Source organism: Nostoc sp. 106C, assembly GCF_002154725.1.
Taxonomy (GTDB): domain Bacteria; phylum Cyanobacteriota; class Cyanobacteriia; order Cyanobacteriales; family Nostocaceae; genus Aulosira.
The window spans coordinates 57,672-115,342 of the sequence record NZ_MTAW01000104.1 but is presented as its reverse complement, the minus strand read 5'-3'; the positions used below and the strand labels follow the sequence as shown (position 1 = coordinate 115,342).

Genomic DNA, 57,671 nt, shown 5'->3' with positions numbered 1-57,671 from the left:
GAATGAAAATGTAGAATTTCAGCAGTTCGAGCTAAAAAACTTTATTGCTCAGGACAATCAAGTTGCTGTAGTGGATCATTTTAAAGTTTTGGTGAAAGCAACTGGTCGCTACTACGAGCCTGATACTGTAGTAATTTGGACTGTTGAAGATGGCAAAATTAAGCAGTTTCGTGAGTTTACAGATACAACAGAAGCAGTCTCTGCGTTTCGCGAGTAATAGTGCAAAAAGGCGGATGATAAATGGCAGACCTCAAATTTACAGTTGAAGATAATCCTGCACAAGAGGATATTCGTACTGTTATTAACAAGCTTGTTGAATACAACAGCGATCGCCAAATAGAAAAAGACGAATACCAACCCCTAGCTATCTTAATTCGAGACCATAACAACTTTGTTGTCGGCGGTTTAGTTGGGAAAACACAATGGGGATGGTTGTTTGTCTCTCACCTGTGGGTTACAGAATTTTTGCGGGGTAAAGGGTATGGAAAGCAACTCATGGCTAAAGCTGAAGCAGCAGCCAAACAGCGCGGTTGTAGTTACGCCTACCTAGATACATTTAGCTTTCAATCCCTAGGCTTTTACGAACGTCTTGGTTATCAGAGATTTGGCGTGTTGGAAAACTTCCCCCCAGGATATCAACGGTATTTTTTAAAGAAAGAAATCTAGCTGTTTGTAGCGAATCGCTATGATTTCCATAGGATTGTGAAAATTATTTTTTCAAAATATATAATTTATCGCAATTTTAAAAATGATTGCGACATTTTAATTCATAACATTCAGACGCAAAATCCAAAATCTAAAATGCTATTAGGGGCGATCGCTTCCACTTGTGTCAACTTAAGCCCTGGCGAATAGAATTCGCGCGCCACTTGCTACTCTGCGGGAACGCTTACCTTGCGGGTTCTGCTTTGCAGTATAGCGAACAAGTCGGAAAACCCCCCAACGCAGTGGCTAAGGTTTTTGAAACCTACGGTGGTGGGTTTTGTCTGTATAGATGCGGTTTATAACCGCCGATTTCACATTAAGTTGACTTCGGGTATAGCTAATTTATCCAATTTCTATATCTGGTTCTTCACAGAAGTTAAATAAGGCTGACTCCGTTTCTGATTCATCTTCAAATACAGCAGAGATATACCATTCACATTGTGAATCATTTGTATATTCAGCCCAAGCAATTGTTACTGTTTCACTTGCGGGAATGCCTTCGTCATCTAATGTAAATTGAGACCACTCTTCATTATCTGGAGATGCCCACAATTCTGTAATAGCTAGATCGGTTTGATTGGTAACGGTAAAGGTGAATTGGTTTGACATGAAGATTTTACCTGTTTATCGATAAGTACATTACACACGCTGCAAAATACATTATGCATTCGTAAATATACTTAAGATATGACTATGCCTAAAAAATCTCCAATCAAGAATGTGAGACTCTGTAAGGGATTAATTGAGGCGGCGATTAGATATTGGATAATCTATTTTTTGGTATTAACTTAAGGAATCTTTGCGTCTTATTTGCCTGTAAATTCTTTCACTACTAACATCGCTTGTGGTGGAATTTCGGTAACTAGGCGAATGGGAAATGCTTGAGTAGAAGCAAACTGAGCATAATCTGGTGTAAGAAAAATTGCGTATTTCTCAGCTTCCGGAGTCATCTGTGCCGCAAAGGATAAAGCTATAGCTTTCAAGTATTTACGAATGTCAACTGCTTGCTCACCGACTACTTCGCCACCAGACAAAGGTGTATTTAGTTTTCCCTGCTGATCCATTGTGGTACTTGGGTCTTTGACACTCAGATGAGTACCCCCAAGTATGCCAACAAGCCATTTGGGTGATGGGATTTTATTAAAGCCAACAATTTGTTCAGGTAAAGCTGGGACGGTTTTATCTGCGGAACCCGCCCATACTAGAGTAGGTACTTGCAGTTTACTAAGACCAGTTTGACCAAACATCAAAGAGGTGGTAGGACTAAGAGCGATCGCTCGTTTTATCCTCTTATCCCCTAGTTGATATCTGTTAGCTGGTAATTCTTGGGCAACGCATTGCAGCGTTTCACCTAAACTAAAGGTAGCTACATTCTTTTTACAACTTTGTTTGAGACTTTCTAGTTGCATTTCGGCTCCAGCAATTGCTAAGGCTGTACCGCCACCAAACGAATAACCAATAATCATTGCGTTATTAGTGGCTATTTTTCCTTGCAATGGGTTTTTGGCTGTTTGGTTGAGTTTTTCGAGTTCATCAAGGACAAAACTAATATCCTTAGGACGATCTAAGAACTCCTGAGGCTGTAAAAGTCTGGTGTTATTTTTAATTGCTGAGTTGGTACTGGTCTCATTACTACCAGGATGTTCTAAAGCCGCTACTATATAGCCGTGGGAAGCTAGATGTTCTGCTAAGTAGCGCATATCTGTACGCACTGATGCGAAGCCGTGGCTAAAGACAATTATCGGTTTATCAGCAGTTGTAGCGTTTGACCAATAAACATCAACTGGGATTTTGCGATCGCGTTTTTGGTCTTTTAACTGCAAACCAAGAACCTGGACTTGTGCGCTTCCTGGTTGGCTGGGATCAAAGGGAAACGATATTTGAGGTGTGGTAGGGTTGAGTTGAGGAGCTATCGCCAGCATAAACTGTTGAGTCAGCCAAAAACCTGAGTTCAGACTACCTGCAACTGTAAATGCTTGTGGCAAGTTAATTTCTAGGCGTTTACTAGGATAGGACTTAATAAAGGAAAGTATAGAAAGACCTTGTGGTGAAGTAGAGCCTAGGACAAATCCGGCTCTTAGCGCTTGTGCGCCAGCCTGATCTTTTCTAACTAAAGCAGTTGCAAGGTCATTGAGAATGGTTGTCCCAATCTGCGTATTCAATAATCGACTAATGGTAACAACATTTAAAGGTATCCTTGTTCTGAGTGCTCCTAAAACTAAGCGGCGTTGTTGTTCAGATAAACTGTTGGTGTAAAATTCCAAATCACTAGGAAATTTTCCAGTGTCAGCGGCAGTTTGGAGATCGGCAACAGAGATCGATTCTGCAAACAGACCCAATCGAACAACAACTGTATCAGCAGCTTTTGCAGAGGTATTTGTCCCCAAAATTTGTGCGATCGCAAGCGCACAGAACCAACCTGTAATATTTTGTAGACTTCCCCTGGTGCTTCCCATGAACATCTTTTTTTTCCACGCTTAGGGGAATATAGCCGATATTCGTGTATTTTACTACCTTTGCTGTAAAAAATCTTATCAGTCGATCTGCTATCTTCTTATAAATTTCCTCGGGTAGCCTATTCGCGCTCGATAGCTTCAAATAATGCTTGAAAATTTCCGTTACCTAATCCTTGTGCGCCTTTACGTTGGATAATTTCAATAAAAAATGTTGGTCTTGCCACTAATGGTTTAGTAAATATTTGCAGCAGATATCCTGTTTTGTCTCGATCAAGTAAAATTTTTAGTTCTCGCAGAGTATTAATATTTTAATCAATTTCACCAATACGTTTTGGCAAATTGTTGTAGTAAATGTCAGGTGTATCTAAAAATTCAATACCATTACTTCGCAATTGTTTTAATGCCTGAAGTTTCGAGCAGAACAAAATTTTATGTAACAAAATATCAGTCTGTAAGATTTTCTACCATTGTTTCATGATTTTGGAAATAATCCTCTAGATAGTTTGCACTAAAATGAATTTGCTGCTGTTGAACTTTTTGGCATAAAGCTAAGATGCTTACGCATTAGGCTTTTTATCATGAATATTACCATTGAGTTATTTCAACCTCAAATCAGTGTTGATTGCCACAAAAAACGAATTGGCGATCGCCTATTTTAATAAGGTAAATAAACTCTATAAAATTTTTGTAGTGACAGTCTGAAATCCAATTCATGGGGCAGATTAAATCACTAATATTGCCGACTATATGTCATTAAGTAAATAAAATTTCTGTTGAGTTTATGCATCGTCAACTCTTCCATACCTTAGTTTTTCTATGTTCACTAATTATTGTAATTCTGTTGTGGCCTATAAATGATTCTGATTGCAATTCAGCAGCTTTCCTCGCATCAAAAACTAAAAAATTCCAAGTTCAGGCGACTAAAGTTGTTGTTCAGCCTTGGCGTGGTGAACATCATGTATATGGTATCTTTATGGTTCCTAATGAATACAAGCAATCTCCACTTTTTGTGTTAACTGTCAAAGGTTTTGGTAGTGAATGTTCTAAACCATTTGGCTACAGTCAAAACTATGATGATATCTCTGCCGAACCAGGAACACATTTAGTTAGAGACTACATGAGAACTCGTACTGCACTGCGGCTAATTCTACAAGGTTTGTACTGGCAATTAAATGATAAACAGAACTGGACTTTGACCTATCCTCAACCTAAAGACAGATGAGTATTAATCACTGCGATGGTCGCTCTCTAAATGACTTCTCGTAGCCATTTTCCTTCGCCCACTGGCGCAAAAATTCTACTCGTTGCTCATAAAGTTCTTTTTCATAGCCGGAAAGGTGGTTCACATACTGTTGCATCATATTGAGCCAATGAAGCGTACAGGGGGAACAGACCAGTCTCTAGAGATCGGTTTCGTGGTAAAAAAGAACGGTCTCGTAAATTGAACAAGACTGTCATCATAATGTTGCCCTTATTCTATCAAAGATTGCTGGAAAAATACCTCACTCAATCGCAGTTAATCACTCTAAAAATGTTGGTGTGGTTGCTACAGAATCAAAAACAAATCAGATTAGAAAGACTAGCGGCAACGCTACCTTTACCAATACAAGAAAACAGCCGTAGGCGGCATTTACAAAGATTTTTAACTTTGAACGCATTGAGTGTAGTACTGCTTTGGTTTCCCATAATTGAAGAAATAATAAACCGACATTTTAAAGCCGGGTCACAATTAACCATTGCTATGGATAGAACGCAGTGTAAAGAAAACAATGTGTTAATGGTTAGCGTGATTTATCAAAAAAGAGCATGGCCAATATTTTGGTGTTTATTAGAGAAAGATGGTAGCAGCAATCTACAAGAGCAGCAAAAAGTATTACGCCCAGTGATTCGGTTGTTAAAGAATTATAAATTAGTGATTATTGGTGATAGAGAATTTCACAGTATAGAATTAGCACAATGGTTGCATAGACTGAACATCAGCTTTGTATTCCGCCAAAAATAGGACACGACTTTTCGTCATAAAGGACGCTCATTCCAACCTTTAAATACCATTCCTATTTATCCAGGTATCCGCCAATTTTATACCAATATCAAGTTTACTCAAAAACGAGGCTTTGGTCGCTTTAATTTGGCAGTTTACTGGAAAAGGAAGTACCGAGGTAAACAAGAGAAAGAAGCTTGGTATTTATTAACCAATCTGCCTGACCTGGAAAGTGCTGTCAAAATCTATCGTCAACGTTTTGGCATTGAAGCTATGTTCAAAGATTGTAAAACAGGTGGTTACAATCTGGAAGGTTCTAAAGCTAGCCCTGATAGACTTGTGCGTTTAATTTTCTTAATTGCTTTAGCCTTAACGAGTGCTTGGTTACATGGACAAAGAACTAAATTACAAAAACAACAATCTTAATATTTGTCGCACTCAAGAAAAAAATCGAACTCCTAAGCGACACAGTAATTTTTGGATAGGTTTATATGGTGAGTCAGCGCTGGGGGAGGGTTTCCCTCCGCAGGCGACTGCGAACCCGAAGGGTCAAAATTGGATAGTCGCTTGGCATGAGTGCCAGATATGGGTCGAGGAACTGGTCAGTTCCATTCGCAATAAGCACAGCTTTTATCAAAGGGGTTTAAGAGCTATGAAGCTTATACAGCAAGCACTTTAGCCAGCTTGTCGCCCCTTGAAGTTATACGGTATAACACACGCTACTGGCTTGGCAAGGCTAAAGTTGTGCATTAGATTTCTAATTGATAGGGCGCTAAAGCGCAACTACAAACATTTTTATTGCAACATTTTAGTTTTGTCACGCCACTACTGGCGTGACGGGCTAACCTTCAACAATCAATAGAAGAACAGGAATGTGTGCTTGGAAACTCTGAAAATCGTTGTCAGTGGTGAGGATGCTGTAGCTTCGACGATGAGCAACCGCACAAATCAGAAAATCAGTATTTGAGCCTTGGATGCCATTACTGCGGCATGTGTTGAAAAACTCGGCGGCGAGTTCGTAGTCTTCAGGTATGAGTTCTAGATCGGGGAAGGCTCGAAGGTAATCCCGCATCTGGGTAAACTGTTCTGAACTGCGAACTCCAGAAAGGATTTCTTGGCGAATTGCGCCTAGCAAGACAACTTGATCATCAGTGATGAAATTCCGCAATAGTGTGACGGCAGGAGAAGAATTGGGTGGTGTTTTCCGACGCAGAGCCAGTGACCAAACAGAGGTATCAACAATGACGCTCATGTTTGCTGACGTTGATGCTTGTAGTCGTAGTCTTCGTCATAATCAATGGTGCCAAAGAGGTCTAACACTTTGAGCCGCTTACGACGTTGAATATATTCACGAAGTGCTGTTTCAACCAGAGCATCAATAGTTGTGTGGTCATCCAGTGCCAGTGCTTCTTGCAGCAAAGCTTCGTCTATTTTGAGTGGGGTAGCCACGATCAATTTTGACCCAACGACAGCGTAAATCAATGTTATCGCACTTTCTCTTTCTTGCTTCTTCCCAAGGTCAGGAGCGATCGCCCTCACCAACTTAAGTTCTCATATCAATTCCCACCTAAATCTTTCTGCGAGTGCAACATTTCCGTGCAGAGCCAGGTAAGCTAACCCGCCTTTAAGTTGCAGAATCCTTAGCCTCAGAAAGACGCGGCGACGCGGAGAAAGGGAGACACGGAGATGCAATTTTAATGATTATTAGCTTAACATCCAAATTACTATTGAGTTGCCAAATTCTCCTCATTCTCTAACAATTTATTAGTAGTATTCAGCACAATCTGGGCTGAACCTATAAAGAAATCACGGTCAATTGTAGCTGGTATATCGCTAGGTTTATGGTAGTGAGGAGTTCGGAGATTAGCAGTATCAGTTACTAAGACAGCACCTACTCCTTGATACCAAAATGGTGCATGATCGCTGCGTAGGGTGTCTGGTGTCAGCAAGCCTTTGAGAGGAATAGGCAGTGTGAGGACTGAGGGTAGATTTGAATCTTCTTTATTCAAAGCTGTAGGCGAGATTTGCTGGGAGTTTTGAAAGGCATTCAGCAAAGGTAAATGTTCTGTATCGCCAACTACCGCTAAAAAGTCGCCCTTATCGCTGGGTGGGGTAACAGGTAAAGCTGCTGGATACTGCTGACATCCGGTAGTGTGGCAAGCATAACCTACCATATCCATAACAATGACACCGCGTAGATTTTGCAAACGTGCTGTTTTGCTCACAAAAGCCTTACTACCCAAAAGTCCCGCTTCTTCTCGATCAAAAAAAGCTAGCTGCAATGTTCGCGGTGTTGGTTGTGCACCAAGAATTCTAGCAACTTCCAGTACTACAGCTACACCACTGGCGTTATCATCAGCACCCGGAGAAGCAGCAACAGTATCATAATGAGCAGCGACAAGAATCGCACCAGCTTTTTTGTTAGTTCCCTGGCGTTCGGCAAAAATATTCACACCGTCAGAGAACTTTTCTAACCTAGGTGTCCAGCCTAATTTTCTCAGTTCAGTTGTAATATAAGTGCGAGTACGCGATCGCTCAGCGCTCGTATAACGCTGAAAATTCAACTTTTGAATGTGGCTAAACAGCTTGTCAGCCGACACTAGTAAATTGCTAGATACTGGCTGCAATTTCTGTGCTGGAGTATTTTCTTTGGGAATACTTTGAACAATTGCTGGTGAGGGAGGCTGCTCAAATAAGTCATTTTTGGCAGTACCTCTACTACTCACAACAACAACTACCACTAGGAGTAACAGCGCCAGCCAAATCCATTTTTTCATGCGATCGTCCCTGCTTCTCAAACTTACGGTAGCGCAAACAGCAAGTTTGACAGCTCGTCTTTTGACAGAGTCACCAATTTCACTTAAAGTTCCGCAGTATAACAGTGCTGAGTGGTGAGTGCTGAGTACTGAGGAAAAAAGGAGAAATGAAGAGAAAATAATTTCTTCATGCTTCCACCCAAAACTCAGAATCAAGGACTCAGGAATTTATTTATGCTAGATTTATCACTCATTACAATCCTGGGGTTTCTGGGTAGTTTTGGACATTGTTTTGGGATGTGCGGTCCCTTAACAATGGCATTCTCCTTATCTCATCAGCAGGGAACTCCTGATTGGCGACAGCAATTAAAATTTCATATCTTATTAAACCTAGGGCGGCTGTTGAGTTATACCCTAGTCGGTGCTGGGATTGGTGCACTGGGTTCAGTATTGGTAGAAGGTGGACAGCTAGCAGGTATTGGCAGTGAATTACGTCGCTGGATAGCAATTATTACTGGTTTAATGTTGATTTGGTTTGGGTTAGGACAAATAAAACCTGGACTGCTACCTCAAATTCCAGTTTTACATCCTCTATTACAAGGAAAATTACACGATCGCCTTAGTACAGGAATGGTCAACCTTTCTTCACAACCTAGATGGTGGACACCAGCACTTTTGGGGATGACTTGGGGATTAATGCCTTGTGGTTTCTTGTATGCAGCCCAAATTAAAGCCGCTGAGACTGGTAATTTATGGATGGGTGCGGCAACTATGCTAGCTTTTGGCTTGGGAACCCTACCGACTATGTTAGGTGCAGGTATTTCTGCTTCGTTGGTAAGTCAAGATCGGCGTAGTCAGTTGTTTCGCTTAGGCGGTTGGGTGACTCTCACCATTGGCGCAATTACTTTGCTGCGAACTGGCGATACAATGGTCGATTATACCGGACACGCTGCCTTAATTTGCTTGATCCTGGCACTAATAGCTCGTCCCATTAGTAGGATTTGGGCATCACCCTTGCGTTACCGTCGTGCTTTGGGAGTGGCAGCTTTTGTGCTGTCTGTCGCTCACACTATCCACATGCTGGAACATTCACTGCAATGGAATTTTGCCGCTTTCTGGTTCTTGCGGCCAAAGTTCCAGTGGAGCATAGCTGCGGGTGTTGTAGCATTGATATTGATGACTCCCGCTGCTTTCACAAGTTTTGACTTCTGGCAAAAATATTTAGGTAAGCGTTGGCGACAGATTCATCTATTGAGCTTGCCTGCTTTACTGTTGAGTGTGATTCATGCGGTTTTGATTGGTTCCCATTATCTGGGTTCTTTACAATCAAATGGGGGGAATAAATTAGCAGCAGCGCTACTGGGTTTTTTTACCCTTTGTGTGCTGCTGGTGCGTTCGCGGTGTTTTTGGTCAAGGTTATCCATAGCAAAATTTTATGTTCCCCCAACTAAGTCACGCTAAATTTTCTCTTCCGTTAGCTTTTTTATTAGTCATCTCAGTCAATGAGCTTCACGCCGCCTCTGCCCATACAGTAAAAATAGCCGCAGATGTTGGTGGTACTCTCCATATTGAACCGAATGATAATCCCCAAGCAGGAAGCCCTGCACAAGCTTGGTTTGCTCTGACTCGCAAAGGTGGAAAAGCGATCGCCCTCAAAGAGTGTAATTGCCAGTTGGCTGTTTATGCCGAACCCCATACAGCAAAAGAGCCACCACTGTTAGAACCTCCTTTAAAACCTGTGTCTGCTGAACGCTATCAAGCTACACCAGGTGCAGAAATTACATTCCCCAAACCAGGGGTTTATTTATTGAGACTGAGTGGTAAACCTACAGCAGGGGCAAGTTTTAAACCTTTCGAGTTAAAGTTTGACGTAACTGTAGCATCAAGTTCGGCTAATGTATCACAAAGTATTAAGAATGTCAATAACGATCTAGTAGAGGCTCAATCTCAATCTTTACCATTGTGGGCGATCGCCGCCGCCATCTTTGCAACCTTAGGTATTGTGTTAGCTGTGGTGCAAAAGCGGAGAGGAAGATAGGGGACAAGGAGGAGCCACTGCGTTGCGCGGGTTCCCAAGGCACTCCGTTGGGCGGCTCCGCCGACTTGTAGACACCCGGAGGGTGGCTTCCCGCAGGGTAGGAAGTGCCGCCGCGTTGTAGCAAGTGGCGTGGACAAGGCAGACAAGCAGAATAACTAGTAATCAATAACAAATGCCAAATGCCAAATGACAAATGCCAAATGCCAAAGGACCAATTACTTATGTCGCTGTTGATGCCACTGCCACGCATGTAGGACAATATCTTTGATGCCTGGGTATTGGGGTTGCCAACCTAAGATTTTTCTGGCTTTCTCGCTACTGCCGATTAAAGATGGTGGATCTCCGGGACGGCGATCGCATTCCTGTACGGGGAGCGTCAATCCGGTCACCTCCTCGGACGCTGCAATTACTTCTTTAACAGAGAAACCTAGACCATTGCCTAAATTGAAAACTTCGCTGTCGCCACCTTGCAATAAATATTCCAATCCTAAAATATGGGCGTCTGCTAAGTCGCTAACGTGAATGTAATCTCTAATGCAGGTGCCATCGGGTGTAGGATAATCAGTGCCGAAAATTGAAATCGATTCGCGCTTGCCTAAAGCTGTCAGTAGCACCAAGGGGATCAAATGGGTTTCTGGGTTGTGATCTTCACCCAGTAGTCCATTGGGATCGGCACCAGCAGCATTGAAGTAGCGAAAACGCACTGATTTTAAACCATAGGCAACGTCAAAATCTGAGAGAATGCGCTCTACCATTAACTTAGTAGCGCCATAGGGATTAATCGGATTTTGGGGATGATTTTCTGGAATCGGTACAACTTCCGGCACCCCATAAGTTGCACAAGTAGAAGAAAAGACAAATTTCTTAATGGACGCTGCCAGCATTGCTTCTAACAGCACCAAAGTACCTAAAACGTTGTTGCGGTAGTATTTGGCGGGGTCTGTAACTGATTCTCCTACGTAGGCGTAGGCTGAAAAGTGCATGACTGCATCAATATTGCGGGTTTGAAATAGCTGATCGAGCAGAGCGCGATCGGATGTATCGCCTGCTATCAGTTCTACTTGTAGAACTTTCTCTACTAAGTCGCGATGCCCGTACACTAGGTTATCAAGAATTACTACTTCATAACCCGCTCGCTTGAGGGCAAGAACTGTATGGGAACCTATATATCCTGCTCCCCCCGTCACTAAAATTGTGGGCTTTCTAGGCGACATAGTTTTTCCTTTTGAGTTATAACTACTTAATTAATTTAAGTTACTAATGCCTCATTACTTATTGGCAAAATTCTAGATAATACACCCAGTATCAAAAAATTGCACTAAAATCACTACGACGGTAGTCTTTGGTTGTGAGGTTTGAGGTATTTTAAGTCAGGTAACAGTACGATTACAATTTGACGAGAAAATAAATCCGCTGCCCGAAACCTTGAGGCTGACCGCGGAAAATTTGAGAGTTAATATATTATGTTTCTACTCCTAAGCCGAGTACTACTGTGGCTGTTAATTGGCACTGTTGTATATTCTTTGTTCCAAAGAGTCTATCCAACAGGTAATTTTGTCGGGCGATTACTCGTAGTCCTTGCGTTGATCGTCATCGCGCTGGCGTTCATTAACCCCAATGAACCAGCGGTGGCGTCTTTGTGGAGGTTAATCTCATTTCCGCTCAAACCACTGGGAGCATCGATTTTGATGTTAATTTTTGCTTCCCAGAGAATTAAGGGAGGTGGAATAGATAAACCAGGAGGATACTTACTAGGTTGGGCGCTGACAATTTTACTGTTAGCAAGTACACCAGCTATTGCCTACTTCCTGGTCAGGGCACCAATAGCAACTGTAGGTAATCCTCAGTTAGCAACTTTAGAGCAACTTTCTCCCACATCTGAAATTTTGGTGGCTTCGGTTCCAGACACCACGGCCAATATCTCTGATGTTGTAGGGAATGGCATTTTATCTCAGAGTGATATGGTTGGGTCAGCCATCGCTTTGAATCCATTAGATATTAAAGTTCCGCCTTACCTATTGCAGAATCCTCAGGACATTAGAACACGCGGGTTAAGAATTGAAGACTTTGTACCAAGTGCAGAAACCCTGCAAGTAACAACACAAGCTTGGGAAAGTTATCTCAACCAAATCTACTTTTTCTTGCGTGGTCGTCAGACATAAAGCTAAAAAGTTAACAATAACAAGGCCAAGACACTCTGTCCTGGTGGCTGGCCTTTTTAAACTATGATTTCTGCCAGAATAAAAGAAGGTTCAGTAGATTTGCTTGCAAGAGTCATTTGTCATTGGTGAACCAGTGCGTTGCACAGGACAGTTGCGTAGTGAGGCAATGCGGTCTTGGGGGTTTCCCCTATGAGCAATTGCCGAAAGGGTTACCCGACTTGAGGAGCCACTGCGTTGGACGAGTTTCCGGCTTAAAGCAAGTGGCGGCAAACTGTCCGTTGAGGCTGCCTCCGTTGTAGCAACTGGTGAACCCGAAGGATCAATTGTCCTTTGTTATTTCTCTGCGGCTCTGAGTTCCTCTGCCCTCTGCTCCCCGATTTTTTTCTGAATGGTAAAATCTCGACGACTAGCTAAACTTGGTGCTTACCTGCGTCCCCATTGGCGGGAGGCAATGTTGGGTATTCTGGCTTTGTTAACTGTAAACGGATTAGGCGTTTATATTCCTTGGTTGATTCGCGCTTGTGTTGAAAAACTCTCAACAACTTTTAGCTGGTACGAAGTTTTAAACTACGTAGTCATTATCATCTTGCTCAGTTCAGCAATGTGGTTAATCCGCATGGCTTCACGTATCTGGCTGTTTGGCGTGGGACGTGAGGTGGAATTTGACTTAAAACAGCGGATTTTTGAACACTTACTTAAGCTAGAGCCTTCTTACTTTGCCACCAATACCATTGGTGATTTAATTAGTAGGGCTACTAGTGATGTAGAAAATATCAAGCGGTTGTTGGGTTTTGCAGTCCTAAGTTTAGCAAATACATTGTTTGCCTATACTTTGACACTGCCAGTGATGTTGGCAATTAGTGTAGATCTCACCTTAGCTTCCCTGGCAGTATATCCCTTGATGTTCTTCTTGGTGCATCTTTTTAGCGATCGCCTCCGTAAACAACAAACGGTGGTACAAGAGCAACTTTCTGACATTAGCGAACTCATCCAAGAGGATATTAGCGGCATTGCCCTGATTAAAATTTACGCTCAAGAAGAAAACGAGCGTCGAGCCTTTGCTAAGAAGAATCAGGCGCTATTGTCTGCTAATTTGGAACTAGCCAAAAGCCGAAATACTCTGTTTCCCCTGATTGGCGGTTTAGCTAATATCAGTTCACTGGTAATTATCTGGCTAGGTGCAACACGAATTGCTGCTGGAACTCTTGCTGTTGGAGATTTTCTGGCACTACTAATTTATGTAGAACGTCTAGTTTTTCCTACCGCTTTGTTAGGATTTACCATTACTGCTTATCAAAGGGGTGAGGTGAGTATCGATCGCCTAGAGTCTATTCTCTCAGTAACACCGAAGATTCAAGACACAACCGATGTCATCCATTTACCCAAGAATGAAGTTCAGGGGAAATTGACGGCTAAAAATTTCAGTTACACTTACCCAGGTGCTACTACCCCTGCTTTAGAAAATCTCAACTTTACGATCAATCCTGGGGAAACGGTGGCAATTGTTGGAGCTATCGGTTCGGGGAAATCTACTTTAGCAAATGCCTTACCACGCTTGTTGGAAATTGAATCAGGGCATTTATTTCTGGATGGGTTGGATATTACGAAGATAGCATTAGCAGATTTACGAGGTGCGATCGCCTATGTTCCCCAAGATAGCTTTCTGTTCAGCACCACAATTAAAAATAATATCCGCTACGGCGATCCAATCAGAGAACAGCAGAATGTAGAGCTGGTAGCGCAACAGGCACAAATTCACTCAGAAATTAGCAATTTTCCGCAGCAATACGAGACTATAGTAGGTGAACGCGGAATTACGCTTTCTGGTGGGCAGCGGCAACGTACTGCCTTGGCTAGGGCAATGCTAGTTGATGCGCCAGTTTTAATATTAGATGATGCCCTCTCCAGTGTAGATAATCAAACTGCTACACAAATTCTAAAAAATCTCTCTAGTGGTACTGATAAAAAAACAGTTGTTTTTATTACTCATCAACTATCTGCTGCTGCTGCGGCTGACCGCATTTTTGTGATCGATAATGGGAAAATTGTCCAGATGGGCAATCATTTAGAACTGGTGCAACAACAAGGTCTTTACAGGAAGTTGTGGAGCCAGCATCAGATAGAGGAGTTATTACATTAGGGTTTCAGTACTAGAGACAATCCTCTGTAGTATGCGTATAATTTGTCAAGTTACTTACTTGACAAATTATACAAAGTAAATACTCTATGCTGCAATTACTACAAAGTTTCTTTGTTGATGGAGGATTTATTCCGCATGGACACTGCTACCTGTGGAAACCAGGGTTAGTATTACTACATATCCTCTCAGATTTTTTGATTGCCTTAGCCTATTTCTCGATTCCGATTGCGCTGGTTTACTTTGTTAGAAAGCGAGAGGATTTGCCCTTTAAATCAATACTTCTATTATTTGGTGCTTTCATCGTTTCCTGTGGTACAACACACTTAATGGAAATATGGACGCTTTGGCATCCAACTTATTGGCTGTCTGGTTTAATTAAAGCGATCACGGCTTTTATTTCAATTTATACAGCTATTGTATTACTGCCGATAATTCCTCAAGCCCTCGCTTTGCCAAGTCCAGCACAACTGGAGGTAGCTAACAGTCAACTGAAACTTACACTGCAAGAATTAGAAAAAACGCAGGCTCAACTAATTCATAGCGAAAAAATGTCTTGTTTAGGACAATTAGTTGCGGGTATTATTCATGAAATTAACAACCCGATTAATTTTATTTATGGCAATAGTACAGCAGCTAATGAATATGCCGAAAACTTGCTCGATTTAGTTTCACTTTACCAAGAATGCTATCCAATTCCCCAATCAGAAATTCAAGTTCGGGTTGAGAAGATTGATCTCGATTTCATTAGAGAAGACTTACCTAAAATCTTATCCTCTATACAAATGGGAGCCGATCGCATTCGCAAACTAATCTTAGGTTTACGAAATTTTTCTCGATTAGATGAAGCAAATATAAAGGAAGTTGATATTCACGAAGGAATTGATAGCACTCTCCTAATTTTACAAAATCGCTTAAAAGGCAAAACGGATCATGCGGAGATCCAAGTTATTAAAGAGTATGGTAAATTACCGAAAGTGGAGTGTTATCCTGGACAACTTAATCAAGTATTTATTAATATCCTAAATAATGCTATTGATAGTTTAAAAGTCTCAACTAATAAGCCTCAAATTCGCATTCATACTGAGGTTTTAGAAGACAGCAATCAAGTGCTGATTCGGTTTACTGATAATGGCTGTGGTATGACACAAGAGGTACAAGAAAAAATACTTGATCCCTTATTTATTAAGAAATCTAGTACAATTACAAATCTAGGTATGTCTATTAGCCACCAAATTATTGCTCAACATGGTGGTCAGTTAAAGTGTATTTCAGCAACAGAGCAAGGAACAGAAATTGCAATTCAAATTCCAATGCGAATGAAATCTGCTGAATCATTGAGAATTAAACCAGTAGATAAAATAGTTCCCTCTAGTTCAAGCATTAATTAAAAGTTAGGTAAAATTGCTGTTTTTACATAATTTTACGTATTTACCGATATTTATAGTCAAGACTATGTTAGTTTTTTGAGAACTTTGGGTAATATAAATTACCAAAAAACATAAGTATTCGGTATAAATTGATGTTAACAGTTGAGTTATCAACATCCACTACTAGGTTACAGCGTCGTCATGCTGGGGCGATCGCATCTCTAGTTTTAATTAGCATATTGAGTTCATTGAGTGGATTTGACTTTCATCCATCTATTTCTAATTCTTGGGAAGGCTTGCTTTGGGGAATCGCAGATCCAGTAATTAGCTTAGATCGTTTGGCTAGTCTTGTAGCCATAGGCTTACTCTCAGCTGGAATGGTTCGTGGCGCTTTGATTGCTGCGGCTTTTGTGTCAGCAGGAGTTTTTGGTACAGTAATGCATCTGTTCCAGGTGAATTTAGCAGGTGCAGAAATTGGGATTGCAACTTCCACAATCGCCTTTGGCGCTATGCTGATGATGTTAAAACAACCGAACTGGCTGTTACTTTCACTGCTAGGAGCGATCGCAGGTTTATTTCACGGTTATGCTGGTACTGGATCTGCCATTGAAACTGGAATGATGCCTTTAGTTATTTATGTACTAGGCATTACCTTAACTCAATGTGCTGTAGTTATGAGTACTAGAGAAATGTACTCAATGATGCCAAATAGAATTCGCTTTGCTGGGTTAGCTTTTTTTGCGATCGGTATCGTATTCTTGCGCAATGCAATTAACTTAGTAATCTAAACAAATCAGAATAATTAATAATTACTAATTCGTAATTCGTAATTCGTAATTTAAGCAGTCCCGAGAATTTCTTGCTTAAAGAAGCAACCTCGTTGCTTTTGGTTTCTAAATTCCTATCTAAAAATCAATTACGAATTACGAATTCTTCATATTAGAGAAATCTTGTAATTAGCAAGCTCCTATTTTATGGAAGATGACATAAAATGTTCTTCCAATCAGCAACAAGTCATAAAATATATGCCAATTTTGCTGGTAACGTAGATCTAAATCAACTATTTGTTCAAAATCTGTAATTTGAGAACGACCATTAACTTGCCATTCGCCAGTTAAACCAGGTTTGACATTCAAACGTTGCCAGTGACGCGGTGAATAATTAACTACTTCATCAGCAGTAGGTGGACGTGTACCTACTAGACTCATTTCACCTACTAAAACATTCCAAAACTGAGGAAGTTCGTCTAAGCTAGTACGTCGCAAAAAGCGGCCTATATTAGTTACCCGAAAGTCCTTTTGATTTTTAAAAATGAGTCCTTTAGCCTCATTTTTAACTAAAGATTTTAAATGCTCCGCATTACTAACCATTGAGCGAAATTTCCGAATACGGAATGGTTGCCCTAGATATCCATAGCGTTCTTGAGTAAAGAAGATTGCACCTGGACTATCGATTTTAATCGCGATCGCAATTGGCACAAACACAATTGCTAAAATTAACAACCCTACTAAGCTACCCAAAATATCTAGACAACGTTTAAATTTAGATTTTACCGAGGGATGAGGAATAAATTCTAAATCCCAAGCTGTAGAAGTGGCGCTTTGAAAAACACTGTGTAATTGTATAGGGTACATCATCCGGCTTAATATCAAGCGATCAAAGTAAAATTACTTAACCTTGATTTGAATATAAACTTAAGAGTATTAAAAATATTTTATTTTTTACGTGTATTTACTTGATCTTTAACAAGACTGGTGAGAGCCGGATTTTTTATATTTTTAAGGTAAAGTTAATTCAACATTTCCGGAATAAGGTAAGTGAACATGAGGCAAATTTGTAATTAAGTTTATTCTCGCTATAATTTGCTACGAATAAATACGTAACAATTATTAATTAGATTTTAATAGTGGCGGTTTCCTGGTGTTAATGCGTATATTAAATTATTCAAGATCCGTAGCGATATTACTATATTGATCTCTCAAAATTAGGGTGGTAAAGATCATGATGACAACAGGAGTCGAAGTTAAAATCGGTCGCTTGGAATCGATTGTTGAGCAAATCGGCGAAGCAGTACTTTCTACTACGGAGACAATTGAGAGCCTTGCGCAAAGACTGGAGACTCTCAGCGTGCAAGTCGAAGCGCAAGGAAAGCAGTTACAGCAGCAGGGTTATCAAATTTTCGCATTATGTGACGCTGTACAGACTCTTGCTGAATCCCAAGATGATTCATTACAAAAACTCAGCCAACTGACACAAACCCTAGATAAACTGATGATACTGCTACAAGGGACAGATGAGGAAGGATAAAGGCAGGAGAGCAGGGGGAGGAAGAAATATTTGGCTTTTGACAAATGACCTATGAAAAATGACCCTTGACTCTTGACTACATTTACACCCTTAATTTGGTAACAGCAATGTTGCCAGAAAAACAGACATCGACATCGCTACCAGGAGTGCGATCGCGTTTGCTATATTCCCCTACATAATAAAAATCATCGCCGTCAATCCGGTAGTTAATTGGCAAAGCTTTGGTACAGGGTTGGCAAAACACCACTTCTGGGTATGGTTCTCCTGGTTGCAGATGTGGCAAATTCACATTCCAGAAGTTTCCTGGTTCTAGGGGACGTTGGAGTAAGTCAGCCAAAACTTCAGCCGTAAATTTAGCGGCGAGTTCCCAATCAAAATTTTGCTTGGCTTTGCGATAGTGAGAAATGGCAATTCCGGGAATACCGTTCATTGCGGCTTCTCGCACCGCCGCCACTGTACCGGAAATATAGGCATCCACGCCCAAGTTCCCCCCAGCATTGATCCCCGACAACACAAATTTGATATCTTCACTAATTTGTGAGATTGCAATTCTCACACAATCAGCGGGAGTCCCGGCGATCGCATATTCAGTTTGCGAACGTCGTTGGAGAGTAATGGGGCGAGTAGTAGTAACTTGATGTCCACAGCCAGATTGATGATCTCTCGGCGCAGCGATAATTACTTTTTTGTCCTTGACAGCATTGAGCAGCGCTTTAATTCCAGGCGCATCGATACCGTCGTCGTTAGTGAGGATGATAGTCATATATTTATACTGAGGAGCCAACATCCATTGCTGTAAGTTGAGGAAAGCAAATGGAATTCTACCGTCAACTGCCCTTAGAGTCTAACAATCTCCTGCAACAGCTAGCCCAGTTGAGTGATGAGCAACTGCAACGAGATTACCTCAATTACCTGCAATGGACAGAACCTATAACGCAGATGTTAGCGCAGCTAGAGGATGAGGCTCAGGCGTTACGAGTTGTCAGGTTAGCCTTAGAGGTAGATTTGCGATTAGGTGCAAAGTTAGCAGGAGCAGTCAAACCAGAGTTTCAAGTGCAAACTGTGGGTTTGGTAACTGCATTACAAATCCCTGAAGTATTGAAAGTTCAACTTTTGGGGATGACACGTTCTGACTATGCCATTCTCTATCTGGTAGAAGCATTGAATGATGAGGAAAGCTGTGTTCCCTGGAGTGCTACCTTTGCTCTTGGCGAAATTAAATCTGAGATAGCCGTGAGAGCATTGATCAAAGCGTTAAACCATCAAAACTCAGATGTCTATTGGTTAGCTCCTGACATCTTGGGGCAAATTGGCTCTCAGTTAGCTGAAGCCGGATTAATTCATGCTTTGAATCATCAAAATCCTTGGGTTCGTGGTAGGGCTGCTGAAGCATTAGCAGAAATAGGTAGAGAGGAAATTGTATACTTATTGATTCCATCTTTAAGGGACAAAGACCCTTATGTTGTGAAAATGGCTGCATCTACCTTGGGAAAAATTGGTGATGATATCGCTGTACCAGCATTAATTGAAGTTTTACAGCATGAAAATTCTAAAGTTCGTATCCAAGCTGCTGCTTTTGCTTTAGGTAACATTGGCTCTGATGCAGCTGTTCCATTTCTCATCGAAGCCATGAATAATCAAAATGAATTTGTTCAGGAGAGTGCTGCGACGATTTTGGGAGAACTTGGCTCAGAAAAAGCGATTCCCTCACTAATTCATGCTTTAAATTATGGCTGTCCTTTGATTAAATTAACAGCAGCGACAGCATTAGGAAAAATTGGTTCTCAAGCAGCTATAGCAGCATTGGTAGAAGCTTTAAATCACTATTTAACCTGCGATCAGATTGATGATAGTGATGATACTTATATAACATTTGCTGCTGAAGCATTAGAAAAAAAAGGTAATCCTGAAGCGCTACCTTATTTAGCAAACATACTACTAAAACCAACTGGTTACAAATCTACGTTTATCGAAACTGTATTTAATACGATCGCTGCTATTCAACATCGTTGTGGATACTACAACTATGCGATCGCTCATTCATAAAACTTTTATATTCAAAAAAACTATCAAGTCCATCATTCTTATCGTTTAGTTACACTTGCAATTCAAATCCAGGTAATACATCTTCTCCAGAAATAATCGCTGGCATTTGCACCACTTCCACAGCTTTGTTGTGTCGGTAAATTTCCACTGTGGCATCTTGAGGATTAATCAGCCAACCCAAACGCAAACCATTTTCTATATATTCCTGCATTTTGTCTTGGAGAGGTTGGAGCCTATCTGTTTCAGAACGCAGTTCAATGGCAAAATCAGGTACAAGTGGCGGAAATTTTTTTCGCTGTTCTGGTGTTAAAGCTTCCCACCGTTCCAACTTTACCCAAGCCGCGTCAGGGGAACGTTTTGCACCATTTGGCAGGATAAAAATAGTTGAAGAACTAAAAACTTTACCTAATTTAGCTTGACGATTCCAATTATTCAAGTCTGTAATTAAGTCTGCTTCTTGATTTCCGCTTTCTCCTCCCACGGGTGGCACAATAATTAATTCTCCTGCTGCATTCATTTCTAGGCTTAAATCTCTATTAACAAGACACAATTGATAAAATTGCTCATCGGTTAAATGAGCGATCGGTTCGAGATTGAGAACAACAGTATTCATTGAACTTATTATCGTGGGTTTTTTGCTAACATTAGTTGTCTTTAATTACCAGTGTAGCAGTGTAAATTAAGCTCAGTTCGAGGGAGCATAGCCTATCCACCGATCGTCTCTATTGCCTAAAATCCCTGGAACCGTTCCCAATTTTTCTTTCAATACAGTGGTGAAACTTCTTTTGCTACGTAACTACAACTATGCGATCGCTAATTCATCAAACTTTTCTAGTCTGTTGTCTGTAATTTATGGCAGAGCAAATTGTCGCAGATATTAAAAAATCTAAGATATGCAGTCGAAAATCTAAAAATATATGGTATAATCTCCCAATGGTTTGCAAAATCCGCCCAATTTAGTTAAATTCCTAAATCGGGCGGTATTTCTTGGCGATAGCAGTTTGTACTAGCGACAATCAAAACTCATTTGAGCCGCAAAACTTTCACAATAAAATCCATCTTTGGGTTATAGCTAAAACTTTCAAGTGGAAAAAGCCATAAACCAGGTGATTTTGACAGTGGTTGTGTAGTATTTTTGGTGCAATACTGTCTGAGAGTTTATCCAATGAAACAGCTCCTCAACCAAGTAGTTATCATCCCAAAATACCTGATTAGACTAATTCTGCCATTACTAGCGATCGCTCTAGTTTCTTTTCTGGTCGTCGTACCTTCGGCGTTAGCCACTGGCGCATATCAAATACCCAACCTTGCAGCAGATAATAGCACTTGGGTTGTGGATCAAGCCGATGCAATCAGCCGTGTGAATGAAGGTAAGATTAGCAGCACTTTGGCAGATTTGGCCAAGAAAACTGGTTACGAAACCAGAATTGTCACCATTCGCCGACTCGACTATGGGGAAACACCAGAAAGTTTTGCCAAAGCGTTGTTTGAAAAATGGTTTCCCACAAAAGAAGCACAAGCTAATCAAACCCTCTTGGTAATTGATACAGTTACCAATGGCACCGCCATTATTACTGGAGATAAAGCCAAATCTTTGCTGTCAGACTCTATTGCTGAGAGCGTAGCTTCGGAAACCGTCATGGCTCCATTGCGCAATGGTAACAAATATAACCAAGCTTTCTTAGATGCAAGCGATCGCCTAGTCGCAGTCCTTTCTGGGCAAACCGATCCCGGCCCACCCAAAATCGTTGAGAATGTGCAGGTAGAAGGCACATTCAAGACAGCAGAAGAAACTGACAAAGATAAAGGTAATGCCACTGCTTGGGTGGTAGGGCTATTAATTGCTGCTACTATTATCCCAATGGCAACTTACTATCTTTACCAAGTTAACCAACCAACGAACAATGGCTAATAGCTAATGCTGTAATTCGTCATTGGTCATTAGTCATTAGTTATTGATACAAAAGACAAAGGACAAATGACTAATGACAGCCTAATCTTGAATGTACTCTTGCCCTGTCACTAAAGCCACCTCAGCTCGGAGAAATTCTCTACCTAAATAAGCTGCATGGTCTAAAAGACTTACTGGACAGGGCTGAGTTTCTTCAAATATTTTGACGCAAAGTTCCTTGGCGGTTCTCGCACTAAATACAGTTGTGTGAGTTCTTTCTACTTTTCCTTTAGCGGGAATCACCTTTCCTGTTTCTGGATCTACAGCTAAACCGCGCTCATCAATTACATTTGTAAAATGCTTGGCATAAATTAACTTTGCCTCCCGATCCAAGTAAATAATGAAATATCCACTAGGATCGAGTTCAATATGACGGTGAGAAAGCTGATCGTCAATTGCAGCCAAGTCTTCTACTATCAAATCCATAGTCATTATTAAAATCAAATTTCTGCAAATTTCTACTCCATTTCAAGTGTAATTCTTCCTTTCATATCTTCCTGTGAATTCTTGGTTTGTTTGTAAATTATTGTCCCTAAACATCTCGGTTGCTGAAAGGTAATTCAGCATTCATTGCCTCAATTTCTTGCTGTTCGAGTTGATTCACTTCCTTGATATAAGGCAGCAAAATTTTTTCTAAACGGCTGTTGTAAAAGCGGTGCAGACTGTGATTGGGTTTAGCAGGAAATCCACGCCGTTTTTTGTGGCGTCCACCAGCACCAGGGTCAAAAATTTGGATATCGTTAGCGATCGCCCACTGAATCGGCGCATAATAGCAAGCATCAAAATGCAAGCAATCTATTTCTTGAAAACTTCCCCAATAGCGCCCATAAAGTCTGTCGTCTTTAAATAGACAAAAAGACATTCCTATCGGGTGGCGACTATCTTGCTCGCTGTAGGCCGCAAAAAACAATACTCGATGGCGATAACTGCTATGTAACTGTTCAAAAAACCGCTTTGTTAAGTATTTACTACCCCACCAGCCAAACTTGTCACAAGTATCCGCATAAAACTGATACATCAAAGAAAACAAAGAATGAGGAATTTCATCCCCAGTCAGTGGTTGCAGTCTTAAACCTGCCTTCTCTACTGCTTTGCGTTCCCGCTTAATATTACGGCGTTGATTGGCGTTGAACACAGCTAAGTAGTCATCAAAATTCTTAAACCCATTATTTTCCCAGATGTAACTGTGATGCAACCAAGGAGTAAAGCCTTGTCTTTCCAGCACAGGACGCCATTCGGGATCGACATAAAGAAAATGACACCCAGAAATGCGATGCTTAGTGCAGAAAGAGTCGATTTCATGCAGCATCAAGGCTGTAATTTCATCCTCATCTTCTCCAGAGGCAATTAAGAAGCGATAGCCTTCAGCAGGAGTAAATGGTGTCATTCCCAACAATTTCGGGTAATACTCCACCCCAATACGTTCAGCTAAATTTGCCCACTGGTGATCGAAAACAAATTCGCCAGCACTATGTCCTTTCAGGTAGAGTGGAGCCGCTGCAATTAGCGTTCTGTCACGCCACAGTGTTAAGTGATTTGGTAACCAACCTGTTCTCCGCGTAGCACTGTGGGATGTTTCCAGATTGTTCAACCACTCCCACTCTAAAAAAGGAGTTTTGAGCGTCAATGCCAAAGCATCCCAAGCTTGTTGGGGAATTTCGGCAATGGTGTTGATCCAAACGATAGAATAGCGAGGTTTTAGTTTTTCTATCATCGTGTGGGTTTTTAGGAAAATTAGGGACTAGAGACTGGGAATTGGGGGAATAGGAAAGACAAGAGGAAAATGCCCAATGCCCAACCCTTATTAGGGTAATCTAAGATGCTTGTCGTTGTAGCCGATAGTGTAAAAACACTTCCTGGTCAACTTGATTAACTTCCAGAAGTTGGAGACGGGGAGCCAAATTCGCGAGAAATCCTTCACCTGCGGTAGGTGTGGGTGCATTAGCACCACCTAAAATCAAAGGACATACCGTCAACCATAATTCATCTATTAAATCTAGTTCCAGCATTGAAGCCACTAACTCCCCACCCCCCAATACTGCTAGGCGTGTTATATGTAGAGATACCAGGTGTTTTAAAGCGGCAGGAGTATCAATCTTGCCATTTGGTGTTTCAAAAACCAGAATTTGCTCGAATTCCGAGCATCCTTGCCAGGAAAGTGCCCCGGCTCTAGTCGTAAGCAACCAACGTTGAATTGGTTGTTTAAAAAAGTGAATTTCCGGATTGAGGTTAGCAGATTGTGTAATGACTATATGAACTGGTTGGGTAGATTTGCCCTCCTGTGTTCGACGTTGCAGCAGTGTAGGATGTGATACGGTTAGTGTAGTACCGTATGCACGGAGAGTACCGGCACCAAAGAGAACGGCATCAGAGGCAGCGATTTGTTTTTCCAGGTGTGCTTTATCAGCCTTTGAGCCAAACCGAGCAGGCGATCGCCTAAAGTCTGCTATTTTGCCATCTGCACTCATTGCCAAAACCACTGTGGTATGAGGACGATGTTGCACCATTGAGTTGATTTGATATTTTTAATATTTTCCTTGTTGTGTGTTGATTTAACAAAAATCCATACATCCAAGCTCCTGTTTGATGATTTCACCACTGTCATAGATATGCAACAAAAGTCTTTTTTACAGCTAACCTTCACGGGTTTTGGTATACCATGTTTCTTTTTGCAGATGCAAACTTTGATATCTTTAGCATTTGCCAATAGAGTACTGATAACTTAATAAGATGTCTCATCTAGCTGGTCTAATTGCATATCGTTGGCTGTTGTGGTTTGCAGATGCGAAGTGAGACGTTCGATGGCTAAGACGCGTCAATCATCCTTTCGGCGTATTTTATTAACAAGAATATTGCTGCTGTTTGTCCCGGTGTTATTAATAGGAGAAATTGTCGCCTTAAATAAGGCACGCACTAGCCTATTGAAAACTGCTCGACAGAACTTAACAGAAAGTGCTGTTCTTAAAGGAGAGAAGATTGTAGATGCGATCGCTACCTTGAAAACAAGTTTGTTCATTATTAGTAAAACAAAAGTTATACAACCTCGTTCACTGACTGAGGCGCAAGAATTTCTCACTCAGATAGCACAGCAATTGCCAATCCAAATTGAGTGTATTCAATTAAAAAATGTACAAACAGACAAAATAGTTACCAGTACTTGTGACGACAAACCAATTGGCGAACTGAGTTCATCTTTGCCCAGCCAAGGAGTTGATATTACAGCAATATTACCTCCCAAGGCAGGAACCACTGGTTCCAGAGATCCGCAAAACCAATTGCGATTATTAATGTCAGCTCCAGTCTTCAATAGTGCGGGTCAATTGCTCTACAGCTTAAGTCTTCAGTCAGCATTGTACCAACAAACTACTAAACAGCCGGGATCGCTCACAGGCTCTCTGGTAGTCATCGCTGAAGATGGCACAATTTTAGCGCATCCATTACCAGAAAGAGTGGGGAGTAATATTCAACAGTACTCAGATGCTTCCCAACTCCGACGTATTATTCAAAATGCGAACATCGGGCAAACAGGTTCTACAGATTTATCTTTTCAACAAGGGCAAGAATTAGTAGCTGGTTATACGGCGATTACAGATCCCATCAATCAACAATCGCAGCGAAAATGGATTGTTTTAGCTGTTACCAGTGTAGACAATGCTCTTTTTGGTTTGGAAGAAATAAAGTTGATTCTCATCGTTTTAACAGTGGGCTTAATAGGTGCAAGTTTATTGGCATCCTTATATTTAGCTCCCTACCTTGCAGGGCCTGTAGAAGAATTACGAGATTATGCTCTCAATATTGACAGCCATCACACCGCCCAACCAGTTCCCCACAATTTTAAAATTAGAGAGTTTAATCAACTAGCACAAGCTTTAGACCAAATGGTTGAAAGACTAAAAGCTTGGGCAGAAGAACTAGAAATAGCTTGGAAGGAAGCAAAAACTGCTAATCAAATTAAAACTCAGTTTATAGCTACAACTTCTCATGAGTTACGTAATCCATTACATATTATTATTAACTGTGTTCGCCTGGTTCACGATGGCTTATGCGATAACCGAGAAGAAGAAATAGACTTCCTCAAGCGTGCTGATGAAACAGCGATTCATCTATTAGGAATTATTAATGATTTACTCGACATTTCTAAAATTGAAGCAGGCAAGCTTTCAGTAGTTACAGAACCGCTAGACCTCCGGACCTTACTTTTAGAAGTAATTAATTTACAGTCAGTAAATGTGCAACAAAGAGGCTTACAGCTGAAAACTGACCTGGGCAGCGAGTCAATTCCAGTGAAGGCGGATGCAGCAAAGCTCAAGCAAGTCCTGATTAATGTAATTGGCAATGCTACTAAATTCACCGAACAGGGAAGCATCACGATCGCTTGTGAAATTCAGGAAAGCTACGATCAATCTCAGGTATTGATTCATGTCACAGATACAGGCATGGGGATTGATCCTGCTCAACAGCATAAACTATTTCGCCCCTTTGTAATGGTAGATGGTGCAAGTACGCGCAAAGTTGAAGGCACGGGATTAGGACTAGCGATTTCACGCAACTTAATCGAACTCATGAAAGGTAGTATTACCCTGAAGAGTACGGGGCTTCATCATGGCACGACGGTAACTATCACTTTGCCTTTAATTGATATTTCGCTGTTATCTCCTCCAGAAGAGGAAGGAAATTTAAAGAATATTGAAGTCTCCGCCATAGATGATGCAAAAAGGGGAATGAACGGCTATGTTAACCTTCAACAAGAACAACTGCTAGATTCTAGAGAAATCCAAGAATCTACAATAACAGGGATAGATGAAGCCAATGACGAGTTGCCGCTTTTAGAAGATACTCGTGAAGTCAGTCTTCTTAGTCAGCAAAGTGTCTTTTCTAGCCTACCGACAGGAGAAGCTTGTGCTAACGGTACTTCGGAAAGATAGAGGTTTGATCATTAGTGATTTCTCCTTTATCTTTCTTGTCCCCTAACCCGCAGTCCTCAGTCTTCAGTACCCAGTTCCCACTCTTGAGTTCCCAGTCACCAGCCTCTAATCCCCAGTTCTCAGCTTTTAGAGACACAGCTTGCCCACCCCGTTGGAGAGATACTGTGAGGGCAGCGAGAATTTTCACTAACTCTGTGCCTACCCAGCCAGATGAGACAACTGGAGGAGTATTTTTGAGGATACAAGAAATAAAGCGATCGCAAACCCGCTGTAATGGTTCGCCTTTTTCTATTTCCAGCACCTCTTGGCTTTGATTCACAGGCAGAAATTGATTGTCTTGGAAATCAAACTCACCATGTAGCAGGGTTAAAGGCGATAGTCTAGACATTTCATCGAAAATCAAGCTACCACGATTACCTACAACCGCCAACCGTCTTTGTTTATCGGTATTCAGCCAGCATAGATGGATATAGGCTTGAAAGCCATCTGCATATGTTAGGGTTACCCATACTAAGTCAGCTAGCCCTTGCTTGAGGGAGGAAGAAGACACAAAGACATTCTCCGTGTCTCCGCATCCCCATGTCCCCGTGTCCTCTTTTTGCAACCACATCGTACCTGTTGCTTGCACTTTTACTGGTAGCTGACCCAGCCAACTGTTAAAAATGGCAATATCGTGAATAGCTAAGTCCCACAATGCATCCACATCTTGTCGCACTGGTCCTAAATGAGTGCGGGTGGCGTAGCCATAGCGTAAATTACCTAACTTACCTGCCTGAATCACAGCTTGCCCTTTCTCAACGGCTGGGTGAAATAAATATGTGTGATCCACCATCAGTATTAAATGCCGCAGATCTGCTAACTGGCAAAGTTCACAACATTCTAATGGGTCTAAAGTTAAAGGCTTTTCTGCCAAAACATGGTATCCCTGGTTAAGAGCATACTTAATCAAATCATAATGAATGGTGGCTGGAGTAGCGATCGCCACTGCGCTCATATCTGGCACTTGCTTTATAGCCTGCCACTCAGTTGTTAATAATACATTGTCATTTAACTTAAATTGCCGTTTTACCTCTGCCAACCTTTCAGAGTTTGGGTCTACTACCGCGCCAATACGGACTTGAGGATGTTCTAAAAAATTCCTTAGCAAATGCACGCCCCAACGCCCAACGCCTAGGATAGCAATTGTAATTTGGTTATTCATAAGTTATTGGTTATTAGTCAAGAGTCAAGAGTCAAGAGTTAAATTTTTGACACTAAACTTTAACTCTGGACTAATAACTGAATTATCTGCGCATACAGCGTCTGTTGAGTTCAGGGTTGTTCCGGATTACTAATAGATAAAAAAGCTACTTTGGCAGCGGCTTGTTCCGCGGCTTTAATAGAACGCCCTTTGCCTTGACCTAACTGTTTACCATGCAACCAAACTTCAGCAACAAAACGCTCTTGATTGCGGTGAGGTTGAGTAACTTCCACAACGCGATATTCAGGTAAAACTTTAAATTGCGCCTGAGTCCATTCTTGCAGAGCAGCTTTGTAGTTCAACCTAGCTGGATCGAGACGAATTTCTGCTGCTAGTTGTTTGAAATGAGGGTCTAGCCAAGAACGGATGAGATCGAGATTGTTCGTGCTGAGGTACAATGCACCAAGAACAGCTTCAAAGGCATCGGCCAGCCGAGATTCTTGACCAACTTTATCAGCAGTAGCACTGCCAGCGACTAATAAATACAGCTCTAAACCATATTCTCTGGCTAATTGAGCGAGAATGCGATCGCTCACTAAAACCGAACGAATTGCTGCAAAATCCCCCACTGGACAATCTGGATAATGTTCCCATAAAACCACAGCCGCTACTAACCGCACGACAGCATCACCGACAAACTCCAGTTGTTCATAATTTGCTGACTCAGAGACAGTAGGATGAGTCAGCGCTAAATCAAGCAGTTGCCACTGTATGGGTGCTTCTTTTAGTAGACCAAATTTTTTAACTAAACTTTCAAGCTGCCGCTGACGGCGTGGGTAAGCGAGAGACATTCAATCAGTTGGGGGACAAAAAGGACAAGGAAGACAAGGGAGACAAGGAGGCAGGGGAGCAGGGGAGCCAGCGACTCACCACGGTGCTGGCTCCCCTTGACTCTGGACTCAATAGCAATGCCCAATGCCCCATCCCCCATGCCCGATGACCAATAATTAAAAAGAGAGAGAGCAGCTCATAAGCCGGGTTCTGTTCTCTAATGTAGAGATGTTACATGTAACTTCCATACATGAGGGCGGTTATCTATCTGGGACGCCTGTTACCAGACGCCTCTAGCGGCTCTGTTTTAGCGGAACTGGTAAAAGACCAACCATAGTTCCTTTCGCCTTGCTCCCAACCGGGGTTTACCGAGCCAGCGCCTCTCGACGCTGCTGGTGCGCTCTTACCGCACCTTTGCACCCTTACCAAAACAGTCCTGAGTTCTGAGTTCTGAGTTCTGAGTTTTCTTTTCTCAGCACTCGATACTCATTGCTCAGCACTAACTTTGGCGGTATCTTTCTGTGGCACTATCCTCACGATCACTCGCACTGGACGTTATCCAGCAAGTTTGGTCTTTCGGGAGCCCGGACTTTCCTCAAACCAGTTGTTGTGACCGATCTGCAACCGCCTACGTCTACTCTCTCCCTAGATCCAGTGTAATCTTGGATGGCATTGTGTGTCTGATTTGAATTACTTCTTTTTATTCCAAGGCAGAGCGTATGTCCAAGGCAACTTCCTGATTGTAAAAGGACAATTGACAATACACATTGGCGGGATATTCACACCAGGAGCTAGACCAACACGTACCTCAGACATTCGCAGCACTAACTGTAGCGAAAATTCTAATTGCTTTGTTCTGTTAACAAAGTCGTTGTACAACTTTCTTTGCGCCTTGAGAGGACTTTTTTGCAAAGCAGTGATATTTACTAGGGGTTGTTTCGTTGAGTAAGTACCTGTGGTTGCATCACGCGCGAAAACATCTTCCGCTGTTACTGCTGCCGTCAGCGTTTTCTTGGGAGCTACAAGACTAGGACTTTGCGGCACAGCTAAGTCACGGGTCAAGTCTGGTGATTTGCGAATTACTCGGCGTGATTGCTTGTTATGTTCGACTACGATAGAGCTGTTGTCCCAGTCAACGTAGATGGCAAGATTGTCAGATTTATTTTCAATGCTAATTGACAACTCTTTCAATTCATCAAATGAATAAGAAGGGCTAAGTCTAAAAGAAATTCCTACTTGGTCTTGGAGATTTTGCTCTTTAAGTTGATCGTCAACGACTCCTTTTTGCGCCTCAAATTTAATTTTGTCATCGATCGACTCAATCATCAGATTAAAGATGTAAGAGACGCCGATGATATAAAGGGTCAAAACAAGTAAATTTTGGTCACCATTTCCTCTCATAACTTAAAATATAGACTCCCTGTACTAATTTTGTATATTCGCTTCATATTCATACCGTATATTTAATCTTGCTTCATAGTTACAGACCGTTCTAGCCAGCCCCGCCGCCAAAAAAAGAATAATAATCCGCCTGCGATCGCAGCCATGATTGCCAAGCACATCGGGTATCCCCAATACCAATTCAGTTCAGGCATATTATATGGGGATTTTTCGGTATTGAAGTTCATTCCATAGATTCCCGCTACAAAAGTTAAGGGAATAAAAATTGACGAAACTACCGTTAGTAGCTTCATGATTTCATTCATTTTGTTACTAACTGCTGACAGGTAAACATCCATCAATCCTGATGTCAGTTCGCGATAAGTTTCTACCATGTCAATTACTTGTATTGCATGGTCATAACAATCTCGCAGATAGATTCGCACTTCATCACTAATAAGTTCACCGCTATCTCGCATCAAAGAACTAATTACATCCCGTTGCGGCCAGATGGCGCGACGCAGTTGCAGTAATTCTCGCCTAATTTTATAAATCTTCTGTAGTGTTTTTTGAGTAGGTTTGACGATAACTTCCTCTTCTAAATCTTCTATTTGCTCACCGTAACGTTCTAACACAGGAAAAAAGCCATCAATAATTGCATCTAACAGAGCATAAGTTAAATAATCTGCTCCTGATTTCCGAATAATTCCCTTAGATTTTTCAATTCGCGATCGCACTGCTTCAAAACAATCATGTTCTGGTTCTTCCTGCACAGTGAGCAAATAAGTTTTACTCAATATTAAACTCACTTGTTCGCTGTAAAAACCAAACCCATTATCTTTTGGCACTACCATTCGAGCAATTATTAATAATTGCTCTTCATAGTCTTCTGTTTTAGGACGCTCTGGCACATTGACTATATCTTCTAAAACTAGAGGATGTAAATCAAAAACTTTCCCTAGTCTTTGCAATATGTCTTGATTTCCTAAACCTTGCACATCCACCCAAGTTACAGATGCCGTATCTAGATAAGGAATACATTCCTCCGGGGCTTCTATTTTTTTGCGAATGTAGTCTTGCTGGTTGTAATCAATCAAAATAATTTCAGGATATTCAGCATTTTCATCAATGAAAAGAGTTCCTGGTATAGTCCCCGGTTGGTGATAAAAGTCTTTAAGAAATGGCTGATTGACGGCTTTAGGAGTCCGACGGATTTTTTTGAGCATGTACTTTTACCTTCTTGTAAATACCCAATAACAGTCAAAACCAGATATTTTATTGTTGCTAATAACAAAATCTAGCAATTCTAAATTATTAGTAAAAATTAATAGTTTTGTAGGGTAGCAATGCCCACCCTACAAAGTAAATTTAACATCCAAAATTTTTTAACTATTCAAGCCGATATGATATCACTCCCTTACCTCTCGGTCATAAATGATAAAAAAGCAGTTTGCCTTAGCCAAGACAAACTGCTTAATAAATATTTATATGGAGAAGATGGAGAAGCAAAGATTAGAACATACCCATGCCACCCATACCACCCATACCACCCATGCCGCCCATACCACCCATGCCGCCATCAGGGGGAGCAGCAGGACCTTTCTTCTCAGGCTTCTCGACAACGAGGGCTTCAGTAGTTAAGACTAGACCGGCAATTGAAGCAGCATTCTGTAAGGCAGAACGCACAACTTTCGCAGGGTCGATAATACCAGCAGCAATTAAGTCTTCAAATTCCCCAGTAGCAGCGTTGTAACCAACGTTGATATCAGTTTCTTTGACTCTGGAAACGATCACAGAACCTTCAACACCAGCGTTGTCTGCTATTTGACGCAGAGGCGATTCCAGTGCTCGTCCGATGATATCAGCGCCAATTTGTTCTTCACTATCTTGGAGGCTGTTTTTAATCGCTTCTACCTTTACTGCCAGGTGAATCAAGGTAGTTCCACCGCCAGGAACAATACCTTCTTCTACCGCCGCTTTAGTAGCGTTCAACGCATCTTCAATTCGCAGTTTGCGGTCTTTGAGTTCGGTTTCTGTAGCTGCACCCACTTTAATCACTGCGACACCGCCAGCTAGTTTGGCAATGCGTTCTTGCAGTTTTTCTTTGTCGTAATCGGAATCTGTTTCTTCCAACTGCTTGCGAATTTGCGCAATCCGCTTTTGCACCTCTGGCTTGGTATTACTACCAGCGACAATTGTGGTGTTTTCCTTGTCGATGGTAATTTTACGAGCAGTTCCTAAGGCTTCGATAGAAGCAGTATCCAAGCTTAAGCCGATTTCTTCAGAAATTAACTGTCCATCGGTAAGAATGGCAATATCTTGCAGTAAAGCTTTACGGCGATCGCCAAATCCAGGTGCTTTGATTGCAGATACAGAAAGTACACCCCGCGCTTTATTCACGACCAAAGTCGCCAAAGCATCTCCTTCTACATCTTCCGCGATAATCAGCAAAGATTGACCCAAACGGGCAACCTTTTCCAGCACAGGCACTAAATCCTGAATGCTGCTGATTTTCTTATCGGTGATCAGGATGCGGGCATTTTCAAATTCCACCGTCTGCCGCTCGTTGTTGGTGATAAAGTAGGGGGAAATGTAACCCCGGTCAATCTGCATCCCTTCTACTACTTCTAGTTCAGTTGTCAGGGACTTAGATTCTTCAACGGTAATTACACCGTCTTTGGTGACTTTATCCATTGCTTCGGCAATCATACTGCCGACTTCTTCATCATTGCCAGCTGAAACTGTAGCAACCTGAGCGATCGCACTTCCTTCCACTGGCTTGGCTATTTTGGCTATTTCTGCCACTAGCGCCTCAACTGTCTTGTCGATTCCTCGTTTTAAACTGACTGGGTTGCTACCAGCTGCAACATTCTTTAACCCTTCTCGGATCAAAGCCTGTGCTAAAACCGTGGCGGTAGTAGTACCATCACCAGCAACATCTTTAGTTCTAGATGCCACTTCTTGGATGAGCCGCGCACCTGTATTTTCTAATGGATCTTCTAATTCAATTTCTTTGGCAACAGTGATACCATCGTTGACAATTTGGGGGGCACCAAATTTTTTTTCTAAAAGAACGTTACGACCTTTCGGTCCTAGGGTGATTTTTACGGCATCAGCAAGAGCGTTAACCCCCCGTTCTAGGGCCCGCCGTGATTCCTCATCAAATGCAATAATCTTCGCCATGTTTCATTTCTCAAGCGCTTCCATTAGACAATTTAGCACTCACAGAGCCAGAGTGCTAACTCCTAAAACTGGTCAGATGACAAATGGAAATAAAAAAATTGATTAATATACAGTTGATGCTCATGTTGAATAGTAGCAGTAATGGTTGAATTGGGAGATGAATCTATACAACTCCCTTAAGTCCCTCGGTATTGCCGACCCTAGCGGCACCGGCTGGTTGGCTGTAGTATTTACGTTTCTCTTGGCTTGGCTAGTAACATGGCGGTTAATTCCCACAGTACGCAAATTTGCTTTACGGGTAGGTTGGGCTGACCAACCAAACGCACGGCGGCTTAACCGAGAACCTTTGCCGAATGCAGGAGGTCTGGCTATCTATACGGGTGTGATTGCTGCACTTGTACTCGCTACCCTCTTACGACCAATCGAACTGCAAAACGTCTTGGCTCAAGTACTGACTATTCTTTTGGGAGGGACGATATTAGTTCTGGTTGGCTTTATTGATGACCAGTTTGGCTTACCTCCCTCGGTGCGGATGTTTACTCAGGTGCTCACAGCACTATTGCTGGTTGCTAACGGGATTAGAATTGAAATCGCTTTTGGCACACCAATCGACTATCTTCTTTCAATATCGCTGACAGTATTTTGGGTAGTAGGAATTACCAATGCCATTAACTTGATGGATGGTATGGATGGTTTAGCAGGAGGAGTGAGTTTTATTACTGCCATGAGTTTGTTGGCGGTTTCTGCCCAGATTTCATATCGTGCGGCGGCAACTCTAGTACTGGCTGCATTGGGAGGCGCAGCCCTAGGCTTTTTGCGCCATAACTTCCACCCCTCAAGGATCATTATGGGTGATGCCGGAGCTTACTTTTTCGGCTATGTGCTGGCCGCAACTAGTATTTTAGGTAAACTCCAAGTAAATACCGTATTTTCCTTAATTCCTACAGTTTTATTTTTGCTATTACCAGTGCTGGACACAACTCAAGTAATTGTGCGACGACTGATGGCGGGAAAAAACCCAATGAGTACTCCTGGCAAAGACCACCTACACCATCGCTTGCTTGCTTGGGGATTCTCCCAACGCCGTGCTGCATATACTCTTTGGTCAATTACCTTGGTTTTTAATTTGTTGGCGATGCGAACGCAGCACTTGACCTTGGTACAGATGGTAGCGACAACTATAAGTGTGATTTTCCTGATCGGCTTCACTATCTGCGGCAGAATCAGGAAAACAGAATATATTTCATGAGTAACTTTTGATGACGAAAGTTGTAAATTTTGGCTAATGTTCTTGGATCAATCAAAGTGGCGATCGCCTTTCAACTTGCGATCGCCACTTACGTAATTAAGGATAGAAGCTATGTATCGTAAAAATCAAAGCTTGGCGAAATCAAAAGGTTGTCATCCAATCAACCACATTTGTCCTATCTGTTGTGTTGTCCCACCGCATATGTTGAAAGAGATAGCCAAACGTGGCAATCCTCAACAAAGCGACTGGGCTTTTCAGAGCTTAACCCGTTCAGCAAGGATTCGCGGACAGCGCGATATCTTGAGCCTGATGCCAACAGTAAAATCAACTGGGGAGAAGCGCCGCACGATCTATGATGCTAATAAAAGTACAGAGCTTCCAGGTAAATTAGTCCGTAGTGAGGGCGATCCTCCCAGCAATGACCCAGCAGTGAATGAAGCCTATGATGCAGCTGGTGCTACTTATGACTTTTACAAGGAAGTATACAAACGAAATTCTGTTGACGATCGCGGTTTGCGTTTAGACTCGACTGTTCATTTCAGCCAGAACTATGACAACGCCTTTTGGGATGGGAACCAAATGGTCTATGGTGATGGCGATGGGCAAATTTTTACTCGCTTTACAAAGTCAATTGATGTGATTGGACATGAGCTAACTCACGGTGTCACCCAATACGAAGCTGGTTTACGCTACAAAAATGAACCAGGGGCACTCAATGAGTCTATGTCTGATGTCTTCGGTTCCCTAGTGAAACAACGCGTACTTAATCAAACAGCAGACCAAGCTGACTGGATCATCGGCTCAGATTTGTTTATGCCTGGGGTTAAAGGTGTGGGCATTCGTTCGATGAAGGCACCAGGAACCGCATATGATGATCCTGTACTGGGTAAAGACCCCCAACCAGCCCATGTAAAAGATTTATACAAGGGACTTGAAGATAACGGTGGTGTGCATATCAATTCAGGTATTCCTAACCATGCTTTTTACTTAGCAGCAGTAGAAATCGGGGGGTATGCTTGGGAAAAAGTCGGCAAAATTTGGTATATCACCTTAAGAGACAGACTACGCTCCCGGTCAAATTTTTCCAAGGCGGCACACCATACAATCTCTGTGGCTGGAGAATTATATGGTCAAGGAAGTAAAGAACAGAACGCCGTTCGTAACGCTTGGAAACAAGTGGGTGTAGAACCAGCGCTGTTTGGACTCTAATTTATCAGTGATGAATGTTAAGTGTAGAGTACTGCTCGCTCGGCACTCTATACTTAACATCCAGTTCTATCTACGCCATCACCATGCCACCATCAACATTAAACACCTGTCCGGTGATATAGGCAGCGGCAGGATCGGCAGCCAGGAAGCGCACCATGCCCGCAATTTCTTCTGGCTGACCGTAGCGACCGAGGGGGATATATTTGAGAAGTTCTTCGGTGTTGCTGAGATTGCTGGTCATGTCAGTGACGATGAAACCAGGGGCAACAGCGTTAACGGTGATCCTCCGAGAAGCCAGTTCCTTAGCTACAGTTTTGGTAAAGCCGATGACACCTGCTTTAGCAGCGCTGTAGTTTGCCTGACCAGGGTTGCCCATTTGCCCGGCGACGGAGGCAATATTAATAATCCGCCCAGAACGTTGTTTGAGCATGACTTTACTAGCAGCCCGTGTGCATAGAAAAACACCAGTAAGATTGAGGTCAATAACTGCCTGCCAATCTTCTGGCTTCATCCGCAAAAGTAATGTGTCGCGAGTAATACCTGCATTGTTAACTAAGATATCGATACGTTTAAATTTGTCAATTACAGCGTTGAATAAGGAGTCTACTTGATCGCCTTTAGAAACATCAGCTTGCAGGGCAATAGCTTGACCACCTGCTGTTGTAATTTCCGTCACTAAGCTGTCAGCCGCAGCACTAGAACTAGCATAATTCACAACTACATTGGCTCCGTAGCTAGCTAATTCAAGCGCGATCGCTCTGCCAATTCCCCGGGAAGCGCCTGTGATAATTGCAACTTGACCGCGCAATTTTTGTAAATTCTCATTCAAGAGTTCCATGAAATCTTTTTTGAATCACCGCGCTAATGATCTTATGGTGATTTGTACCTTCTATCGCGGTTTGGGTATGGATTCGTAGATTTATACTTGAAGACACCTAAAGATCGTTCTAGTTTATCGCTGGCTACTGACAACTAATACGAAATCCCCCCGAATAAAATTTGAGGATAAGTGAACTGCATTCGATAGCTATAATTAATTTATTTCTCAGAAATTAGATAGTTAATCACAGATATCTTGATTAATTAGGTGATTCAAGGAGCTTTAAATATAGGAAAGTGTGATTCAATTAAGAATAACTAAATCAATGTTAAGTATAATTGCAATTTAAAAATTTAAAGTATTACTACATTTCTATAAAATAATCGAGTTTTGGAAACTCTAATTTTTAGTGAATTGCCGAATTTTGATTCCTAGGACAGCTAATTCTAGCTTGATAAAAACAAAATGATGTTACACCGTTTTTCTAAGGCACGCATTACTATTGAAATCAAACAAGAGAAAATCGGTGTGTCATATGGCTACTAAAAAACAATTCAACAGCTTTGAAGAGATGTTGTCTGGTTCTGATGTACCTGTGTTGGTAGATTTTTATGCTGAGTGGTGTGGCCCTTGCCAGATGATGGTGCCAATTCTAGAGCAGGTCAATGCGCAACTTAAAGATCGGTTACGTATTGTTAAAATCGATACGGAGAAATACACAGAGTTAGCAAGTCAGTATCAGATTTACGCCCTACCAACTTTAGTACTGTTTAAACAAGGTCAACCAGTAGATCGGATTGAGGGGGTCATGCAAGCACAGCAGTTAGTGCAACATCTTCAAGGCATAATCTAGAATTGTTTTGCATAGAGGCGCAAACTTTCGCGCCTCTATTAGCAAGAATAATTTGTAAAAATTAATTAAGATTCTATCTATAAAACTTCCATTGCTGCATACAAACTGTCTTGAAGTTGGCTAAAAATTGATTTACTTATACTGATTTCATCAATGATTGCGTGTCATGAATTAACTTGAAGGGCTGGGAAACTGCACTCCTACAATGCATCTGTCCCATTCTTTTTTAAATTGGTATTACTTCCCTATTTAAGATCTCAGCTTGTTGTTCAATCAAGCCCAATATGTCTGAATTTTGGAATAATCTGTTTAGTTTAGGCCCATTTATCCCCCACGGTCACTGCTATCTCTGGAAGCCAGGGTTAGTATGGCTGCATGTCATGTCTGACTCGCTGATTGCCTTAGCATATTACTCAATCCCAATCACTTTGGTTTATTTTGTGCGCCAGCGGCAAGATTTGCCCTTTGATTGGATCTTTTTGATGTTTGGCGCTTTCATTGTTGCTTGTGGGACTACCCATGTAATGGAAGTTTGGACGCTGTGGTATCCAACTTATTGGCTTTCAGGGTTGCTCAAAGCTATAACGGCATTGGTGTCAGTATACACAGCAATGGCATTAGTACCACTGATACCCAAAGCGATCGCCCTACCCAGCCCAGCGCAGTTGGAAGCCAATAACCAAGAACTACGACAACAAATTACCCAGCGCCAGCAGGCAGAAAATGCTCTGCAATCAGTAAACGAAGAGTTGGAAACAAGGGTAAAGAACCGGACTTTAGAACTGGCTCAGATCAATGAAGAATTGAAAGCTGAAATCGCAGAGCGCAAGCGAGCACAGGAAATACAGCTAAAAACCCAAGAACGATTGCAAACCCTATCTGGCAAGTTAATTGAGGCACAGGAAGTAGAAAGACGTCGCCTAGCCCATGAATTACATGATGAAATTGGTCAAGCATTGACAGCAGTAAAAATTAATTTGCAAACCTTACAACATTCATCCAATATAAATAAGACAGAATTACCATTACAGGAAAGTATTGACATAGTTGAAGTTTCTCTGCAACAAGTACGTAGCCTGTCCCTTGATTTACGACCCTCCTTATTGGACGATTTGGGATTAGTTGTAGCATTGCGGTGGTATATAGATCGCCAAACTCAACGCGCTGGCATCATTGGGGAATTTGTGAGCAAGCCTTTAAAAACCAAGCTATCGCCAAACTTAGAAACGACCTGCTTTCGTATTGTTCAAGAAGCCTTAACGAATATCGTGCGCCATGCCAAAGCACAACGAGTAACTGTTGAATTATGGCAACAGGAAACTCAGCTGCACCTAATAATTCGCGATGATGGGATTGGGTTTGATGTATATGCAGCGCGGGAAAAAGCTACTAAAGGAGGAAGTTTAGGTTTGCTAGGAATGGAGGAGCGTGTTTTGCTGATTGGTGGTCAAATCAAGATGAAATCCGTGCATCAACACGGCACTGAAATTCATGCTATTTTACCCCTTTCTGAAAATTAAGCTGAATTTACTTGATTTTTTCAGGGGAAAACAAGGGAGAATATGAAAATAATGCCATCTTACAAAACTGGCATAAGAAGAAAGGTTGAGTAGCTAGTAGTTAATGTTATTCATTGTGATGATGGTTATTTAGTCGGCGCTTAAGCGATTTTTTAAGCATTAAACTGCTCACTAAAATGATTCAAAATTAATCACACATACCACTAGTTAATAAGCCAGTTTTTATGGAGTAACTCCTCCTGCCCTATTTTTTAATTCTCAGAGCAAACCCTAAATATCCCACAAATAGCTTTATTCCCAATAATGACTTCATACCTTTTTGTATGAAGCTTGTTATTCATGCATGGCTTGCTCAAGTCACAAACAGCTAGTTTCAGATCCTCAGCTAAATGACCGCAGCCCCAAAATTGATTCGTATTTTATTAGCAGACAATCATACGCTTGTCCGTGCTGGATTGCGTGCGCTCCTACAAAATATCGAGGGTATACAAGTAATTGCAGAAGCAGGTGATGGGCGTGAGGCTCTGCGCTTGATTGCAGAATATCAACCTGATGTAGTCTTGATGGACATTGCCATGCCAGAAATGAATGGCTTAGAAGCTGCGGCACATGTGGTTAAAGAATTTCCCCAGGTCCGGGTAATTATGCTTTCTATGCACGCGAATGAGGAATACGTATTACAAGCATTGCGTATAGGAGCAATGGGTTATTTACTGAAGGACGCTGGTATCAGTGAACTAGAAGTGGCAATCAGAGCCATTTGTCAGGGTGAAACCTATTTAAGTCCAGCAGTTTCTAAGCACGTTGTTGCTAATTACTTACAACGGGTGAGTGATGAGTCTAGTTCTTTAACACAATTAACATCACGGCAGCGCGAAATTTTGCAGTTGATTGCAGAAGGGAGAAGCACAAAAGAAATTGCTGAACTACTATATATCAGTGTGAAAACAGTAGAAACTCACCGGATGCAACTGATGAAGCGGCTAGACATTCATGATGTGGCTGGTTTAGTACGCTATGCCATTCGCATGGGGTTAGTGATTTCAGATAGCTAGTATAGGAAGGCTTTCTTGTCCTGCTTCCTTCCTTTCTCTGCTCCTCTGCTCGACTAATCACGACTCAGGAATATCTCAGGATTTTTCTGTTGGGATCTCAGGGTTTTCCTGATTTAGTTATCCTGGGAGGTAGCGTAATGTATGAATCAGGTAGAGCAAAGATCAGAAGATTTTGCTCAAAGTCAAATACAATATGTAGCTTGATTTACCAGTATTACTAGTTTTCTGGACACCTAGCAATCAACATTATGCCTCCTCTGCGCATTCTTTTAGTAGATGACAGCCTTGCTTTTCTTGAATCCGCCGCCCGCTTTTTGGCTATGGATAGGCAACTCGAAATTGTTGGGCGTGTTCTCTCAGGACAAGAAGCAGTTGAACAGGTGCCACAATTGAGTCCGGATCTGGTATTGATGGATTTGGCTATGCCGGGAATGAACGGTCTGGAAGCAACACGTCAGATTAAAGAGTGCTCAAGTGCGCCATATGTTGTCGTTTTAACACTAAATGATGGCAGTGAATATCGCACTGCTGCTTCTGCTGTAGGTGCAGATGGATTTGTTACTAAATCAGAAATTGGTACAGCGTTACTGCCTTTAATTCACTCCCTATGTATTTAGGGAGAGCCAAATAAAAATGATTAAAACTATAGTTAATTATCCAGCAAAACTGGCACTAACTACTACTGAATACAAGCCGATTGAGAACGTAATGCTGCCAGAATCAAACGGAAATAAACCTGTTGTTGCTATAGAGCGAAGTACGGAGCAAATTAAGGCAGAAATTAAAGCAAAATTTGGTTTTGTTCCACCTTTTTTTGAACCAGCAGAACAGACTCCACAAGTGCTGGAAAATTTATGGCAGCAGACACTTTCTGCCTATGTGAACAATCCACTGCCAGATCTATTTAAAGAAAAACTTTCCGCTTACCTTTCCCGCTTCTGTGCCGTTCCTTACTGCATGATCTGTCACAGTTGCAGTCTACGTCCCCTAGGGATGAGTGCCGGGCAAGTTTTAGAGTTACTCCAATCTCCTTTTCCATCAGTAATAGATATTGATGAACACCTCAGCATACTAGCAGCGAACTCTCGTTCCTTAGCTGTCTGGCCAGAATCAAATTCGGCGTTAGAAACAAGTCTCCTCTACTGTGCAATATTTATTGCCGTTGCATCAGAGCAAGCTGAGCATTTTCGTCAGGAGCTGCGCCGGATTCTGGGGTCTGTAAACTACAACCATCTCACTATATTTATTGCTTATGTGAAGTCTTGCCTTGTATGGATGGAATCTCACCCAGAAGTGTCTTATGAAGCAGATCTGCGAGCGATCGCTCATTTGGCTCCCTTACTGGAAGAGGAACCTGCTTTGGCTGAGTTCTTCCATCACTATCGAGAGAGAGTGAGGCTAGAATCCCAGAATCGAGCAGCACAACTGGCTGAACTAACCGCACGTCAGCATCAAGAAGAAGTTAGGCAAAAGCAAGCTGAACGAGAGCGTCTGGTGGGACAGATAGCGCAACATATCCACCAGTCTCTTGACTTAAGAGAAATTCTCAGTACCACAGTGTCGGAAGTCCGGCAGTTTCTTCAAACTGAGCGGGTATTTATTTACCGCTTTTGGGAGGATTGGAGCGGCTCTGTGGTAGTAGAATCAGTAGCTTCAGGCTGGTCACCTATTTTAGGAACAACAATCAAAGACTCCTTTTTTATAGAAGCTGCTTGCCGCAAACTATATCAACAAGGTCGCACCCAAGCGGTGGCAGATATTTACACAGCTGGTTTTTCTCAATGTCATGTTGATTTCTTGGCTCGACTTGAAGTTAGGGCCAACTTAGTCATACCAATTGTGCAAGGGGAAAAGTTATGGGGATTGTTGGTGGCTAACCACTGTTCCGAACCGCGACAGTGGCAGCAATTGGAAATTGATTTGCTCAAGCAGTTAGCAACGCAATTGGCGATCGCGATTCAGCAATCGGAACTGTATCAGCAGATCCAAACCGAACTCATCGAGCGCCAAAAGTCAGAACAGAAAATTCGAGAACAAGCTGCCTTGCTTGATGTCGCCACTGATGCAATTGTCGTCCAATCTTTAAACAACCACATCCGATTCTGGAATAAAAGTGCCGAGCGTTTGTACGGTTGGAAGGCAGCTGAGGTTATAAATCGAAATGCACATCAGCTAATTTTTCAGGAAACTTCGCTGCAACTGCAACAAGCCCAGCAGTCTGTAATTGAGTCTGGCTCTTGGCAAGGTGAGTTATCTCAAGTTACCAAAAACGGTAAGGAAATCGTTGTCTCTAGTCGCTGGACTTTGATAGTCAATTTTCAAGGACAGCCGCAATCAATCCTGATTGTCAACACCGACATTACAGACAAAAAACAACTAGAAGCGCAATTTCTCCAGGCCCAGCGTTTAGAGAGCATCGGGACTCTTGCGGGTGGTATTTCCCATGATCTCAATAATGTATTGACGCCAATTATTACGTCAGCGCAACTTTTACTGAAGACGCAACTTAGCGTCGAGAAGCAACAGCGGTTGTTGAGCATAATTGAAACCAGCGCTAAACGTGGCGCAGCTTTGGTCAAACAAGTTCTGTCGTTTGCTCGTGGTGTAGAAGGTAAACATACAATTTTAGAACTCAAGCACTTGCTATTAGAAATTCAGCATGTTGTTAAAGAGACATTTCCCAAATCGATTGAAGTTGAATTCGATATGTCGCCAGAGGTTTGTGCTGTTTCTGGAGATATTACCCAACTGCATCAGGTTTTAATGAATTTAGTAGTCAACGCTCGTGATGCCATGCCCAATGGTGGAATTTTGAGTCTCCGTGCAGAAAATATTTTCATTGATGAAAATTATGCCCGGATGAATCTTGACGCTACTGTTGGTTCTTACAGTGTGATTACTGTTGCAGATACGGGAATCGGCATGAAATCGGAAGTTTTGTTGCGAATCTTTGAGCCTTTTTTCACAACCAAAGAGCAAGGTAAAGGTACAGGGCTGGGGCTGTCAACAGTCATAGGAATTATCAAAAGTCATGGTGGTTTTGTGACTGTAGAGAGTGCAGTTGGCAAAGGAACCAAATTTCGCGTATTTTTACCAACAGTGTTGGCAAGCCCAGCATCACCATCTTTAAATCAAGAACTGCTACAAGGACATGGAGAATTAATTCTTGTTGTGGATGATGAAGCTCCTATCCGAGAAATTACTAAAACATCACTAGAAAAATCTAATTACAGAGTACTTACAGCCAGTGATGGACTTGAAGCGATCGCTGTATATTTACAGCATAAAGATGAAATCAGTGCTGTGTTGATGGATATGATGATGCCAGAAATGGATGGGCTAACTACCATCCGGGTATTGAAGCAAATTAATCCGCGGGTTTTGATGATTGCCGCCAGCGGGCTTACTGATAGCTCTCAGTATAATTCTGCTGTGGGCACAGATGTTCAAGCATTTTTGCCTAAGCCCTATACGTTACAGGACTTACTAAACAAATTACACACGCTACTGAAGGCGAAATAAAGTTTTTTAACCTACCCATCACTCATTACTCAGAACTGTAAAAGCCTCTTGTGGGCAGTCTTTTAACTCAGCACTCTTCATGAACGCCGGACATTTAAACAACACCACTCTTTCTTTTTCCACAAAGTAGCAATCACCCAGCCATGCTGTTCTAAGGCATCAGCTACGGCTTTAGATTGCTCAAGTAAAATTCCACTGAAGATTGCCCAAGTTGTCAGTTTGGCGATCGCACTAATTTCTGGAACCAACTCGATAATCACATCAGCCAAAATATTGCAGACAATACCATCTACTGGTTGTTCAATCAGTTTCTGCAATATGTCTACACTTCCCTCTGCTGGTACTAAGCGGTCTGGACAAATGTCGTTGAGTGCGCGATTGCTAAAGGTCGATTGCACTGCTAAAGGGTCAGTATCTACAGCATAGACTTTCTCTGCTCCTAATAGCACCGCTCCGATTGAAAGAATACCAGAACCACAGCCAATATCCGCAATTACCACATGATCATTTTTAGGAGATAAATTAGCAAGAGCTTTTGGGAATTCACTCATTCGCATTTCTAGTGATTCCAAACACAACTGAGTTGTAGCATGATTACCCGTACCAAATGCTACCCCTGGATCTAAGCGAATCACTAGGCGTTCTGATGTTTCTGGTAATGGTAGCCACGCCGGATTGATCAAAAAGCGATCGCCTATTTTCTCGGGTTGCCAATATTGCTTCCAGCTAGTAGCCCAATCTTCTTCATTAATTAACTCCCAGTGTAAAGCCGGAGCAGCTAATCCCACACACAGAGCATCTTGGCGTAGCCACAGCGACAGCGCGGCTAAATCTAATAGCTGTGCTTGAAATTCTGGTAAATAAGCCCGTACTAAAGAGGAATTTCCTTTACCTTCAATAGCTGTACCACGACAGCCAAAATTTTCCAGACGCCAAAAGATTGAATCTTCTAGGTCTGGTTCGCATAAAATTTGTAGTTCCCACCAGGTTTTTGCCATCTTTTAAGTGCTGAGCGCTGAGTGCTGAGTCTGAGAGTTAATAAGTTTGAGAGATTTCAAAGTTAGTCCTAACTTGTTTTCACTCAGCACTCAGCACTTTATAGTGTTACTGTATACGCGTCCCGAATTCCAGGCACCTTGGTAATCTCAGCCAAAATGCCTTCAGGTAATGGATCATCGATGCTGAGAGCCATGACTGCATCACCACGGACAATTTTCCGGCCTACCTGCATACTGGCAATATTTACATTAAAACTGCCAAGTAAGGAACCGAGTTTGCCAATAATACCTGGCATATCGCGGTGCAGGGTGAATAACATATATTTGCTGGGGGGGACATTAATGGGGAAACCGTCAACATCAGTTAGATGAATTTCCTTCTCGCCTAACAAAGCACCAGTCACAGAATGAGTCCCTAAAGTACCTGTGGCTTCTAAATGCAAGGAACCTGCATAGTCACGTACAGAAGCATCCCTGGTTTCAATTACTCTAATTCCCCGTTCTTTAGCTTCTATGCTGGCATTGACGTAATTTACCCGTTCCCGCAGTGCTTGGTAAAGCAGTCCTTTAAGGGAGGCTACCACCAACGGCTGACTCTTATTAGTTGCCAGTTCACCTTGCAATCTCACATTGAGTAATTCTACTCGCCCGCCTGCCAGCTGTCCTACTAGGTTGCCCAAAGTTTCTGCCAGTTGCATATAGGGTTTAAGTTCTTCCAAGACATCAGGGCCGAGTCCGGGAATATTCACGGCGGAACGTGCTGGTAAGCCTAACAGTACATCGCGAATTTGCTCGGCAACGTCTATCGCCACATTTACTTGCGCTTCCGCAGTCGATGCTCCTAAGTGGGGCGTGAGGATAATTTCTTTACCTAGCGATCGCAAATCAGATTCGGCTAGAGGTTCTGACTCGAATACATCTAATGCAGCACCAGCTATTGTACCTTCTTTGATGGCCACCGCTAAAGCTGCTTCATCAATGATGCCACCACGAGCGCAGTTAATAATGCGAGCAGTAGGTTTCATCTTTGCCAGGGTTTTGGCATTGATTAAGTGGGTAGTTTCTGAGGTTTTGGGGATGTGTAAGGTGATATAGTCTGCTTGCTGGATCAGCAAATCTAAATCCACTAGCTGACAGCCAATTTGTTCGGCTCGTTCTGTAGAGATGAAGGGATCGAAAGCTAGCAGTTTCATTCCCATCGCCTTAGCAACAGCGGCTACATGGGAGCCAATTTTACCCAACCCGACAATACCGATAGTTTTTTTGTAAACTTCAGCGCCGACAAAAGTTTTGCGATCCCACACACCACTTTTCACCGATACATTAGCATCAGGGATGTGACGAGATAAAGATAACATCATGGCGATCGCATGTTCGGCAGCCGCGATTGTGTTACCCTCAGGAGAATTAACTACTACAATTCCGTGGCGCGTGGCGGCGGGAACATCCACATTATCCACACCCACGCCAGCACGACCGATAATTTTTAACTGCGTGCCAGCTTCAATAATTTCTTGGGTGACGCGCGTACCAGAACGTATCATTAACGCGTCATACTCACCAATAATTTCTACCAGTTCTGCTGGTTTTAAACCTGTTTTGACATCAACAGTAGCAACTTGCGAGAGAATGTCAATTCCAGCCTGGTCAATAGGATCGGAGACAAGAACCTTGGACATGATTACTTTATTTAAAGCTACAGGTTTTGCTGCACAAGACTTTTAAGTGTAGTCCTTATCCGTTGCAATTCAGCAAAATTGTTTGTTTTAATATCAACTTATCTTTAAACTGACACCTGATACTGAGGGTATGCATCAGTTACAGGGGGGTATGGTGCTGCCTCCTAATGTTTGAAGATTGATGGCTGTTTGCGCCACCTCTGGGTAAATATAAACCATGAATCGGGGCCAGCAATAGATATTTATCAATAGTTAAGAGTTACTGAGATTTCTCAGAGTATGAGTAGATGTTGGGTAATATTCACTTCCTGTTTACTTAAGCAACGCGGCGATCGCTACCAGTGAATTTCCCAGAATATATCTTGTCTTATTTGATTCTTGCAGTGATTCCTAAATTTAGTACATCTATCATGAGATAGATTTATAAAGATAAGAGAGTGCGCTCGCTCTAGTTTAGAGAAGCGTGCCCTGAAACTAAATCCCAAATTTTTATGGCACTCGCCAAATTTTAATTGTCTTGTCCTTACTTCCACTTACTAAAGTCTGTGCATCGGGGCTAATTGCTACGGTATAAACTAAATCACTATGCCCAGTCAGAGTAGTTTTTAGGGCACCAGTTTGTAAGTTCCAAATTTTAATAGTATTATCCCAACTTCCACTCGCTAAAGTCTGTCCATCTGGACTTATTGCTAAAGAACTAACTGCATAGCGGTGTTCGGTGAGGGTATTTTTTAGAGCGCCAGTTTGTAAATCCCAAATTTTGATTGTCCTATCGTAGCTTCCACTTGCTAAAGTCTTGCCGTCTGGGCTAATCGCTACAGCAAAAATTACATCTTGATGTCCAGTAAGAGTATTTTTCAATTCTCCAGTTTGCAGATTCCAAATCTTGATAGTGCTGTCTGCACCCCCACTCGCCAGAGTTTGTCCATCTGAGCTAATAGCAACAGTCATCACTGATTTACTATGTCCAGTGAGGGTATGTTTCAAATCTCCAGTTTGGAGATTCCAAATCTTAATTTTCTTGTCTGTACCACCAGTTACTAGAGTTTCTCCATTGGGACTAATCACAACAGAATTAACCCAATCTTGAATTCTAGGAAGAGTCGCTTTCAAAGTACCTGTTGGCAGATTCCAAATCTTGATAGTGCCGTCTTTGCTACTACTAACCACAGTCTTACCATCACGGCTAATGGCAACAGAACTAACTACATCAGAATGCAAGCTAAGAGTAGTTTTCAAAGCACCAGTTTGCAGATTCCAAATTTTAATGCTTTTGTCTGCACTGCCACTTACTAAAGTTTGTCCATCAGCACTAATTGCTAAGGAATCAATCCAGTCGGTATGAGCAGTCAAGCTATTAACTAATGCAAGTTTTTCATAAGCAACTGTTTTAGTTGAAAGAGGTTTGCTAATATGCCAAACTCCATATCCTCCCAAACTCAATAGCAAGATAGCACCACCCAATAGTAATGGTATATTTGACTTGTATTTCTGTTTGGGTAAGTCTACTGATGCTGATGGTGGAGGTTGGTAGTTTACTGTCGGTGGTACATCAGGTAATGACGGTGATGCTGGCCGAGGATAAGCTACTGTAGCAGGCATTTCTGAAGGCGATCGCAAATCTTTGATATCTTGTAAAACTGCCTCTGCTGACTGATAACGTTCCTGATAGTTTGGTTGTAGCAACTTATCTAATATGATCGCCAATTTTTGACTGACTGGTTGCTGTAAATGCTGTCGCCAATTAGTAACCCAGCCATACCCTTGTTGCTTCCACAATTCCCAAGGGGTAATATCAGTCAGCAGATGAAAGCAAGTAGCGCCCAAACTGTATAAATCACTAGCTGGATATGCTTGTCCATCTTGCATCTGTTCTAGAGGAGCATAACCAAAAGAGCCAATGGTTGTTCCTTTTTGAGTAATTACCGTCTCACTTAACTGTTTAGATGCACCAAAATCGATGAGAATTATATCCTCTTTTGTTGCTTGTAAGGATTTACGACGGAGAATATTCTGGGGCTTGATATCTCTGTGAATTACTCTCTGTTGGTGAACAGTTTTGAGAATATTTAATAGATCAAGCAATAATTGCTGTATCTTTTGCTCACTAAAAGTACCCTGGTGTTGTAATTCATCTAATAAATTCTCCCCATCAATAAACTGCTGCACTAAATACAAACGATGATCTTGCTCAAAGTATGCAAATAGCGTGGGGATTTGTGGATGTTCTCCTAAATGTTGCAGTCGCCTGGCTTCTTGCTCAAATAATTCCGTTGCTTTTTGTAGTGCGCCAGTTCCCTGTATCTGAGGTGCAAATTGCTTAATGACACATAGTTCATTAAACTTTTCAACGTCTTCAGCCAAGTAGGTTTTGCCAAATCCTCCACTACCTAATACCCGGATGGGACGATAGTGTCGCAATACGATTAGGGAAACTCCACAGTGAGAGCAAAACTGTGTTCCATCAGGATTGGAGGGATTCTCGCAAGAAGAGTTGAGGCAACATATCATACAGGTATATCTATCGGCAGATAGAGTAATTATCGCCTAGTGATTGGTTGCTGTCAGTAACCCGATAAATCGCTATAATTCTGGTGAGTTTTGGGAAAATCAACCATGTTAGAGTACAACCTGCCGAGGTATTTGCCCTCTGCCGAAGAACTACCAGACTCTGACGACGCACCTGTGGATAATGAACTGCAAGAATTAATACCAGGCTTGCTCAAGGCAATACTGCTGATACTTTGGGCAGAACGCATGGACTGGTTTTTTGGGGTAGATATGGGTATTTACTATCATCCTGATGAACCGCCAATTGTGCCCGATGGATTTTTGAGTTTAGGCGTAGAGCGTTTTTATGATGAAGAGTTACGTCCCAGTTATGTGTTGTGGGATGAAAATGTTGTACCTATTTTAGCGCTAGAGGTAGTTTCCCAAAATTATCGTAAAGAATACACGACTAAATTAGATCAATATGCAGAATTAGGCGTACTTTACTACGTAATTTATTCTTCTCGCCGTCGTCGCAAACCTCGCCTAGAAGTGCATAAGTTAGTTAATGGGCAATATCAATTGCAACTAGGAAACCCAGTTTGGCTACCAGAAATTGGCTTAGGAATTGGGTGCGAAAGGGGAAATTATTCTGGTGTTACAAGGGAATGGCTGTATTGGTACAACGAGGAAGGTAAGCGTTATCCTACGCCAAAAGAACAAATTCAACAAGAAGCACAACGCGCTCAACAAGAAACACAACGCGCTCAACAAGCAGAACAACGTGCTCAACAAGCAGAACAACGCGCTCAACAACTAGCAGAGCAATTAAGAGCGTTGGGAATAGATCCTGATAATCTTGGTTAAATCTTTCCAGAAACACATTCTATAGAGTTTTCAGATTTATTTATATATTTGCAAGAATCGCAATTGTCGCTATTGATGCAACATATACTTCAGAAAACTATTTCTTTTTAGGAATCACATTCCTAATCCCACCTTTAGCACCGACAGTATCACCTATGTAACGAGGGATGATATGAATACTGGCGTGCATCATATTTTGCCCTGCTGCTCGATTGATGTTCATCCCGACATTAAAACCATCGGGTGCAAATTCTGTTTTGAGAATTTCTTGAACTTTGTTCACCATAAACCAGCAAGCAGATTGCTCTTTAAATGGTAGCTCGAAATAACTGCTGACATGGCGTTTAGGAACAACCAAAATCTAGTATTTTGCCTTGCAGCATATTTTGAGTTAATAAAAACTGTGCAGGGAATGATAGGTTAGTTCTTTCTATTGCTGTGAGATGGCTGAATTGATTTTGTTGCTGTTTCATGGACTTGCGGTGTTCCGGCTTTCAGGTGCATCTCGTTTTAACCGAACTGTGTTTTGATTTTCTTTGCTAATGTTCGGGTCGTTATATTCATTATTTTCTTTATCGCTTTATGCGATCGCATCAGGGTCAACACCTAGCTCGTGTAACTTAGCTGCTAATATATCAGCACGTTGCTTTTCCTGTTCTGCTTTTTCCTTATTTCACAACAGCAAATTTCCTTCTCTATCCCATCACCGTAGCCATCTGAATTGCTATCCGAAAATTCAACTATGCCATTGTGGGGAAAAACTGGGGACGTTGAGATCATGGCAGGCGCTCGCCCGTAATTCTTCGGTCATCATCATAAAACTACAACCAATGTAGTATCGACAATTTTGCCAGATGTGTACCATAATTCTTTTTCGGATTCATGAGCAAGCGCTCACTCTGCGCCTGTGAAGTATTTCGTAACTTAAAAATTAGCTGCTTTCATCCGTTGATAGTTGCGCATTCAGATCTTACAATTTTGCGTAGTATTACTTAAGTAAATGCAAGTAAGTATACTTAAAAAATTAAAAAAATATTAACGCTATAAGGCTAAAACCCTTTTAATGATAGAAATTACCAAGCAAATATATCAGTACTTAATCTGTATCAATTAAAAAAATAAGGTAAGCGAGCACCTTGAAAATTTGACCGTAAATACCCTGATATTCACCCCCCTCTCCTAGAGAAATTCCGCAATAACACGGTTACACCATTTTGTTGTTCAGATCAAAATGGCGAATATCCAGTTGAGGAGGGTAAATTAATGACAAGCCCTGTAATGACGGTTATTAGAGTCAATCTAGAAAAGGCGAAAGAGGTGGCTCTAAACTGGGAACGAGCTTCATATACTGAACTGAGTGCTTATTGTTTGGAAATTTTGCGGGAGATTGGATGTTCTAGTAATGAACTCCCAGTAAATTTACAGACTCGCGAGCAACAGCTCAATTTCATCGCAGGTTTCGCTTCTTATGCTTTTGGTGAGGTGCTAAATGTCCAAAGTGCTAAATGAAGATATCTTTAATGAACCAGAACAGGTAGAAGAAACTAGTTTACCTGTAACAGACGAGGATTTGTTTATTTTAATGCAGAAATTTGCAGGCTTTGAGATCCCTACAAAGGTTTTCTCGCAGGCTGTGGCTATTGCTGCTTATGACCGTGCATCAGCTTTCCGCTACGCTGATAACTATGTAAATATCCTCAAGAATAAGACTAAGCGTAAACATTGGCTTTTGTTAGAGCCTGCGCCTGATTTTCGTCTTGATAAAAGATACGCAGATTTACAAAATTAAAGGTTGTGAACCTTGCGATTTCTACTGAAATTCGGACTAAACAAAAAATTACTCTGCATTGGCTAGAGAAAAGATGATTCTTGCACTTTAGCGAGTCTCAAATAGATGTATAACTGTTTATCTTAGCCTTTGCATCAAGTCTTCAGCCGCTTAATGCGCTTGCTCTAAAAATAATGGAGTTTAGCTTTCTTTTATGGATTTGGAAAAATTGGCTGTCATATTTGCTGAAATTGTATAACATCCAAATCCAACACCTGTGTTATTGTTCTACAGTTAAGCTTAACGCTAATAATCTAGTACCTGTGTGTCTAAGTCAAAACTCAAAAAACCTTTATTCTAGTCTAGACTTTTGCTATATATTGTAGACTCAGAACTGCTGCTCATAAGGTATGGAAGTCTACTTACACTGCACTAGGTACAGCTTCTAATTTTGTCTTTAAACGACTACTATTGTCTACCATCTTATAAACCCAAGTTTGCTGCAAATTGCTCAAACTTAAATATTGTCTGTCTTTCCTCTCGATTCAAGCTATAACTTTAGTAATTGCTGATGTTATATTTGCAAATTTATCACTTTCTGATTTCGGTTAATTAGTGTTCTGATAGTGATAATTGCTGTATCTTCATCTTCAATTACTATTTTTTTGTCAAAAGTTAAGAGTAGGAATTTTCTACGTGCCTTCTTGTCCTTTTTACTTTTGATTAAGGAAATTTTCGCTCTCGCACTTCTTGTGCATAATCCTGTACAGCTTTAGTAATATTCTCCCGTAGATTAGTATAAATTTTAGCGAAAGGTGGTTGTCTCTCTGAAAGTCCAAGAACATCAGATGTGACTAACACTTGTCCATTACAATGGATTCCGGCACCAATGCCAATGGTAGGAATACGGAGTTTTTCTGTAATGCGCAGTGCTAAATCAGTGGGTATATGCTCTAAAACAATCGCAAATACGCCCGCTTGTTCAAGAGCGATCGCTTCATTTAAAATTCTCTCTGCTGTTTCTTGCGTTTTGCCCTGTTGTCGCAAACCGAGTTGATGAACTGATTGTGGTGTCAAACCCACGTGTCCCATAACAGGAATTCCTGCTTGCACCAAACGAGCAATAGTTTCTACCATTGCTGGATAGCCACCTTCTAACTTGACAGCTTGAGCGCCTGTTTCTTTTAGCACTAGCCCAGCTGAATGCATTGCTTGTTGAATGCTCTCTTGATAGGTCAAAAATGGCAAATCGACCACCACTAAAGCGCGTTTCACACCACGGCGGACGGCTTTAGCATGGTATAACATCTCCTCTAAAGTAATTGGCAATGTTGTCTCATAACCCAGAACCACAGCCATAGAGTCACCTACCAGGATTAAGTCTACCCCAGCTGTATCGAGGAGTTGGGCGATCGCATAATCCCAGGCGGTCAACGCTACAATTGAACGTCCTTGTTGTTTCCATTGAATTAATTGCTGGGTGGTAACTACCATTGCCAATTATTAAGATTTTAGAGTTTTTGTAATTTATTATTTGTCATTTGCCATTTGCCTAGGACAAATGACAAATGACTACTCATTTCACGGCGCGACTAAAAGCAAGATGGGTTTTTGCACTACCCACTTTGGGCATTAACCAAGCTAGACCTTCACTAGTGCCGATCCATAATTTATTGGCGATATCAGGGGCAAGAGCAAGCACTCGACTAGAAGGAAGTCCTGCAACTTCATCCAATACAGATCCTGTATTTGGATTTAATCGTAACAAACCATTATTTGTACCGATCCAAACACTACCATCTTGAGCAAAGCGCACTGCTGTAACGTTACGTCCGCGCAAACGAGTCACAGACCGCAGTACTGCACCAGTTTTCGGGTTAATTACTAGCAAATTATTCGGCATTCCTGCCCAAATTAATCCTTCTGGGCTAATAGCTAAAGCTTGCACAGTTGTCCCAGGTAAATCAGCAATTCGCTTCATAATTAAAGCATTAGCAGTATTTACTCGCAGCAGTCCATCTAGAGTGCCTACCCACAGTTGACCTTCCGCATCTAAAGTTAGGGCGTTAGCGCTAACACCAGGCAAATTCTTGAGGGTGGTCATAATTAAGCCTTGGTCAGGACTAATCAAGGCTAAACCGTTATCAGTTCCCGTCCACAAATAACCACGTTTGTCAATCAATAGCGATAACACCCGTTTGGAAGGCAAAAATAAATTCTGGGCTGTGATTTCGCTAGTGCGAGGTTCTACGCGGATTAGACCTTCATAATTTCCCACCCATACGCGCCCTACTTTGTCTTGAGCTAAAGCGCTAATGGCAACATTAGGTAGACTAACGCGAGAGACAATCTTGCCAGTTTTAGGGTCAATCCGCGACAAGCCCCGCCAAGAAGCTACCCAAAGATTGCCTGTAACATCCGCTAACAAATTGCTGACACGGTAATCGGTTTCTATTGAATGCTCTTGCTCTTCCCGTTGATCGGGCAAGGGGTCTACTCGCGGGGGTGGTGCAGAAGCTGGGTAAGAGCTAGTTGGCTTGGACGAATTGGTAACAGGTTTATTTTGTGTCGGAGCAGGACTAGCGGTTTTTTGGGCCCTTGCTGGATTTGTTGATGTAACAATTCCCAGACTCGGCAGCACCATGAATCCTGCCAGGATAGAAGTAATCAGTACATTAGTACGCTTGCAAAACAATACCACGGTGACATTCCCTTTGGAGACAGTACCCAAGCCATTAGGCTTCTTACAGAAGTCGGGAAAGGATTAACAGACAAGTTTCAATAAATTGATTTTTCCTCTCCCCACCGCTACAAGAGGTCTGTTGCTGAAATTGGCTGGGGGTTAATTTCAGTGTTCCCGTACCAAAGATTTTTTAAACGCCTTCAGCAATTTTTCTCTGGGATTGGGGATGGGTCATTTGTCTCCCGTATCCTCCTTGGTGTATCCCCTCCAACCCTTGCTTACCAAAGGCACATACAATTCATGAGAAACTTTGTAAAGTATTCTTAATAAAATGTTTAAAACTTTATGTGATAACAAATTTAAATAAATAAGTTAAAAAGTTTCAAAGTATAACTTATCGATTTCTTGATATATTGTGAGACAAGTTACAAATTACGTGGTGTGCAATTTTTGTCTTGCGTTCAACACTCCTCTAAACCTACCTCAGTCCAAATTGCTCCTAAGATTTTCCCTGTAAATCAAGGAAATCTAGGATATGTGCCAGCAAAAAAGCCCAGATCCCCAGATTCTCCTCAGGGATAATGGGTAAGAGTTAACCTTGTGAAGCAGCTAGGTTAAGTAAGGTAAAAAAACTTTAGAAGAGTGTGAGAAAGAGATAAAAAGAATTTATATGCTTGGGACAGAGGAAGAATAAGAAGTACACAATCGTGTACCTCGAAAAATCAAGGAAGCTAGTGATGATGTCTTAGACACTTCGCAAAATGTTCCTGAATAAAAACCGCTACCCCTTTGTCATAGACAACCCCTAACAAAAAAATTTTCCTAATCTTCCTCCTGCTACCAGGGGAAAGAACGGGGTGGGGGAAAAATTACATGCAACGTGATTTGATTAAGTAACAAAGTGTGACTTCTTGGAAGGGAATTTATGTCTTACGCTCAAACGAAGACTCAGTCAAAATCTGGGTATCAAGCCGGGGTTAAAGATTACAGACTTACTTATTACACCCCTGATTACACACCTAAAGATACAGATCTTCTAGCGGCATTCCGTGTTACACCCCAACCTGGAGTTCCCCCCGAAGAAGCAGGTGCGGCTGTGGCGGCTGAGTCTTCCACTGGTACTTGGACAACTGTGTGGACAGACTTGCTCACCGACCTAGATCGCTACAAAGGTCGTTGCTACGATATTGAACCAGTTCCCGGCGAAGACAACCAGTACATTTGCTACGTTGCCTATCCTTTGGATCTGTTTGAAGAAGGCTCTGTTACCAACGTGTTGACCTCGATTGTAGGTAACGTATTTGGTTTTAAAGCCTTACGGGCATTACGTTTGGAAGACATCCGTTTCCCTGTAGCTTACATCAAGACTTTCCAAGGTCCTCCCCACGGTATTCAAGTTGAGCGTGACAAATTAAACAAATACGGTCGTCCTCTGTTGGGTTGTACAATTAAGCCCAAATTAGGTCTGTCTGCTAAGAACTATGGACGCGCTGTATACGAGTGTTTGCGCGGTGGTTTGGACTTCACCAAAGACGACGAAAACATCAACTCTGCCCCATTCCAACGGTGGCGCGATCGCTTCTTGTTCGTTTCTGAAGCGATCGCCAAAGCTCAAGCAGAAACCGGCGAAATCAAAGGTCACTACCTGAACGTTACCGCTCCAACCTGCGAAGAAATGCTCAAACGGGCTGAGTTCGCTAAAGAACTCAAACAGCCCATCATCATGCACGACTACCTCACCGCAGGTTTCACCGCCAACACTACATTGGCTCGTTGGTGCCGTGATAACGGGATTCTATTGCACATTCACCGTGCGATGCACGCTGTAATCGACCGTCAAAAGAACCACGGTATCCACTTCCGTGTATTGGCTAAAGCCCTACGTTTATCTGGTGGTGACCACATCCATACCGGAACAGTGGTTGGTAAGTTGGAAGGTGAGCGTGGTATCACAATGGGCTTCGTTGACCTGTTGCGTGAAAACTATGTTGAGCAAGACAAGTCTCGCGGTATTTACTTTACCCAAGACTGGGCTTCTCTACCTGGCGTAATGGCAGTTGCTTCTGGTGGTATCCATATATGGCACATGCCGGCACTGGTAGAAATCTTTGGTGATGACTCCGTGCTGCAATTCGGTGGTGGTACCCTCGGTCACCCCTGGGGTAATGCTCCTGGTGCTACAGCTAACCGTGTAGCTTTAGAAGCTTGTATTCAAGCTCGTAACGAAGGTCGCAACTTGGCTCGTGAAGGTAACGACATTATCCGCGAAGCTGCTAAGTGGTCTCCTGAACTTGCTGTAGCTTGCGAACTGTGGAAAGAAATCAAGTTTGAATTCGAGGCAATGGATACCGTCTGATCCTCAAGTAACAAGTAAAAAGTTAAAAGGTAAAAGAAATATCCATCCTTTCTTTTTACCCTTATGGGTGATGCTCGCAGGCACGCTAACGCTGCGCTAACGCCACTTGCTTTAAGCCGACGGCAGTCCGCATAACGGGGGAAACCCCCGCAAGCGGCTGCCTTGGAAACCCGTCCAACGCAGTGGCTCACTTTTTACTTTTGACTTTTTACTTAACTAAGGGCTGGGGTCAAGCATGAATCTTAAGCAAATTGCGAAAGACACAGCCAAGACTCTCCAAAGCTACCTGACTTATCAGGCACTAAGGACGGTACTGGCACAGCTAGGCGAAACTAATCCTCCATTGGCAATTTGGTTGCATAACTATTCCGCTGACAAAATTCAGGATGGAGAATCGTATATTGCCCAGTTGTTAAAAGAGAAGCCAGATTTGGCATTGCGGATCATGACTGTTAGAGAACACATTGCTGAGGAAATTGCAGAGTTTTTACCAGAAATGGTTCGTACTGGCATTCAGCAAGCCAATATGCAACAGCGTCGCCAGCATCTAGAACGCATCACTCTCATAGAAACATCAAACCCCAGTCTGGAAGCAGAACAGCAAACAAGCTCAGACTCAAACTTGGATAACTTATCCAGTTAGCCGATCAACTTAGTCGTAAAAATCGCAACCCATTATCAACAGCTATGCAAACTTTACCAAAAGAGCGTCGTTACGAAACCCTTTCTTATCTGCCACCCCTGTCGGACGCTCAAATTGCCAAGCAAATCCAGTACATCCTGAACCAAGGTTACATCCCAGCAATTGAGTTTAACGATACTTCTGAGCCAACAGAATTATATTGGACACTGTGGAAGCTGCCTTTGTTCGGTGCTAAATCTACTCAAGAAGTACTAAACGAAGTTCAAGCTTGCCGTTCTCAGTATTCCAATCAATATATCCGTGTTGTAGGTTTCGACAACATCAAGCAGTGCCAAGTGCTCAGCTTTATCGTTCACAAACCTAGCAGATACTAAAGCTGGAAGCTGAGTTAGTCTAGGGGCCTTAGGTTATTTATTAATTCCCCCATAGGAGAGGTAGAATAATCTGCCTCTCTTCTTTTATGAATCGAATTATGAATTCAATACAGCTACCAGATCTCAGAATTTGTTTTGTTGGAGACTCTTTTATTAATGGTACTGGCGACCCTGAGT

At 42.0% G+C, this 57,671-nt stretch carries 53 protein-coding genes, 1 other RNA gene and 2 pseudogenes (2 of these 56 cut by a window edge); 29 read left to right on the top strand and 27 right to left on the bottom strand.

Translation table 11 applies throughout. From position 1 onward, the window contains the following. Both BV375_RS14180 and BV375_RS14175 read left to right on the top strand, forming a co-directional pair. Positions 1 to 217, top strand: the 3' portion of a protein-coding gene (locus BV375_RS14180) for a nuclear transport factor 2 family protein (protein ID WP_166507445.1). Its footprint begins 59 nt before the window's first position; only the last 217 of its 276 coding nucleotides appear in the window; its start codon lies beyond the left edge, outside the window; its stop codon occupies positions 215 to 217. Positions 218 to 240: 23 nt separating this feature from the next. Further along, the gene (locus BV375_RS14175) at positions 241 to 666 is read left to right on the top strand and encodes a GNAT family N-acetyltransferase (RefSeq protein WP_086761471.1); all 426 of its coding nucleotides are present in this window, start codon (positions 241 to 243) and stop codon (positions 664 to 666) included. Positions 667 to 1,047: 381 nt separating this feature from the next. Here BV375_RS14175 and BV375_RS14170 read toward each other — a convergent pair whose 3' ends face one another. Both BV375_RS14170 and BV375_RS14165 read right to left on the bottom strand, forming a co-directional pair. Further along, on the bottom strand, positions 1,048 to 1,314 hold the full coding sequence (locus BV375_RS14170) for a hypothetical protein (protein WP_086761469.1): 267 nt from the start codon (positions 1,312 to 1,314) through the stop codon (positions 1,048 to 1,050). Positions 1,315 to 1,511: 197 nt separating this feature from the next. Further along, positions 1,512 to 3,161: an alpha/beta hydrolase gene (locus BV375_RS14165; protein WP_086761468.1), complete on the bottom strand. Its 1,650-nt coding sequence runs from the start codon at positions 3,159 to 3,161 to the stop codon at positions 1,512 to 1,514. A 781-nt stretch (positions 3,162 to 3,942) separates the two neighbouring features. Between BV375_RS14165 and BV375_RS14155 the strand changes: the two genes are divergently transcribed. From BV375_RS14155 to BV375_RS37600, 3 genes are all read left to right on the top strand, one after another. Then, positions 3,943 to 4,383, top strand: a complete 441-nt coding sequence (locus BV375_RS14155) for a hypothetical protein (RefSeq protein WP_086761466.1) — start codon at positions 3,943 to 3,945, stop codon at positions 4,381 to 4,383. A gap of 240 nt (positions 4,384 to 4,623) precedes the next feature. Next, the gene (locus BV375_RS37605; RefSeq protein ID WP_208099120.1) at positions 4,624 to 5,163 is read left to right on the top strand and encodes a hypothetical protein; all 540 of its coding nucleotides are present in this window, start codon (positions 4,624 to 4,626) and stop codon (positions 5,161 to 5,163) included. Positions 5,164 to 5,211: 48 nt separating this feature from the next. Then, a complete protein-coding gene (locus BV375_RS37600) occupies positions 5,212 to 5,568 on the top strand; it encodes a transposase (protein WP_339376763.1) in 357 nt (118 codons plus the stop codon). A gap of 415 nt (positions 5,569 to 5,983) precedes the next feature. Here the strand turns inward: BV375_RS37600 and BV375_RS14140 are convergent, their stop codons facing one another. From BV375_RS14140 to BV375_RS14130, 3 genes are all read right to left on the bottom strand, one after another. Next, complete coding sequence (locus BV375_RS14140) at positions 5,984 to 6,394, bottom strand: PIN domain-containing protein (protein ID WP_086761462.1); 411 nt, start codon at positions 6,392 to 6,394, stop codon at positions 5,984 to 5,986. Beyond that, positions 6,391 to 6,591: a type II toxin-antitoxin system VapB family antitoxin gene (locus BV375_RS14135; protein ID WP_086761523.1), complete on the bottom strand. Its 201-nt coding sequence runs from the start codon at positions 6,589 to 6,591 to the stop codon at positions 6,391 to 6,393. Before BV375_RS14135 ends, BV375_RS14140 begins: the two co-directional genes overlap by 4 nt. A gap of 275 nt (positions 6,592 to 6,866) precedes the next feature. Further along, positions 6,867 to 7,919 (bottom strand): M20/M25/M40 family metallo-hydrolase, encoded by a 1,053-nt coding sequence (locus tag BV375_RS14130; RefSeq protein ID WP_086761460.1) that lies wholly within the window; start codon positions 7,917 to 7,919, stop codon positions 6,867 to 6,869. Between the two features lie 213 nt (positions 7,920 to 8,132). Here BV375_RS14130 and BV375_RS14125 point away from each other — a divergent pair, with 213 nt between their 5' ends. Next, entirely contained in the window at positions 8,133 to 9,359 is a 1,227-nt protein-coding gene (locus BV375_RS14125; RefSeq protein ID WP_086761519.1) for a sulfite exporter TauE/SafE family protein, read from the top strand. Continuing rightward, positions 9,334 to 9,936, top strand: a complete 603-nt coding sequence (locus BV375_RS14120) for a hypothetical protein (protein ID WP_208095712.1) — start codon at positions 9,334 to 9,336, stop codon at positions 9,934 to 9,936. The genes BV375_RS14125 and BV375_RS14120 overlap by 26 nt, the downstream gene beginning before the upstream one ends. 215 nt (positions 9,937 to 10,151) lie before the next feature. On the opposite strand, the gene galE is transcribed toward BV375_RS14120, so the two are convergent. Beyond that, positions 10,152 to 11,150, bottom strand: coding sequence for a UDP-glucose 4-epimerase GalE (gene galE, locus BV375_RS14115; RefSeq protein ID WP_086761458.1), 999 nt, complete (start codon positions 11,148 to 11,150; stop codon positions 10,152 to 10,154). 249 nt (positions 11,151 to 11,399) lie between these two features. Here galE and BV375_RS14110 point away from each other — a divergent pair, with 249 nt between their 5' ends. Next, positions 11,400 to 12,098, top strand: a complete 699-nt coding sequence (locus tag BV375_RS14110) for a hypothetical protein (protein WP_086761456.1) — start codon at positions 11,400 to 11,402, stop codon at positions 12,096 to 12,098. Between the two features lie 90 nt (positions 12,099 to 12,188). Here the strand turns inward: BV375_RS14110 and BV375_RS35980 are convergent, their stop codons facing one another. Next, the gene (locus tag BV375_RS35980; protein ID WP_143842086.1) at positions 12,189 to 12,368 is read right to left on the bottom strand and encodes a hypothetical protein; all 180 of its coding nucleotides are present in this window, start codon (positions 12,366 to 12,368) and stop codon (positions 12,189 to 12,191) included. A 118-nt stretch (positions 12,369 to 12,486) separates the two neighbouring features. On the opposite strand from BV375_RS35980, the gene BV375_RS14105 reads away from it, so the two are divergent. The 3 genes from BV375_RS14105 (at position 12,487) to BV375_RS14095 (ending at position 16,393) form a co-directional block, all read left to right on the top strand. After that, positions 12,487 to 14,238 (top strand): ABC transporter ATP-binding protein, encoded by a 1,752-nt coding sequence (locus BV375_RS14105; protein WP_086761454.1) that lies wholly within the window; start codon positions 12,487 to 12,489, stop codon positions 14,236 to 14,238. Positions 14,239 to 14,324: 86 nt separating this feature from the next. Further along, on the top strand, positions 14,325 to 15,626 hold the full coding sequence (locus tag BV375_RS14100; RefSeq protein WP_086761452.1) for an ATP-binding protein: 1,302 nt from the start codon (positions 14,325 to 14,327) through the stop codon (positions 15,624 to 15,626). Between the two features lie 131 nt (positions 15,627 to 15,757). Next, positions 15,758 to 16,393, top strand: a complete 636-nt coding sequence (locus BV375_RS14095) for a HupE/UreJ family protein (protein ID WP_086761450.1) — start codon at positions 15,758 to 15,760, stop codon at positions 16,391 to 16,393. A gap of 168 nt (positions 16,394 to 16,561) precedes the next feature. Here BV375_RS14095 and BV375_RS14090 read toward each other — a convergent pair whose 3' ends face one another. Continuing rightward, entirely contained in the window at positions 16,562 to 17,239 is a 678-nt protein-coding gene (locus BV375_RS14090; protein ID WP_086761448.1) for a sugar transferase, read from the bottom strand. 367 nt (positions 17,240 to 17,606) lie between these two features. Between BV375_RS14090 and BV375_RS14085 the strand changes: the two genes are divergently transcribed. Further along, complete coding sequence (locus tag BV375_RS14085) at positions 17,607 to 17,912, top strand: hypothetical protein (protein WP_086761446.1); 306 nt, start codon at positions 17,607 to 17,609, stop codon at positions 17,910 to 17,912. Positions 17,913 to 17,994: 82 nt separating this feature from the next. Here BV375_RS14085 and surE read toward each other — a convergent pair whose 3' ends face one another. Further along, positions 17,995 to 18,675 (bottom strand): 5'/3'-nucleotidase SurE, encoded by a 681-nt coding sequence (gene surE / locus BV375_RS14080; protein ID WP_086761444.1) that lies wholly within the window; start codon positions 18,673 to 18,675, stop codon positions 17,995 to 17,997. A gap of 50 nt (positions 18,676 to 18,725) precedes the next feature. Here surE and BV375_RS14075 point away from each other — a divergent pair, with 50 nt between their 5' ends. After that, positions 18,726 to 19,958: a HEAT repeat domain-containing protein gene (locus BV375_RS14075; protein WP_086761442.1), complete on the top strand. Its 1,233-nt coding sequence runs from the start codon at positions 18,726 to 18,728 to the stop codon at positions 19,956 to 19,958. A 49-nt stretch (positions 19,959 to 20,007) separates the two neighbouring features. On the opposite strand, the gene BV375_RS14070 is transcribed toward BV375_RS14075, so the two are convergent. Beyond that, a complete protein-coding gene (locus BV375_RS14070) occupies positions 20,008 to 20,571 on the bottom strand; it encodes a Uma2 family endonuclease (protein WP_086761440.1) in 564 nt (187 codons plus the stop codon). 552 nt (positions 20,572 to 21,123) lie between these two features. Here BV375_RS14070 and BV375_RS14065 point away from each other — a divergent pair. Then, a complete protein-coding gene (locus tag BV375_RS14065) occupies positions 21,124 to 21,870 on the top strand; it encodes a TPM domain-containing protein (RefSeq protein ID WP_086761438.1) in 747 nt (248 codons plus the stop codon). Positions 21,871 to 21,951: 81 nt separating this feature from the next. On the opposite strand, the gene BV375_RS14060 is transcribed toward BV375_RS14065, so the two are convergent. The 3 genes from BV375_RS14060 to BV375_RS14050 all read right to left on the bottom strand — a co-directional run bounded on the left by BV375_RS14060 (position 21,952) and on the right by BV375_RS14050 (position 24,416). Then, positions 21,952 to 22,335, bottom strand: a complete 384-nt coding sequence (locus tag BV375_RS14060; protein WP_086761436.1) for a DUF4346 domain-containing protein — start codon at positions 22,333 to 22,335, stop codon at positions 21,952 to 21,954. Positions 22,336 to 22,441: 106 nt separating this feature from the next. After that, complete coding sequence (locus BV375_RS14055; RefSeq protein WP_086761434.1) at positions 22,442 to 23,623, bottom strand: GNAT family N-acetyltransferase; 1,182 nt, start codon at positions 23,621 to 23,623, stop codon at positions 22,442 to 22,444. Between the two features lie 100 nt (positions 23,624 to 23,723). Further along, entirely contained in the window at positions 23,724 to 24,416 is a 693-nt protein-coding gene (locus BV375_RS14050; RefSeq protein ID WP_086761432.1) for a RibD family protein, read from the bottom strand. Positions 24,417 to 24,710: 294 nt separating this feature from the next. Between BV375_RS14050 and BV375_RS14045 the strand changes: the two genes are divergently transcribed. Beyond that, complete coding sequence (locus BV375_RS14045; RefSeq protein ID WP_086761430.1) at positions 24,711 to 26,834, top strand: ATP-binding protein; 2,124 nt, start codon at positions 24,711 to 24,713, stop codon at positions 26,832 to 26,834. Here BV375_RS14045 and BV375_RS14040 read toward each other — a convergent pair. From BV375_RS14040 to groL, 6 genes are all read right to left on the bottom strand, one after another. Further along, positions 26,812 to 28,035 carry a Gfo/Idh/MocA family oxidoreductase gene (locus BV375_RS14040; RefSeq protein WP_208099118.1) on the bottom strand — a complete coding sequence of 408 codons (1,224 nt, stop codon included), beginning with the start codon at positions 28,033 to 28,035 and terminating at the stop codon, positions 26,812 to 26,814. The two genes, BV375_RS14045 and BV375_RS14040, sit on opposite strands and share 23 nt — an antisense overlap. Positions 28,036 to 28,145: 110 nt before the next feature. After that, positions 28,146 to 28,865, bottom strand: coding sequence for a ribonuclease III (rnc, locus tag BV375_RS14035; protein WP_086761428.1), 720 nt, complete (start codon positions 28,863 to 28,865; stop codon positions 28,146 to 28,148). 163 nt (positions 28,866 to 29,028) lie between these two features. After that, positions 29,029 to 29,487: RNase P RNA component class A (gene rnpB, locus BV375_RS14030), an RNA gene on the bottom strand. A gap of 48 nt (positions 29,488 to 29,535) precedes the next feature. Beyond that, the gene (locus tag BV375_RS14025; RefSeq protein WP_086761426.1) at positions 29,536 to 30,246 is read right to left on the bottom strand and encodes a hypothetical protein; all 711 of its coding nucleotides are present in this window, start codon (positions 30,244 to 30,246) and stop codon (positions 29,536 to 29,538) included. 62 nt (positions 30,247 to 30,308) lie between these two features. Continuing rightward, on the bottom strand, positions 30,309 to 31,451 hold the full coding sequence (corA, locus tag BV375_RS14020) for a magnesium/cobalt transporter CorA (RefSeq protein ID WP_086761424.1): 1,143 nt from the start codon (positions 31,449 to 31,451) through the stop codon (positions 30,309 to 30,311). A 286-nt stretch (positions 31,452 to 31,737) separates the two neighbouring features. Then, positions 31,738 to 33,408, bottom strand: a complete 1,671-nt coding sequence (gene groL, locus BV375_RS14015) for a chaperonin GroEL (RefSeq protein ID WP_086761422.1) — start codon at positions 33,406 to 33,408, stop codon at positions 31,738 to 31,740. 157 nt (positions 33,409 to 33,565) lie between these two features. On the opposite strand from groL, the gene BV375_RS14010 reads away from it, so the two are divergent. Continuing rightward, the gene (locus tag BV375_RS14010) at positions 33,566 to 34,657 is read left to right on the top strand and encodes an MraY family glycosyltransferase (RefSeq protein ID WP_086761420.1); all 1,092 of its coding nucleotides are present in this window, start codon (positions 33,566 to 33,568) and stop codon (positions 34,655 to 34,657) included. 111 nt (positions 34,658 to 34,768) lie between these two features. After that, the gene (locus tag BV375_RS14005; protein ID WP_086761418.1) at positions 34,769 to 35,866 is read left to right on the top strand and encodes a M4 family metallopeptidase; all 1,098 of its coding nucleotides are present in this window, start codon (positions 34,769 to 34,771) and stop codon (positions 35,864 to 35,866) included. A gap of 70 nt (positions 35,867 to 35,936) precedes the next feature. On the opposite strand, the gene fabG is transcribed toward BV375_RS14005, so the two are convergent. After that, on the bottom strand, positions 35,937 to 36,704 hold the full coding sequence (gene fabG / locus BV375_RS14000; protein ID WP_086761416.1) for a 3-oxoacyl-[acyl-carrier-protein] reductase: 768 nt from the start codon (positions 36,702 to 36,704) through the stop codon (positions 35,937 to 35,939). 517 nt (positions 36,705 to 37,221) lie between these two features. Here fabG and trxA point away from each other — a divergent pair. From trxA to BV375_RS13975, 5 genes are all read left to right on the top strand, one after another. Then, positions 37,222 to 37,539, top strand: coding sequence for a thioredoxin (gene trxA / locus BV375_RS13995; protein ID WP_086761414.1), 318 nt, complete (start codon positions 37,222 to 37,224; stop codon positions 37,537 to 37,539). Positions 37,540 to 37,823: 284 nt separating this feature from the next. Next, the gene (locus BV375_RS13990; protein WP_086761412.1) at positions 37,824 to 39,059 is read left to right on the top strand and encodes a sensor histidine kinase; all 1,236 of its coding nucleotides are present in this window, start codon (positions 37,824 to 37,826) and stop codon (positions 39,057 to 39,059) included. Between the two features lie 389 nt (positions 39,060 to 39,448). Continuing rightward, positions 39,449 to 40,114, top strand: a complete 666-nt coding sequence (locus BV375_RS13985) for a response regulator transcription factor (RefSeq protein WP_086761410.1) — start codon at positions 39,449 to 39,451, stop codon at positions 40,112 to 40,114. Between the two features lie 248 nt (positions 40,115 to 40,362). Beyond that, on the top strand, positions 40,363 to 40,731 hold the full coding sequence (locus BV375_RS13980; RefSeq protein ID WP_086761408.1) for a response regulator transcription factor: 369 nt from the start codon (positions 40,363 to 40,365) through the stop codon (positions 40,729 to 40,731). Positions 40,732 to 40,747: 16 nt separating this feature from the next. Next, positions 40,748 to 43,636, top strand: a complete 2,889-nt coding sequence (locus BV375_RS13975; protein WP_339376762.1) for a GAF domain-containing protein — start codon at positions 40,748 to 40,750, stop codon at positions 43,634 to 43,636. Between the two features lie 77 nt (positions 43,637 to 43,713). On the opposite strand, the gene prmA is transcribed toward BV375_RS13975, so the two are convergent. The 3 genes from prmA to BV375_RS13960 all read right to left on the bottom strand — a co-directional run bounded on the left by prmA (position 43,714) and on the right by BV375_RS13960 (position 48,824). Then, positions 43,714 to 44,634, bottom strand: a complete 921-nt coding sequence (prmA, locus tag BV375_RS13970) for a 50S ribosomal protein L11 methyltransferase (protein WP_086761406.1) — start codon at positions 44,632 to 44,634, stop codon at positions 43,714 to 43,716. A 98-nt stretch (positions 44,635 to 44,732) separates the two neighbouring features. After that, a complete protein-coding gene (gene serA / locus BV375_RS13965; RefSeq protein WP_086761404.1) occupies positions 44,733 to 46,313 on the bottom strand; it encodes a phosphoglycerate dehydrogenase in 1,581 nt (526 codons plus the stop codon). A 489-nt stretch (positions 46,314 to 46,802) separates the two neighbouring features. Continuing rightward, positions 46,803 to 48,824 carry a serine/threonine-protein kinase gene (locus tag BV375_RS13960; protein ID WP_086761402.1) on the bottom strand — a complete coding sequence of 674 codons (2,022 nt, stop codon included), beginning with the start codon at positions 48,822 to 48,824 and terminating at the stop codon, positions 46,803 to 46,805. A gap of 105 nt (positions 48,825 to 48,929) precedes the next feature. Here BV375_RS13960 and BV375_RS13955 point away from each other — a divergent pair, with 105 nt between their 5' ends. Continuing rightward, the gene (locus BV375_RS13955) at positions 48,930 to 49,670 is read left to right on the top strand and encodes a Uma2 family endonuclease (protein WP_086761400.1); all 741 of its coding nucleotides are present in this window, start codon (positions 48,930 to 48,932) and stop codon (positions 49,668 to 49,670) included. A gap of 97 nt (positions 49,671 to 49,767) precedes the next feature. On the opposite strand, the pseudogene BV375_RS13950 reads toward BV375_RS13955, so the two are convergent. Continuing rightward, a pseudogene (locus BV375_RS13950) lies at positions 49,768 to 50,031 on the bottom strand (HIT family protein); the annotation flags it as partial. 219 nt (positions 50,032 to 50,250) lie between these two features. Next, a pseudogene (locus BV375_RS38130) lies at positions 50,251 to 50,340 on the bottom strand (Uma2 family endonuclease); the annotation flags it as partial. A gap of 593 nt (positions 50,341 to 50,933) precedes the next feature. Between BV375_RS38130 and BV375_RS13945 the strand changes: the two are divergent. Further along, on the top strand, positions 50,934 to 51,179 hold the full coding sequence (locus BV375_RS13945) for a hypothetical protein (RefSeq protein WP_086684959.1): 246 nt from the start codon (positions 50,934 to 50,936) through the stop codon (positions 51,177 to 51,179). Next, positions 51,160 to 51,459 (top strand): hypothetical protein, encoded by a 300-nt coding sequence (locus tag BV375_RS13940; protein ID WP_086761398.1) that lies wholly within the window; start codon positions 51,160 to 51,162, stop codon positions 51,457 to 51,459. The genes BV375_RS13945 and BV375_RS13940 overlap by 20 nt, the downstream gene beginning before the upstream one ends. A gap of 702 nt (positions 51,460 to 52,161) precedes the next feature. On the opposite strand, the gene panB is transcribed toward BV375_RS13940, so the two are convergent. Then, positions 52,162 to 52,932, bottom strand: a complete 771-nt coding sequence (gene panB / locus BV375_RS13935) for a 3-methyl-2-oxobutanoate hydroxymethyltransferase (protein ID WP_086761396.1) — start codon at positions 52,930 to 52,932, stop codon at positions 52,162 to 52,164. An 82-nt stretch (positions 52,933 to 53,014) separates the two neighbouring features. Next, entirely contained in the window at positions 53,015 to 54,169 is a 1,155-nt protein-coding gene (locus tag BV375_RS13930; RefSeq protein ID WP_086761394.1) for a two-component regulator propeller domain-containing protein, read from the bottom strand. An 877-nt stretch (positions 54,170 to 55,046) separates the two neighbouring features. Here BV375_RS13930 and BV375_RS13925 point away from each other — a divergent pair. The 4 genes from BV375_RS13925 to BV375_RS13910 all read left to right on the top strand — a co-directional run. Continuing rightward, entirely contained in the window at positions 55,047 to 56,477 is a 1,431-nt protein-coding gene (locus tag BV375_RS13925; RefSeq protein ID WP_086761392.1) for a form I ribulose bisphosphate carboxylase large subunit, read from the top strand. Between the two features lie 235 nt (positions 56,478 to 56,712). Continuing rightward, on the top strand, positions 56,713 to 57,120 hold the full coding sequence (locus BV375_RS13920; protein WP_086761390.1) for a chaperonin family protein RbcX: 408 nt from the start codon (positions 56,713 to 56,715) through the stop codon (positions 57,118 to 57,120). A 44-nt stretch (positions 57,121 to 57,164) separates the two neighbouring features. Then, positions 57,165 to 57,494 carry a ribulose bisphosphate carboxylase small subunit gene (locus BV375_RS13915; protein ID WP_086761388.1) on the top strand — a complete coding sequence of 110 codons (330 nt, stop codon included), beginning with the start codon at positions 57,165 to 57,167 and terminating at the stop codon, positions 57,492 to 57,494. Between the two features lie 86 nt (positions 57,495 to 57,580). Then, positions 57,581 to 57,671 carry the 5' portion of a GDSL-type esterase/lipase family protein gene (locus BV375_RS13910; RefSeq protein ID WP_243713942.1) on the top strand. It continues 572 nt past the right edge of the window, so 91 of the gene's 663 nt are visible here — the first part of the coding sequence; the start codon lies at positions 57,581 to 57,583; the stop codon falls past the right edge of the window.

Coding starts and splice junctions, on each gene's coding strand:
- BV375_RS14175 (WP_086761471.1), top strand. CDS start 241: ATGGCAGACCTCAAATTTACAGTTGAAGATAATCCTGCACAAGAGGAT.
- BV375_RS14170 (WP_086761469.1), bottom strand. CDS start 1,314: ATGTCAAACCAATTCACCTTTACCGTTACCAATCAAACCGATCTAGCT.
- BV375_RS14165 (WP_086761468.1), bottom strand. CDS start 3,161: ATGGGAAGCACCAGGGGAAGTCTACAAAATATTACAGGTTGGTTCTGT.
- BV375_RS14155 (WP_086761466.1), top strand. CDS start 3,943: ATGCATCGTCAACTCTTCCATACCTTAGTTTTTCTATGTTCACTAATT.
- BV375_RS37605 (WP_208099120.1), top strand. CDS start 4,624: ATGTTGCCCTTATTCTATCAAAGATTGCTGGAAAAATACCTCACTCAA.
- BV375_RS14140 (WP_086761462.1), bottom strand. CDS start 6,394: ATGAGCGTCATTGTTGATACCTCTGTTTGGTCACTGGCTCTGCGTCGG.
- BV375_RS14130 (WP_086761460.1), bottom strand. CDS start 7,919: ATGAAAAAATGGATTTGGCTGGCGCTGTTACTCCTAGTGGTAGTTGTT.
- BV375_RS14125 (WP_086761519.1), top strand. CDS start 8,133: ATGCTAGATTTATCACTCATTACAATCCTGGGGTTTCTGGGTAGTTTT.
- BV375_RS14120 (WP_208095712.1), top strand. CDS start 9,334: ATGTTCCCCCAACTAAGTCACGCTAAATTTTCTCTTCCGTTAGCTTTT.
- galE (WP_086761458.1), bottom strand. CDS start 11,150: ATGTCGCCTAGAAAGCCCACAATTTTAGTGACGGGGGGAGCAGGATAT.
- BV375_RS14110 (WP_086761456.1), top strand. CDS start 11,400: ATGTTTCTACTCCTAAGCCGAGTACTACTGTGGCTGTTAATTGGCACT.
- BV375_RS14105 (WP_086761454.1), top strand. CDS start 12,487: ATGGTAAAATCTCGACGACTAGCTAAACTTGGTGCTTACCTGCGTCCC.
- BV375_RS14100 (WP_086761452.1), top strand. CDS start 14,325: ATGCTGCAATTACTACAAAGTTTCTTTGTTGATGGAGGATTTATTCCG.
- BV375_RS14095 (WP_086761450.1), top strand. CDS start 15,758: ATGTTAACAGTTGAGTTATCAACATCCACTACTAGGTTACAGCGTCGT.
- BV375_RS14090 (WP_086761448.1), bottom strand. CDS start 17,239: ATGTACCCTATACAATTACACAGTGTTTTTCAAAGCGCCACTTCTACA.
- BV375_RS14085 (WP_086761446.1), top strand. CDS start 17,607: ATGATGACAACAGGAGTCGAAGTTAAAATCGGTCGCTTGGAATCGATT.
- surE (WP_086761444.1), bottom strand. CDS start 18,675: ATGACTATCATCCTCACTAACGACGACGGTATCGATGCGCCTGGAATT.
- BV375_RS14075 (WP_086761442.1), top strand. CDS start 18,726: ATGGAATTCTACCGTCAACTGCCCTTAGAGTCTAACAATCTCCTGCAA.
- BV375_RS14070 (WP_086761440.1), bottom strand. CDS start 20,571: ATGAATACTGTTGTTCTCAATCTCGAACCGATCGCTCATTTAACCGAT.
- BV375_RS14065 (WP_086761438.1), top strand. CDS start 21,124: ATGAAACAGCTCCTCAACCAAGTAGTTATCATCCCAAAATACCTGATT.
- BV375_RS14060 (WP_086761436.1), bottom strand. CDS start 22,335: ATGGATTTGATAGTAGAAGACTTGGCTGCAATTGACGATCAGCTTTCT.
- BV375_RS14055 (WP_086761434.1), bottom strand. CDS start 23,623: ATGATAGAAAAACTAAAACCTCGCTATTCTATCGTTTGGATCAACACC.
- BV375_RS14050 (WP_086761432.1), bottom strand. CDS start 24,416: ATGGTGCAACATCGTCCTCATACCACAGTGGTTTTGGCAATGAGTGCA.
- BV375_RS14045 (WP_086761430.1), top strand. CDS start 24,711: ATGGCTAAGACGCGTCAATCATCCTTTCGGCGTATTTTATTAACAAGA.
- BV375_RS14040 (WP_208099118.1), bottom strand. CDS start 28,035: ATGAATAACCAAATTACAATTGCTATCCTAGGCGTTGGGCGTTGGGGC.
- rnc (WP_086761428.1), bottom strand. CDS start 28,865: ATGTCTCTCGCTTACCCACGCCGTCAGCGGCAGCTTGAAAGTTTAGTT.
- BV375_RS14025 (WP_086761426.1), bottom strand. CDS start 30,246: ATGAGAGGAAATGGTGACCAAAATTTACTTGTTTTGACCCTTTATATC.
- corA (WP_086761424.1), bottom strand. CDS start 31,451: ATGCTCAAAAAAATCCGTCGGACTCCTAAAGCCGTCAATCAGCCATTT.
- groL (WP_086761422.1), bottom strand. CDS start 33,408: ATGGCGAAGATTATTGCATTTGATGAGGAATCACGGCGGGCCCTAGAA.
- BV375_RS14010 (WP_086761420.1), top strand. CDS start 33,566: ATGAATCTATACAACTCCCTTAAGTCCCTCGGTATTGCCGACCCTAGC.
- BV375_RS14005 (WP_086761418.1), top strand. CDS start 34,769: ATGTATCGTAAAAATCAAAGCTTGGCGAAATCAAAAGGTTGTCATCCA.
- fabG (WP_086761416.1), bottom strand. CDS start 36,704: ATGGAACTCTTGAATGAGAATTTACAAAAATTGCGCGGTCAAGTTGCA.
- trxA (WP_086761414.1), top strand. CDS start 37,222: ATGGCTACTAAAAAACAATTCAACAGCTTTGAAGAGATGTTGTCTGGT.
- BV375_RS13990 (WP_086761412.1), top strand. CDS start 37,824: ATGTCTGAATTTTGGAATAATCTGTTTAGTTTAGGCCCATTTATCCCC.
- BV375_RS13985 (WP_086761410.1), top strand. CDS start 39,449: ATGACCGCAGCCCCAAAATTGATTCGTATTTTATTAGCAGACAATCAT.
- BV375_RS13980 (WP_086761408.1), top strand. CDS start 40,363: ATGCCTCCTCTGCGCATTCTTTTAGTAGATGACAGCCTTGCTTTTCTT.
- BV375_RS13975 (WP_339376762.1), top strand. CDS start 40,748: ATGATTAAAACTATAGTTAATTATCCAGCAAAACTGGCACTAACTACT.
- prmA (WP_086761406.1), bottom strand. CDS start 44,634: ATGGCAAAAACCTGGTGGGAACTACAAATTTTATGCGAACCAGACCTA.
- serA (WP_086761404.1), bottom strand. CDS start 46,313: ATGTCCAAGGTTCTTGTCTCCGATCCTATTGACCAGGCTGGAATTGAC.
- BV375_RS13960 (WP_086761402.1), bottom strand. CDS start 48,824: ATGATATGTTGCCTCAACTCTTCTTGCGAGAATCCCTCCAATCCTGAT.
- BV375_RS13955 (WP_086761400.1), top strand. CDS start 48,930: ATGTTAGAGTACAACCTGCCGAGGTATTTGCCCTCTGCCGAAGAACTA.
- BV375_RS13945 (WP_086684959.1), top strand. CDS start 50,934: ATGACAAGCCCTGTAATGACGGTTATTAGAGTCAATCTAGAAAAGGCG.
- BV375_RS13940 (WP_086761398.1), top strand. CDS start 51,160: ATGTCCAAAGTGCTAAATGAAGATATCTTTAATGAACCAGAACAGGTA.
- panB (WP_086761396.1), bottom strand. CDS start 52,932: ATGGTAGTTACCACCCAGCAATTAATTCAATGGAAACAACAAGGACGT.
- BV375_RS13925 (WP_086761392.1), top strand. CDS start 55,047: ATGTCTTACGCTCAAACGAAGACTCAGTCAAAATCTGGGTATCAAGCC.
- BV375_RS13920 (WP_086761390.1), top strand. CDS start 56,713: ATGAATCTTAAGCAAATTGCGAAAGACACAGCCAAGACTCTCCAAAGC.
- BV375_RS13915 (WP_086761388.1), top strand. CDS start 57,165: ATGCAAACTTTACCAAAAGAGCGTCGTTACGAAACCCTTTCTTATCTG.